At 40.2% G+C, this 57,671-nt stretch carries 56 protein-coding genes, 1 tRNA gene and 3 pseudogenes (1 of these 60 cut by a window edge); 36 read left to right on the top strand and 24 right to left on the bottom strand.

Features of this window, described 5'->3' with window-relative positions; translation table 11 throughout:
* From F905_RS11065 to F905_RS11050, 4 genes are all read right to left on the bottom strand, one after another.
* Window positions 1–133, bottom strand: partial view of a hypothetical protein gene (locus tag F905_RS11065; protein ID WP_005180724.1) — the 5' portion only. It extends 89 nt beyond the left edge of the window; the window shows 133 of its 222 coding nt (coding positions 1–133); its start codon is at window positions 131–133; its stop codon lies beyond the left edge, outside the window.
* Between the two features lie 23 nt (window positions 134–156).
* On the bottom strand, window positions 157–1,077 hold the full coding sequence (locus tag F905_RS11060) for a copper resistance protein B (protein WP_005180720.1): 921 nt from the start codon (window positions 1,075–1,077) through the stop codon (window positions 157–159).
* A complete protein-coding gene (locus F905_RS11055; protein ID WP_005180719.1) occupies window positions 1,064–2,917 on the bottom strand; it encodes a copper resistance system multicopper oxidase in 1,854 nt (617 codons plus the stop codon). The genes F905_RS11060 and F905_RS11055 overlap by 14 nt, the downstream gene beginning before the upstream one ends.
* A gap of 89 nt (window positions 2,918–3,006) precedes the next feature.
* Entirely contained in the window at window positions 3,007–3,303 is a 297-nt protein-coding gene (locus F905_RS11050) for a hypothetical protein (protein ID WP_005006338.1), read from the bottom strand.
* A 148-nt stretch (window positions 3,304–3,451) separates the two neighbouring features.
* Between F905_RS11050 and F905_RS11045 the strand changes: the two genes are divergently transcribed.
* Window positions 3,452–4,132, top strand: a complete 681-nt coding sequence (locus tag F905_RS11045) for a heavy metal response regulator transcription factor (RefSeq protein ID WP_005180717.1) — start codon at window positions 3,452–3,454, stop codon at window positions 4,130–4,132.
* The gene (locus tag F905_RS11040) at window positions 4,125–5,525 is read left to right on the top strand and encodes a heavy metal sensor histidine kinase (RefSeq protein WP_005180715.1); all 1,401 of its coding nucleotides are present in this window, start codon (window positions 4,125–4,127) and stop codon (window positions 5,523–5,525) included. Before F905_RS11045 ends, F905_RS11040 begins: the two co-directional genes overlap by 8 nt.
* Window positions 5,526–5,563: 38 nt before the next feature.
* Here F905_RS11040 and F905_RS11035 read toward each other — a convergent pair whose 3' ends face one another.
* The 6 genes from F905_RS11035 to F905_RS11010 form a co-directional block, all read right to left on the bottom strand.
* Entirely contained in the window at window positions 5,564–6,847 is a 1,284-nt protein-coding gene (locus F905_RS11035; protein WP_004679352.1) for an MgtC/SapB family protein, read from the bottom strand.
* Window positions 6,844–9,219 carry a heavy metal translocating P-type ATPase gene (locus F905_RS11030; protein WP_005180710.1) on the bottom strand — a complete coding sequence of 792 codons (2,376 nt, stop codon included), beginning with the start codon at window positions 9,217–9,219 and terminating at the stop codon, window positions 6,844–6,846. Before F905_RS11030 ends, F905_RS11035 begins: the two co-directional genes overlap by 4 nt.
* Window positions 9,220–9,230: 11 nt before the next feature.
* A complete protein-coding gene (locus tag F905_RS11025; RefSeq protein ID WP_004663997.1) occupies window positions 9,231–9,881 on the bottom strand; it encodes a methyltransferase family protein in 651 nt (216 codons plus the stop codon).
* A 20-nt stretch (window positions 9,882–9,901) separates the two neighbouring features.
* The gene (locus F905_RS11020; protein ID WP_004695740.1) at window positions 9,902–10,150 is read right to left on the bottom strand and encodes a DUF2933 domain-containing protein; all 249 of its coding nucleotides are present in this window, start codon (window positions 10,148–10,150) and stop codon (window positions 9,902–9,904) included.
* Window positions 10,151–10,176: 26 nt separating this feature from the next.
* Complete coding sequence (locus F905_RS11015; RefSeq protein ID WP_005180709.1) at window positions 10,177–10,608, bottom strand: hypothetical protein; 432 nt, start codon at window positions 10,606–10,608, stop codon at window positions 10,177–10,179.
* Window positions 10,609–11,333: 725 nt separating this feature from the next.
* Window positions 11,334–11,576: a DUF2789 family protein gene (locus F905_RS11010; RefSeq protein ID WP_004281876.1), complete on the bottom strand. Its 243-nt coding sequence runs from the start codon at window positions 11,574–11,576 to the stop codon at window positions 11,334–11,336.
* Between the two features lie 351 nt (window positions 11,577–11,927).
* Between F905_RS11010 and F905_RS11005 the strand changes: the two genes are divergently transcribed.
* The 5 genes from F905_RS11005 to F905_RS15780 all read left to right on the top strand — a co-directional run bounded on the left by F905_RS11005 (window position 11,928) and on the right by F905_RS15780 (window position 16,823).
* Window positions 11,928–12,308 carry a copper resistance CopC family protein gene (locus F905_RS11005; protein ID WP_004681441.1) on the top strand — a complete coding sequence of 127 codons (381 nt, stop codon included), beginning with the start codon at window positions 11,928–11,930 and terminating at the stop codon, window positions 12,306–12,308.
* Window positions 12,309–12,372: 64 nt separating this feature from the next.
* Window positions 12,373–13,254, top strand: a complete 882-nt coding sequence (locus tag F905_RS11000; protein WP_005180708.1) for a copper resistance D family protein — start codon at window positions 12,373–12,375, stop codon at window positions 13,252–13,254.
* A 468-nt stretch (window positions 13,255–13,722) separates the two neighbouring features.
* Window positions 13,723–13,917, top strand: a complete 195-nt coding sequence (locus F905_RS10995) for a heavy-metal-associated domain-containing protein (RefSeq protein ID WP_004281879.1) — start codon at window positions 13,723–13,725, stop codon at window positions 13,915–13,917.
* Between the two features lie 178 nt (window positions 13,918–14,095).
* Window positions 14,096–16,573, top strand: coding sequence for a heavy metal translocating P-type ATPase (locus F905_RS10990; RefSeq protein ID WP_004281880.1), 2,478 nt, complete (start codon window positions 14,096–14,098; stop codon window positions 16,571–16,573).
* Window positions 16,574–16,697: 124 nt separating this feature from the next.
* On the top strand, window positions 16,698–16,823 hold the full coding sequence (locus F905_RS15780; protein ID WP_094148905.1) for a YHYH domain-containing protein: 126 nt from the start codon (window positions 16,698–16,700) through the stop codon (window positions 16,821–16,823).
* Window positions 16,824–16,868: 45 nt separating this feature from the next.
* On the opposite strand, the gene F905_RS10985 is transcribed toward F905_RS15780, so the two are convergent.
* The 3 genes from F905_RS10985 to F905_RS10975 all read right to left on the bottom strand — a co-directional run bounded on the left by F905_RS10985 (window position 16,869) and on the right by F905_RS10975 (window position 19,178).
* Window positions 16,869–17,090 (bottom strand): metal-sensing transcriptional repressor, encoded by a 222-nt coding sequence (locus tag F905_RS10985; protein WP_171526757.1) that lies wholly within the window; start codon window positions 17,088–17,090, stop codon window positions 16,869–16,871.
* Window positions 17,091–17,129: 39 nt separating this feature from the next.
* Window positions 17,130–17,834 (bottom strand): IS6-like element IS1006 family transposase, encoded by a 705-nt coding sequence (locus F905_RS10980; RefSeq protein WP_001067784.1) that lies wholly within the window; start codon window positions 17,832–17,834, stop codon window positions 17,130–17,132.
* Window positions 17,835–17,897: 63 nt separating this feature from the next.
* Window positions 17,898–19,178, bottom strand: coding sequence for a cation efflux transmembrane domain-containing protein (locus tag F905_RS10975; RefSeq protein ID WP_005093338.1), 1,281 nt, complete (start codon window positions 19,176–19,178; stop codon window positions 17,898–17,900).
* Window positions 19,179–19,267: 89 nt separating this feature from the next.
* Here F905_RS10975 and cadR point away from each other — a divergent pair, with 89 nt between their 5' ends.
* The 7 genes from cadR (at window position 19,268) to F905_RS10940 (ending at window position 27,387) form a co-directional block, all read left to right on the top strand.
* Window positions 19,268–19,660 carry a Cd(II)/Pb(II)-responsive transcriptional regulator gene (gene cadR, locus F905_RS10970; protein WP_005180702.1) on the top strand — a complete coding sequence of 131 codons (393 nt, stop codon included), beginning with the start codon at window positions 19,268–19,270 and terminating at the stop codon, window positions 19,658–19,660.
* A gap of 142 nt (window positions 19,661–19,802) precedes the next feature.
* Window positions 19,803–20,213: a hypothetical protein gene (locus F905_RS10965; RefSeq protein ID WP_005180699.1), complete on the top strand. Its 411-nt coding sequence runs from the start codon at window positions 19,803–19,805 to the stop codon at window positions 20,211–20,213.
* A 49-nt stretch (window positions 20,214–20,262) separates the two neighbouring features.
* Window positions 20,263–21,630: a TolC family protein gene (locus tag F905_RS10960; protein ID WP_005180697.1), complete on the top strand. Its 1,368-nt coding sequence runs from the start codon at window positions 20,263–20,265 to the stop codon at window positions 21,628–21,630.
* A gap of 1 nt (window position 21,631) precedes the next feature.
* The gene (locus F905_RS10955; protein ID WP_005180694.1) at window positions 21,632–22,867 is read left to right on the top strand and encodes an efflux RND transporter periplasmic adaptor subunit; all 1,236 of its coding nucleotides are present in this window, start codon (window positions 21,632–21,634) and stop codon (window positions 22,865–22,867) included.
* On the top strand, window positions 22,857–26,015 hold the full coding sequence (locus tag F905_RS10950; RefSeq protein WP_005180693.1) for an efflux RND transporter permease subunit: 3,159 nt from the start codon (window positions 22,857–22,859) through the stop codon (window positions 26,013–26,015). The genes F905_RS10955 and F905_RS10950 overlap by 11 nt, the downstream gene beginning before the upstream one ends.
* 86 nt (window positions 26,016–26,101) lie before the next feature.
* Window positions 26,102–27,001, top strand: a complete 900-nt coding sequence (locus F905_RS10945; protein ID WP_004733183.1) for a cation diffusion facilitator family transporter — start codon at window positions 26,102–26,104, stop codon at window positions 26,999–27,001.
* Between the two features lie 203 nt (window positions 27,002–27,204).
* Window positions 27,205–27,387 (top strand): hypothetical protein, encoded by a 183-nt coding sequence (locus tag F905_RS10940; protein WP_004281850.1) that lies wholly within the window; start codon window positions 27,205–27,207, stop codon window positions 27,385–27,387.
* Between the two features lie 131 nt (window positions 27,388–27,518).
* On the opposite strand, the pseudogene F905_RS15220 reads toward F905_RS10940, so the two are convergent.
* Window positions 27,519–27,812: pseudogene (locus F905_RS15220) on the bottom strand (IS5/IS1182 family transposase); the annotation flags it as partial.
* Between the two features lie 96 nt (window positions 27,813–27,908).
* Between F905_RS15220 and F905_RS10935 the strand changes: the two are divergent.
* From F905_RS10935 to xseB, 3 genes and pseudogenes are all read left to right on the top strand, one after another.
* On the top strand, window positions 27,909–28,613 hold the full coding sequence (locus F905_RS10935; RefSeq protein WP_001067784.1) for an IS6-like element IS1006 family transposase: 705 nt from the start codon (window positions 27,909–27,911) through the stop codon (window positions 28,611–28,613).
* 39 nt (window positions 28,614–28,652) lie between these two features.
* Window positions 28,653–29,810 (top strand): annotated as a pseudogene (gene xseA, locus F905_RS10930) (exodeoxyribonuclease VII large subunit); the annotation flags it as partial.
* Window positions 29,800–29,994 (top strand): exodeoxyribonuclease VII small subunit, encoded by a 195-nt coding sequence (xseB, locus tag F905_RS10925; protein WP_005180690.1) that lies wholly within the window; start codon window positions 29,800–29,802, stop codon window positions 29,992–29,994. The pseudogene xseA and the gene xseB, both read left to right, overlap by 11 nt.
* Window positions 29,995–30,188: 194 nt before the next feature.
* Here xseB and F905_RS10920 read toward each other — a convergent pair whose 3' ends face one another.
* The 4 genes from F905_RS10920 to F905_RS10905 form a co-directional block, all read right to left on the bottom strand.
* Window positions 30,189–30,383, bottom strand: coding sequence for a hypothetical protein (locus F905_RS10920; protein WP_005180689.1), 195 nt, complete (start codon window positions 30,381–30,383; stop codon window positions 30,189–30,191).
* Between the two features lie 158 nt (window positions 30,384–30,541).
* Window positions 30,542–31,840 carry a Y-family DNA polymerase gene (locus F905_RS10915; protein ID WP_005180684.1) on the bottom strand — a complete coding sequence of 433 codons (1,299 nt, stop codon included), beginning with the start codon at window positions 31,838–31,840 and terminating at the stop codon, window positions 30,542–30,544.
* Window positions 31,837–32,409 (bottom strand): LexA family protein, encoded by a 573-nt coding sequence (locus F905_RS10910; RefSeq protein WP_005180682.1) that lies wholly within the window; start codon window positions 32,407–32,409, stop codon window positions 31,837–31,839. The genes F905_RS10915 and F905_RS10910 overlap by 4 nt, the downstream gene beginning before the upstream one ends.
* 569 nt (window positions 32,410–32,978) lie before the next feature.
* Window positions 32,979–33,911, bottom strand: coding sequence for an IS5 family transposase (locus F905_RS10905; protein ID WP_034598250.1), 933 nt, complete (start codon window positions 33,909–33,911; stop codon window positions 32,979–32,981).
* Window positions 33,912–34,987: 1,076 nt separating this feature from the next.
* Here F905_RS10905 and F905_RS10900 point away from each other — a divergent pair.
* The 4 genes from F905_RS10900 (at window position 34,988) to F905_RS10885 (ending at window position 39,691) form a co-directional block, all read left to right on the top strand.
* A complete protein-coding gene (locus F905_RS10900) occupies window positions 34,988–36,799 on the top strand; it encodes a copper resistance system multicopper oxidase (protein WP_005180679.1) in 1,812 nt (603 codons plus the stop codon).
* Complete coding sequence (locus tag F905_RS10895) at window positions 36,786–37,775, top strand: copper resistance protein B (RefSeq protein WP_005180675.1); 990 nt, start codon at window positions 36,786–36,788, stop codon at window positions 37,773–37,775. Before F905_RS10900 ends, F905_RS10895 begins: the two co-directional genes overlap by 14 nt.
* Window positions 37,776–38,259: 484 nt before the next feature.
* The gene (locus F905_RS10890; RefSeq protein WP_005180673.1) at window positions 38,260–38,964 is read left to right on the top strand and encodes an IS6 family transposase; all 705 of its coding nucleotides are present in this window, start codon (window positions 38,260–38,262) and stop codon (window positions 38,962–38,964) included.
* Window positions 38,965–38,995: 31 nt separating this feature from the next.
* Window positions 38,996–39,691 carry a M48 family metallopeptidase gene (locus F905_RS10885; RefSeq protein ID WP_051065023.1) on the top strand — a complete coding sequence of 232 codons (696 nt, stop codon included), beginning with the start codon at window positions 38,996–38,998 and terminating at the stop codon, window positions 39,689–39,691.
* A gap of 45 nt (window positions 39,692–39,736) precedes the next feature.
* Here F905_RS10885 and F905_RS10880 read toward each other — a convergent pair whose 3' ends face one another.
* Window positions 39,737–39,955: a helix-turn-helix domain-containing protein gene (locus F905_RS10880; RefSeq protein ID WP_005180668.1), complete on the bottom strand. Its 219-nt coding sequence runs from the start codon at window positions 39,953–39,955 to the stop codon at window positions 39,737–39,739.
* A 74-nt stretch (window positions 39,956–40,029) separates the two neighbouring features.
* Between F905_RS10880 and F905_RS10875 the strand changes: the two genes are divergently transcribed.
* The 6 genes from F905_RS10875 to F905_RS10850 all read left to right on the top strand — a co-directional run bounded on the left by F905_RS10875 (window position 40,030) and on the right by F905_RS10850 (window position 45,785).
* Complete coding sequence (locus tag F905_RS10875; RefSeq protein WP_005180666.1) at window positions 40,030–40,512, top strand: hypothetical protein; 483 nt, start codon at window positions 40,030–40,032, stop codon at window positions 40,510–40,512.
* A 277-nt stretch (window positions 40,513–40,789) separates the two neighbouring features.
* Window positions 40,790–41,347: a single-stranded DNA-binding protein gene (ssb, locus tag F905_RS10870; protein WP_034598022.1), complete on the top strand. Its 558-nt coding sequence runs from the start codon at window positions 40,790–40,792 to the stop codon at window positions 41,345–41,347.
* Between the two features lie 237 nt (window positions 41,348–41,584).
* Window positions 41,585–42,148, top strand: coding sequence for an alkyl hydroperoxide reductase subunit C (gene ahpC, locus F905_RS10865; protein WP_005180661.1), 564 nt, complete (start codon window positions 41,585–41,587; stop codon window positions 42,146–42,148).
* Between the two features lie 201 nt (window positions 42,149–42,349).
* On the top strand, window positions 42,350–43,225 hold the full coding sequence (locus tag F905_RS10860; protein WP_005180659.1) for a pirin family protein: 876 nt from the start codon (window positions 42,350–42,352) through the stop codon (window positions 43,223–43,225).
* Window positions 43,226–43,658: 433 nt separating this feature from the next.
* Window positions 43,659–44,957, top strand: coding sequence for an FAD-dependent oxidoreductase (locus F905_RS10855; protein WP_034598019.1), 1,299 nt, complete (start codon window positions 43,659–43,661; stop codon window positions 44,955–44,957).
* A gap of 3 nt (window positions 44,958–44,960) precedes the next feature.
* Window positions 44,961–45,785 carry an SAM-dependent methyltransferase gene (locus F905_RS10850; RefSeq protein ID WP_005180656.1) on the top strand — a complete coding sequence of 275 codons (825 nt, stop codon included), beginning with the start codon at window positions 44,961–44,963 and terminating at the stop codon, window positions 45,783–45,785.
* Between the two features lie 61 nt (window positions 45,786–45,846).
* Here the strand turns inward: F905_RS10850 and F905_RS10845 are convergent.
* A tRNA-Thr gene (locus F905_RS10845) sits at window positions 45,847–45,922 on the bottom strand.
* Window positions 45,923–46,146: 224 nt separating this feature from the next.
* On the bottom strand, window positions 46,147–46,374 hold the full coding sequence (locus tag F905_RS10840; protein WP_005180651.1) for a hypothetical protein: 228 nt from the start codon (window positions 46,372–46,374) through the stop codon (window positions 46,147–46,149).
* A 954-nt stretch (window positions 46,375–47,328) separates the two neighbouring features.
* On the opposite strand from F905_RS10840, the pseudogene F905_RS15680 reads away from it, so the two are divergent.
* A pseudogene (locus tag F905_RS15680) lies at window positions 47,329–47,583 on the top strand (tyrosine-type recombinase/integrase); the annotation flags it as partial.
* Window positions 47,584–47,598: 15 nt separating this feature from the next.
* On the opposite strand, the gene F905_RS10830 reads toward F905_RS15680, so the two are convergent.
* Complete coding sequence (locus F905_RS10830) at window positions 47,599–48,612, bottom strand: hypothetical protein (RefSeq protein ID WP_005180648.1); 1,014 nt, start codon at window positions 48,610–48,612, stop codon at window positions 47,599–47,601.
* Window positions 48,613–48,979: 367 nt separating this feature from the next.
* On the opposite strand from F905_RS10830, the gene F905_RS10825 reads away from it, so the two are divergent.
* The 7 genes from F905_RS10825 (at window position 48,980) to F905_RS10795 (ending at window position 54,971) form a co-directional block, all read left to right on the top strand.
* Window positions 48,980–49,888 (top strand): YagK/YfjJ domain-containing protein, encoded by a 909-nt coding sequence (locus F905_RS10825; protein WP_005180641.1) that lies wholly within the window; start codon window positions 48,980–48,982, stop codon window positions 49,886–49,888.
* A 104-nt stretch (window positions 49,889–49,992) separates the two neighbouring features.
* Entirely contained in the window at window positions 49,993–50,271 is a 279-nt protein-coding gene (locus F905_RS10820; RefSeq protein WP_005180639.1) for a hypothetical protein, read from the top strand.
* Between the two features lie 22 nt (window positions 50,272–50,293).
* Window positions 50,294–51,325 carry a DUF932 domain-containing protein gene (locus F905_RS10815; RefSeq protein WP_005180637.1) on the top strand — a complete coding sequence of 344 codons (1,032 nt, stop codon included), beginning with the start codon at window positions 50,294–50,296 and terminating at the stop codon, window positions 51,323–51,325.
* A 175-nt stretch (window positions 51,326–51,500) separates the two neighbouring features.
* On the top strand, window positions 51,501–52,559 hold the full coding sequence (locus tag F905_RS10810; RefSeq protein WP_005180636.1) for a YqaJ viral recombinase family nuclease: 1,059 nt from the start codon (window positions 51,501–51,503) through the stop codon (window positions 52,557–52,559).
* Between the two features lie 195 nt (window positions 52,560–52,754).
* The gene (locus tag F905_RS10805; RefSeq protein WP_004964828.1) at window positions 52,755–53,639 is read left to right on the top strand and encodes a recombination directionality factor; all 885 of its coding nucleotides are present in this window, start codon (window positions 52,755–52,757) and stop codon (window positions 53,637–53,639) included.
* 79 nt (window positions 53,640–53,718) lie between these two features.
* Complete coding sequence (locus tag F905_RS10800; protein ID WP_005180632.1) at window positions 53,719–53,949, top strand: helix-turn-helix transcriptional regulator; 231 nt, start codon at window positions 53,719–53,721, stop codon at window positions 53,947–53,949.
* Between the two features lie 590 nt (window positions 53,950–54,539).
* Complete coding sequence (locus F905_RS10795; RefSeq protein ID WP_005180630.1) at window positions 54,540–54,971, top strand: ACP-like domain-containing protein; 432 nt, start codon at window positions 54,540–54,542, stop codon at window positions 54,969–54,971.
* Window positions 54,972–55,097: 126 nt separating this feature from the next.
* Here the strand turns inward: F905_RS10795 and F905_RS10790 are convergent, their stop codons facing one another.
* A complete protein-coding gene (locus F905_RS10790; protein WP_034598013.1) occupies window positions 55,098–55,391 on the bottom strand; it encodes a hypothetical protein in 294 nt (97 codons plus the stop codon).
* 14 nt (window positions 55,392–55,405) lie between these two features.
* Window positions 55,406–56,107, bottom strand: coding sequence for an IS1 family transposase (locus tag F905_RS10785; protein ID WP_004730370.1), 702 nt, complete (start codon window positions 56,105–56,107; stop codon window positions 55,406–55,408).
* Between the two features lie 140 nt (window positions 56,108–56,247).
* Here F905_RS10785 and F905_RS10780 point away from each other — a divergent pair.
* On the top strand, window positions 56,248–57,671 hold a 1,424-nt coding region (locus F905_RS10780; protein WP_005180628.1), incomplete at its 3' end, for a type I restriction-modification system subunit M.

The raw sequence follows: 57,671 nt of genomic DNA, 5'->3' as shown, positions 1-57,671 counted from the left end.
AAACTCTCATAAGTGATAATTTTAAGCATGTTTTTAACCACTGCATAAAAATAGACCAAAAATTAAGCTTTTTTAGTTTTACAGATTCGAAAATAAATAGTAATAATTCATGAATAGTAGCCGAAGCTACCATTCATGAATCCAAATCATACTATTTTAAAAAACTAATTCGATGCCTGCACCATATTTCCATCCCTTTTCAGACTCTGTTGCCTCTTGCATAGAAGTGGCTTTCTGTCCTTTTTCATATTGGTAAGCAACATCAATGAAAGGTTTAATTCGCTTAGTAATCTCATATCGGGTTTTGATACCAGTTTTTAGTTCTGATAAACCTGATTTTGCAGCATAGTTAGAATCATCGCTAAATATTACATCTGCTTCGATATAAGGTTGAGTAATAAGTTTCTGAGTTAAAAGCAAATCACGTTCTAATTCAAAACTTGCTCCCCAAAAATTATTCTCACCGCCATAAAGATATGCTTGTGTTTCAAAGAAATAAGGAGCTAGACCTAATATACCAATAACCCCATCCACTCGATCGCTGCTGCTGTTATTTTTATCTTCACTATATCTTACCCCAGCTTGTACATCCCAAAATGGGGCTACGTTACGGCTATAAAGTGCTGATACAGCATATTTTGGATCATTACTTTCTGACTTTTCCGAATTGGCTTCAATAAATAGACGATTTTCATCTGTTCCAATCAAAGTTTCAAGCTTTGTTCCTAGCTTACCCTTACCATCTTCATCAACTATCCATGCATTTTCAAGTTTTGTTACTTGATAAATTTGTCCGCCATGTTCTTTAAGATGATCATCGTGAGATCCGTCTGATCTCTTTCTTGCAGTCAAAATAATATTATCTCCCCCATTTGCATTTTCCATTGAATAATATTCTGGATACAATTCTTGGGGGCTATATCTTAAGCCACCAGACTCCTGTAATAAGACTCTCATACCATTTGTAATATTACTTTCTTGTACAGGAGTTTCATTTTTAGCGAACGTTAGATTTGATAATCCAAATAGCGCAATCATCAAAGTTGTTTTTGAAAACAAATTATTAGTGATGTGCATGTGGATTTACTCCCTTCTCATTTACTTGGGACTGAGGAACAGTCTTTGTAGAATTACCATCTTCCACTTGAGCTACAATGAGTTTATTCATCATTCCTGCACTCATATGGTAAAGCAGGTGACAATGAATAGCCCACTCACCTAACTCATCAGCTGTGAGTAGAGTGGTTATCGTTTTCCCAGGTGGAACAATTACCGTATGTTTGTTTGGCATATTGCTTGGATCCTGACCATTCTCAAGCTGCATAAACATGCCATGTAAGTGCATTGGGTGAGCCATCATACTGTCATTGACAAATTTTAAGCGAATACGTTCACCATACTTCACCACTAGTGGGTCGGCTTCATTAAATTTTTTACCATTTATTGTCCAAATATAACGCTCCATGTTTCCACCAAGACGGATCTCTATTTCACGTTCAGCTGCACGAGTGTCTTTTTGAGGATCTAACGATTGCAAATCACTATATTGCAATGCTTTATTACCTTCAGGTGTTGAAGCATTTGCCCATCCAAATACGGTATTATCATTCTTGTCTGAAGCCGCCTTAACAGTAGCGCTATTCATCGGCATATCATGATCCATACCTTTCATAGAAGACATATCATGATCCATACCTTTCATAGAAGACATATCGTGATTCATGCCTTTCATAGAAGACATATCATGATTCATATCTTTCATTGAAGACATATCATGATCCATACCTTTCATAGAAGACATATCGTGATTCATATCTTTCATAGATGACATGTCATGGCTCATCCCCATATCTTCCATAGTTAATAAAGCACGAGGGCGAGATTTAGGCATCTCAATTTGTTTGACTGCTGGGCTGCTTTCTTCATGTAATGTTCCCACTGAAAAACCGGTACGATCAATAGATTCAGCTTCAATTTGGTAATGTGCTTGTTTTGGTTCCACAATGACATCATAGGTTTCAGCAGTACCAATACGGAACTCATCTACAGGAACGGGCTTTACAGGTTGACCATCAGCACTGACTACAGTCATTTTTAGGTTTGGAATGCGTACATCAAAGAATGACATAGCGGAAGCATTAATAAAACGAAGGCGAACTTTTTCACCAGCTTTGAAGTTACCGGTCCAGTTTTGCTGAGGTGTTTTGCCATTCATTAAAAATGTATAACCAGTCACATCGGACATATCTGTTTTCAACATCCGCATCTGATTCCACATAGAGCGGTCTTGCCAAGTTGCCTTTAATCCATCACGTTTAACTTGTTTTAATACATCGAATACTGTTTCGCGACGGTTCTGATAGTAATCTGCTTCTTTTTTAAGATTTTTCATAATTTGATCACTTGTTGAATTATGAAAATCAGAAAGCAAAACAACGTAATCTTTATCGGTTTTTTCAGCAGCTGTTAGTGGAGTTTTATCTTTAGGATAAATAACAAAAGCACCATATAAACCGTCTTGTTCTTGTCCTTTACTATGTGAATGATACCAATAAGTACCATTTTGGCGGACTTTAAACTTATATTCATAAGTTTTATTAGGGGCAATGCCATTAAATTTGTTAAATCCAGGTACACCATCCATAATTCCAGGTAATAATAAGCCATGCCAATGGATTGAAGAGTCCTGATTTTTTAACTTATTGTGAACACGGATAACGGCCTCATCACCTTCTTCAAATTCAAGAAGTGGTGCAACGAATTTACCATTTACAGTAATTCTCTCAACTGGTTTTCCTGTGATATTTACAGTTTGTTCAGCGATTGTTAAATCATATTCTTTAACTGCCGCCATTACCCAAGTTGATGAAAATAAACCAACTCCAATTAAGAGTATATGACTTAACTTTTTTGACATTCTATCTCACCTTTAGAAAGGTCAAGATTGAAGTAATAAAGCAAATATTTAGTATAAACTTTAATACTTCTTTCTCGCTATTTATAAAATTATTTATTGCTACCAGGCATATTCATCTTTGAATGATCCATTTTAGAATGGTCCATATTCATCATAGAATGATCCATTTTTGACATGTCAGATGAGTTAGGAGACTGATGTTGACTATGATCTTGCTGAGTCTTGTCATCTTTTTCCATTTTACAAGGTTTTGTACAAGGTTCCTGTGCTTTTACCGTTTTAGTGGCACTTGAGGTTGATACATCTTTTGCCCAAGATTGAGTACCAGCAATTAAAGTTCCAGCACACATTAAAATTGTTAGACTACGACGCACTACAGTTTTCATAAGTTTCTCTAAAAGTTAATTTCTTGCTACTACAATAAAGTGAAGCACTGAACATCTAAGTGACTTGAAAATGACATTTTTGTAATCTATCTCGATCAGATGTTTTATAACGTTATTATAGTTTTAATGAATAACTTAGGATTCTGAGATGAGAATACTATTAGTTGAAGATGAACAAAAAACTGGTGATTATCTCAAGCAAGGTTTATCCGAAGCTGGCTATATTACGGACTGGGTTACAGATGGGTTAACGGGTAAACATCAAGCTCTTTCTGAAGAGTATGACTTAATTATTTTAGACGTGATGTTACCTGGAATAAATGGTTGGAATATTATCAATGATATTCGTAGCAGCGGTAAAACAATGCCCATTCTTTTTCTTACCGCCCGAGATCAAATCGAAGATCGAGTAAAAGGATTAGAGCTAGGCGCTGATGATTATTTAGTTAAGCCTTTTGCTTTTGCAGAGCTTCTAGCTCGAATAAAAACGCTCCTTAGACGAGGGCAACAAAGAGAAGATAATAATATTATTAAGATTGCTGATTTAGAACTTGATTTGAGAAAACGTCGGGTAACACGAGCAGGTCAACGCATTGATCTGACGGCTAAAGAATTTGCGCTTATGGAGCTTTTTATGCGTAGAAGAGGTGAAATTCTACCAAGAGCACTTATTGCATCTCAAATTTGGGATATGAACTTTGATAGTGATACAAATGTAGTTGAAGTCGCTATTAAACGATTAAGAAATAAAGTAGATAGTAATTTTACCCCTAAGTTAATTCAGAATATCCGAGGAATGGGGTATGTATTAGAGGTAGAAGATGAATAATAAATTATTCAAATCTATCAGTTTTCGTATTGGTATTATTTTCTCATTATCGACTATATGCATTCTCATTATGATGGGGTTTTTCATCCATAAATTAGTGATGCATCATTTTGAAACGCAAGATCGTACCCAATTAGAAGGTAAAATCCAGCTTATTCAGAATCTTCTCCAACAGCATCCTAAAAATTCTCCAGAACTTGATCTATATTTGAAAGATGCTTTAGTTGGACACCATGATCTTATGGTCCAAATAGAACGACCGGCAGGTCAGATTTTATTTAGTTCAACACCTTCAATCACTAATACTCAACAGTTAATCAAGTCAGCAAATAACCCTTGGATTAAATGGAAAATTAAGAATAAGACCTATCGTGGCATGATCTACAACACGGATATAAACAAAAATACTGAAATACAATCTGTACGCATTATTGTGGGGATCGATACATCTGAACATCTACATTTTTTAAATGATTTTAAGCGTCAACTTTTTTACATTGGTTTAGCCGGTACGATTTGTTTAATGTTTTTAGGCTGGTTTGCAACCTGGAGAGGTTTAAGACCCGTGCAAAAAATGGCTAAGGTCGCAGAAGGCATTTCTGCCCAACATCTTTCAGAACGTTTAGAAGTTGAGCACACACCAACAGAACTAAAATCATTAGCAATTGCCTTCAATGATATGCTCGACAGACTAGAATCAGCTTTAGAAAGGCTTTCCGATTTTTCATCTGATTTAGCGCATGAAATTAGAACACCGATTAATAACTTAATGACTCAAACTCAAGTATGTCTTGCCCGTAAACGAGATACCAGTACCTATCAAGAAGTACTATTTTCTAATTTAGAAGAATTAGAACGTTTGGCTCGAATGGTATCCGATATGCTTTTCTTGGCAAAAGCAGAACATGGCCTAAAATTACAGAACTTACAGAATATTGACCTGGTTAAAGAAGTTACAGCCTTATTTGATTTCTATGATGCGCTAGCTGCCGAAAAAAATATGACGCTTCAACAAACAGGATCTGGAAATGTCAAAGGTGATCCTGCTATGTTACGTCGAGCACTCAGCAATCTATTATCTAATGCAGTTAAATATGGAAATAAGAATTCTACAATACGCATAAAACTTCAACAGAATTTAGATAACACAATATTTTCAATTGAAAATGAAGGCCCTGAAATCTCTCCTGAACAACTATCCAGGTTATTTGATCGATTTTATCGAACAGATGCATCTAGACAAAGAACAGAAGAAGGAACCGGCTTAGGGCTCGCGATAACAAAATCTATTCTTGATATGCTTGGGGCGACCATCCAGGCTGAATCCCTCAATGGTCGAATCATTTTTACCATTGTTTTTCAAAGTGAATCCATGCAAGGGGAATCATTTTAACTCATTTTTTGAACATCTTCCATTTACCCGAGTTGACCTTACATAAAGCTCAAACTGAGAGCCAGAGCTACGCCAGCACCTATCATGGCAATTGTGTAGCCAAATATGATAGCTCGGCCAAACTGTGCCCCCCCTGTCATCCATGCAATTGTCGCTTTGCTTAACATGTTGCTCAGTGTGGCCAGCCCTAGCGCGACAGCAGCCACATTTGTTGTTAAGCCTTCAGTACTATGCAGGCGGGCAAGTGAGACTAAAATAGCATCTACGTCTGCTAGCCCAGAAATAGTCGATAATACGAAGATGCCGCTGGTGCCCAACCATTGTTTTGCTGCTGGGACCAAGACTGCCATGACAGCCAGGAAAGCAGCGAAGCTGAATGCTGTCCCAAGATCAAAAGGAGCCATTGCTTCTATTGTTCGATCGTTGTTTTCAGCGCTGGTAATTTGGCGTTGTCTCCACAATGCCATACCCAGCAGAAGGATTCCCGCAATCATCATTGCACCACCAAAAGTGCTTAGCAATGCTGGCTCAATGACGCCTATCAGCACAACCATACGAAAAAACATGATGCCACAGGCAGCCAATGTTCCAGAAATAGCAGCACTGACCATGACGGGGTGCTGGCGTGTATAGCGTGCCAGTGCGACAGTTGCAGCTGTAGAAGATGCCAAACCACCCAATAGACCTGTCCAGAATATGCCTCTTTCTGAACCGGTAAGCCGCATGGCAAAATGACCTGCCAGAGAGAGTCCGGCAATCAGGATCACTGCCCACCATAACTGGTAAGGATTTAATGCAGCAAAAGGTCCCAGACCCGTATTGGGTAAGTAGGGTAATATAACGACAGAAAGTACCAGCAACTGCAGGGATGCGGTTAATTCACGATGCTCTATCAAGCGTAGCCAACCGTGTAAGGTTGGCTTGAGATCCAAAAATACAGCGACGATTACAGCCGCGGTTAATGCTAAAGTAACATTACCATGGGATGCATATGCACCTAAAACTAATGTCAACAGCATCGCGATCGTCGTGGTAGCGCTTAGATTACCGGAAAGTTTTGCGGTACGCGCGTAGGACACTGTTAATAATAAGGAAAGCCCTAATACGGCCGCGACCAGCGGCCAAGGCCCGAAGTTTGGTTGTAAATGACCGAGCACTCCTCCGAGCAATCCTGTCAATGTGAAGGTACGTAGGCCTGCTACTCGGCTGCCCTCGGGCAATTCACGATCGTGCCATCCTCGTTCTAAACCAATGAGCAGGCCGATGGCAAGTGCTGCAATCAGGCCTGATACATCTGGTGGAAGAAAAAGACTCTCTATCATAGCTTTTTATGTCGCAGGCGAAGGGCATTCGTGATCACTGAAGCTGAACTCAAACTCATAGCCAAGGCCGCAATCATGGGTGACAACAACCAACCGGTAAATGGGTAGAGTACGCCAGCTGCTATTGGGATACCCAAGGCATTGTAAAGGAAAGCAAACATGAGGTTCTGTTTCATGTTGCCAACAGTAGCTTCCGAAAGTGAACGGGCAACCGCGATACCGCGTAAATCTCCCTTGACCAAGGTAACTTGAGCACTATTCATTGCGACATCAGTTCCGGTCCCCATAGCGATACCGACATCAGCCTTGGCTAGTGCTGGTGCATCATTGATTCCATCGCCAGCCATTGCCACGATGCGACCTTGCTTCTGCAATTTGCTGACAAGTTCGAGTTTATCTGCGGGTTTAACTTCACCATGTACCTCATCAATACCCAGACGTGATGCGACTGAACGGGCAGTGGTGAGACCATCTCCTGTTGCCATCACGATACGTAGTCCAGCTTCCTTCAGGGTGGCAAGTGCTTCAGGGGTACTTTTTTTGATGGGATCGGATACTGCAAGCAGGCCGGCCAATTCACCATTGATGGCTAGATGCATCACACTTGCACCTTCTGAACGCAGCTCTTCGGCTTGCGGAATCAGAGATTGTACCGAGATACCTAATTGCTCCATCAGTGCTGTGTTGCCCAAAGCTAACTGACGATCGCCCACTTGACCTCGAACACCAATCCCTGAGCCTGATTCAAAATTATCTGGTGTTTCAAGAGGCAGGCCACGTTCGTGTGCTGCGTTTACAATCGCTTCGGCTAGCGGGTGTTCACTGCCTTGATCAAGACTGGCGGCTAAACGTAATACTTCAGATTCATCGAAACCTGATGCGGCAACCACACGATCGAATACAGGGCGTCCTTCAGTTAACGTACCTGTTTTATCGATGATTAGTGTGTCAATCTTGCGTAGATTCTCAATGGCTGCTGCATCGCGGAACAACACACCATGAGTAGCACCTTGACCCGTTGCAACCATGATAGACATTGGAGTTGCCAAGCCTAGTGCACAAGGACAGGCAATAATGAGTACTGCCACAGCATTGATTAATGCATAAACCCAGCTCGACTCTTCTGGGCCGAACAGTCCCCATCCAAAGAAGGTAAGCAAGGCAATGGCTACTACAGCCATGACAAACCAACCTGCAACCTGATCAGCCATGCGTTGCATTGGTGCTCTCGATCGTTGAGCTTGCGCCACCATCTGTACGATCTGGGATAACATGGTACTTGAACCAATTTTCTCTGAACGCATGATTAGGGAACCATTGGTATTCAGGGTAGCACCAATGACTTTATCACCGATGCGTTTAGTGATCGGTAAAGGTTCACCTGTCAGCATCGATTCATCCACTGAACTACTTCCTTCAGTGATTACACCATCCACAGGCACTTTTTCACCTGGGCGAATTCTGAGTAAATCTCCTACATGGACATGCGTTAGAGGAACATCTTCTTCAGTTCCATCAGGCAGGATTCGGCGAGCTGTTTTAGGAGCGAGCCCAAGGAGTGACTTAATTGCAGCAGAAGTTTGAGAACGTGCTTTTAACTCCAATATTTGTCCCAGTAGGGTCAATGAAATGATGACCGCTGAAGCTTCAAAGTAAACAGCGACACGACCCATGGAAATAAATGAGTCTGGGAAGATTTGCGGTGCAATGGTTGCGACCACACTATAAATAAATGCAGCTCCAGTGCCCAAACCAATCAGCGTCCACATGTTCGGGCTGCGATTCACAACCGATTGCCAACCCCGGGAAAAAAATGGCCAACCTGCCCAAAGTACAATTGGGAGTGACAACACCAGTTCAATCCAGCTCTGAACAGCCATATTGAACAGGTTCATTTGATGACCAAACATCGCCAAAAAAGTCACGATGATGGTCAATGGCAGTGTCCACCAGAAGCGTCGGCGGAAATCACGTAACTCCGGATTCTCATCTTCCTCTAATTCAGGAATGAGTGGCTCCAGTGTCATTCCGCATTTAGGACAGTTTCCAGGATTATCTTGCCTGATTTCTGGATGCATTGGGCATGTATAGATGGTCGTACCTGTTGTGCTTGCCGCATTAACGTGTTGAACAGTCTGATGATGCTGTGTATGTGCATCGGCAGTCGTCGTTGCGGGTTTAGCGATATATTGCACCGGGCTGCTATGAAACTTTGATTGACATTTATCACTGCAAAAAAAGTAAGTTTTCCCCTTAAATTCCTCATGGTATTTCGATTCTTCAGTGACGGTCATACCACAGACTGGGTCTTTCAGTACGTCTGTTGTAGCCTGTGCCATATGGTCCTGGTTATGATTTTTTTGATCTGACATAAATAATTCTCTTATGGAAAAGTGGTTTTATGGCCGAATTTTGGAATAAATCTCGGAGTCTGTTGAGCATAGCTGTCATAGACAGCGCCAAACTGTTTACTCATTTCAGCCTCTTCCTTAATTGCCAAGCGGCTGTACATTAAGAGTAGGATTGGAAACATAATCAGTGTCAGTAAAGTTGGCCATTGCAATAAAAAACCCAGCAAGATCATCACAAAAGCCACGTATTGTGGGTGACGTATACGTGCATAAGGGCCTGTGATCGCTAAAGAATGCTGACGTTGCGCGTTGTACAGCACGTGCCATGACGTTGATAACAGGTAAAATCCATAGCCCAAGAAAACGTAACTGGCGATATGCAAAATGCCAAAATGTGGATCACCTTTTTCACCTAATAGCGTTGACCACAAGTGACCTGCATTATGAGAAAGTAAGTCAAGTTGAGGGAAGCGAGTTTGAAGCCAACCAGATAACAGGTAAATGGTTAAAGGAAAACCATACATTTCGACAAATAGAGCAATGATAAAAGCCGAAAAGGCCCCAAATGTACGCCAATCGCGCGCAGTGGAAGGTCTAAAAAAACTGAAAGCGAACATGATAAAAACTGCTGAGTTAATGATAACCAGCGTCCATAAACCATAAGCCGATTCCGCATGATTCATGATGGATCTCCTGATAAGAGCTATTTTTTGTTATCAGATATATCGGATTTTTTTTGCTGCGAGTGGTTATGCCCATGACCACCATGCATAAAAATATGCATCAGTGGACACGCTAAAAGGAATAAATAAGGCAAAGCACCGATAACGTGGGCTAAATGTTCCGTTAATAGAAAATAAGCTGCGATACCACCCAGCACGATTAGACCAATGGCATAACGTGTAGACCAGAAGTTAGGTACTGAATTATTTTCTTGGTGTTGGTGATTCATGGTGCTTTCCCCTAATTCATGGGTAACTATTTAGTTGCTGACGGAGGCATACAGTCCATCATCATCTGCATCATGGATTGCATCATGTCCATACGTTTTTCCATCATCTGCTGACGGTCAGCCATATTTGCATTCATGCTTTGGCTGCCCATCTGTTTCATCATACTCATACCTCCTTGCATGAGTTTCATGTGCTCAGCCATAAGTTTCTGACGTTCTTGTGGGGTTTTTGCAGCAATCATCTTCTCATGCATGGCTTGCATCGCCTTCATGTGTTGATCCATTGCAGCCATTTTATCTGTAGCAGTGGTGCTGGTAACTGTTTGCTTAATTGTTACTGCAGATGGTGCTGTTTTTTCAGGGTGGTGATCTTTGTGTTCATCGGATTGCTGTGCAAATGTATTCAATGACGCGGCTGCGATACATAAGCCCAAAAAAATGTTTTTGAATTTCATCATAATTTTTTCCTTTAAATAATTTGGAAGTAAAAGCTATGTTTTAGTACTGAACAGAGTCTAGGAATTTGACTACTAAACTGATGAAATTTTTGGTTATTCTCTGTCTCTCTTAAAAATTTTAGCACTATTAATTAATTATTTTTAAAAATGACAAAAATGTAATTTTGAGATCTTCTCGAAATATATAGTCTATGCTGAGATGACAAAAATTTTATTTAATATTAATCTTTTAAAACTATTAAAGTTGTTATGATTTTATGTGCTTAAAAAAATAAAAATGAAATGATTAGATGACTCCAAGGGTAGTTAGAGACACATTCTTAATGTAATTTACACTGTTATTCCTTTAAAGAAAAAATACAGTTGATCAAAATAGTTTTTTATAGAAAAAAGGGTGGATAATTTAATTATTAAACTTATTGGTATATTTATTAGATAGAAGGGGCTTTGTTGCACAAAGATTTCATAACTATATGATTTTAGAAGTTTTGATTATTTTTTGATCCAAAATTAAATTTATTTAAATCAGATGCTTACATATTTATGCAACAAAGCCGATAGAAGGTAAAGAAGATTATTTTTAATATTAGGGTTTATAATCCAAATTTCAGAGTAAGGAATCTACTACTTATATAATAGAGATTCCATCTCCAAAACAGTACTACTGTATGAATGAGTTGTATTCAATGCAGGGAAGAATGTAGATCCTTAATACTAACGGAAAATTATTTTACTGAATTTTCATGTAAAGACTCATTTAATTGATCAATCACTGTCGTCCATTCACCATCAGAGTGTAGTTTTTCTTCTAAAAAATGACGTTGAGCATCAGTCCAAAAAATTGCTTGTGTTAAAAAAACATCTCCAGCTAGCTGATGGCTCTCTATGAATTTTGCAATTGCTTCTTCAGTAGAAGCTAAACCAAGCTGTTCAAATAATTTGGTCATTCTTGGACGTGTTTGAGTCATGTGCTTAGCCCACAAATTTATATTAGATCAAATTAAACATAACATGTTTATATTTAAAATAAAATATAAAAAATTAAATAGCTACTATTTTCTTAGACAAAATGATTACTACATTTCATAAATCAACCACCTACATAATTTGTTTGTTAAATGATCATTATTTTTCAATAAGATTATTTTAATAGTTAAAGATTTTAAATTTTAAAAATGACAAAAATGTAATTTTGAAGTCATCGCTCTGTTTCTGTCTCTCACTAATAATTGAAATATAAGAGGAGATGATGTGGTCTCATTAAATATAGATTTTATAAAGTCATCTCTAATGAACTAACGAATCAAGAGGAAACGTAAATGAAATTATTTCAAAATAAAATGACTGCTCTACGTAATGTTGTAGTAGCTGCAACGATGATTGTGGCTACTACAACTACGTTCGCTCATGTGAGTTTAGTGAGTGCGATTCCTGCGGAAAATGCATCTATCCTTAGTCAACCAAAGAACTTGACCCTTAACTTTGGTGCAGAGGTTATGTTGATGAATATTAAGTTACTGGATGCTCAGCGAAGAGATGTTCCTTTAAAATATAAAGTTACTCATGACTTAAAGAAATCCTTTGATGTCGCTCTTCCGAAACTGAAAAAAGGTAAATATACCGTTGTCTGGACAACAATGGGGAAAGATGGTCACAACATGAATGGTGAATATAGTTTCACTATTAAATCAACTAAATAAGAATTGATTACCTTTCAACATGTCAGTGAGGTGCTGGCATGTTGTTCTAGAATGGACAAAAATAATGATTTCTGAATATTGGATGTGGGCCACTTGGTTAACTAAGGTTATTTTATATTTAAGTGTAGCTTTTGTCGTTGGTGGAGCCTTTTGCTATTTTTTACTTAGACAATATCTTGAACTAAAAGAATCGATTCTTAAATATATTACAATTGGCGCTGGATTAGGCCTAATTTCCAGTACCTTGGGATTTTTTATTCTGATTGGTAGTTTTGCCAATACTGGTATTACAGGGATGGTGGACCCCACGTATATTAATATATTGGTTAATACTCCGACGGGGTATATATACGTTCTTCGTTCTATTAGTTTTGCTCTTTTACTTCTTCTCATGGTGGTTAAAGTTAACAGGAACAAAGGTCAGTTTTCTATAATTGAAAGTTCAATATTTTGTATTTTACTTATCCCGATTATTTTTAGTTTTTCCCAGCTCGGACATGTCGCTAATTTAACCTTACTTGCTCAAATTTTATTATCAATCCATATTCTAGTTATGTCGTTATGGATGGGGTCTTTATATCCGTTATGGAAAACCAGCCGGGAAATAAGTGGTTTACCTTTAAAAGATCGCATGCATGTATTTGGACGTATTGCTGCTTTCATTGTTGGGATATTAATCGCCTGTGGCGCTAGTGTAGCTCTTCTTTTAATTAAAGATTTTAATACCTTAATCAATACTGCATATGGCTATGGTTTCATGGTTAAAATGTTTTTTGTTATAGGTATTCTACTTTTAGCTGCCTTCAACAAATGGTATTTCACCCCGCGTCTTCAACATCCTAAATTCGCTAAACACCTTAGTCATGCCATTTTATTTGAGATGTTATTAGGTCTATCAATTCTATTAACAACAGGCTATATAACCACTGTCGTGGGTATTGAATAAGAGAATTTCAAAATAAGGGAATTGAGGAAATTTAACATTACTGCATTTATCTTTTGTAGCTGAGCAATAAAGTTTCTACTGGACTGCCAACTTACGACAATCAGAACAGTAAAATCGCATCATGAGGCATTATACATAAAGGTAGTCACCGGTTTTTAGCTTATCTTCAACCCATAACGGTCTCATCTATTCAGTTCACTACCATTGATTGAAATAACTAATCTTATAAATTTCAGAGTGATCGTAGATGACAAAAATGTCATTTTAAAGTCACATTAATGTTGGTTAAGTACTTTTACTGTAGTCATTAGAACACTCTTCTTTGGAATACTCTGAAGAAAACTGTAAGGTTGTAAACAGACCAAGTTACAGCGAGTAACTGATTCAGAAAAAGGCTGGTTGTATGGTGAAAGTTTAGAGTTACTGTTCTAATGTTTTAAACAAATGTTTTGTTAAAAGGAGCAACATATGAAATTTCACATCGCTAATATGACTTGTGGTGGTTGTGCACGCGGCATTACTACCGCAATTAAAGAGCTCGACTCGAATGCCTCACTCGATATTGATTTACAAAACCGTATTGTTGAAATCAACACAACGGTGAGTCAGGATCAAGTCATTGCCACTCTCAGTGAGCGTGGATTTACAGCTGATCCTGCTTAATCTCTGTTAGAGTAACAGTGGGAATTCCTTACCACTTTTACTCTCTCTTATTTTCCTCATCGTACAGATAAAACCTGTACTTGCTTGAAATAAAAGTAATCCCTGAATTCCCCCTAATCTTGGTTCGAGCTGATCTTCGCATATAGAACTCAGCATATCTAAATGATAGAGATCGTATATGAGTACCGAAATGACTGATACGCCACACTACAGTGAAACATTAGAGATTGAGGGGATGACATGTGCTTCTTGTGTAGGCCGGGTGGAAAAAGCTTTAAAATCTGTTGAGGGTGTTGAATCGGCTCATGTAAATCTGGCTACCGAAAAAGCAGTCATTTATGCGCATCAACCACTTGATCGCGCTACTTTAATTAAAGCCGTAGAAAAAGCAGGCTACGAAGTGGAAGCGCTGCAACCAATAGAGCTTACGATTGAGGGTATGTCATGTGCTTCTTGTGTAGGTCGAGTAGAAAAGGCCTTAAAATCTGTTGAGGGTGTGGAATCAGCTCATGTAAATCTGGCTACTGAAAAAGCGACTATTCAGGCAAGCTCATCTGTCACTCGTGACTCGTTAATCCAGGCTGTCACCAAAGCAGGGTTTGAAGCAAAGTCAGTTCATCAAACTACGGAAAGCTTTCAAGATAAAAAAAATATTGAATTAGAAAAACTTAAAAAAGATTTAATTTTGTCAGTCTTATTGACTCTACCCGTTTTTATTTTAGAAATGGGATCACACCTGATTCCCGCCTTTCATACGTTTATGATGGATAACATTGGCCAACAAAATAGCTGGTTAATGCAATTTTTCTTGACCACAGTAGCATTAATTTTTCCAGGCCGACGCTTCTTTAAAAAGGGCATCCCAAGTTTATTCCGCTTAGCACCAGACATGAATTCCTTGGTGGCTGTAGGAACATTGGCTGCTTATCTTTATTCAGTGGTTGCTACTTTCTTTCCAAGTGTCCTGCCACAAGGCACGGTCAATGTTTATTATGAAGCTGCAGCGGTTATTATCACTTTAATTCTATTAGGTAGATTTTTTGAAGCCAAGGCAAAAGGCCGAACGTCTTTAGCAATTCAACATCTAGTTGGAATGCAGCCTAAAGTTGCCAGAATACAGCTCAATAATCAGGTGATAGAAGTTCCGATTGCCGAAGTTCAAACAGGAACGATTGTAGAGATTAGACCAGGCGAGCGTATCCCTGTCGATGGTGAAGTTATTCACGGCCAAAGTTTTATTGATGAATCCATGATTACTGGCGAGCCTATGCCCGTTGAAAAAACGATAGGCTCTACTGTGGTAGGAGGAACAATTAACCAAAGTGGCAGCTTAAATATCAAAGCCACCTCTGTTGGTAGTTCATCAGTGCTTTCTCAAATCATCCGAATGGTTGAACAGGCACAGGGTTCCAAGCTGCCTATTCAGGCATTGGTTGATAAAATTACCATGTGGTTTGTACCTGTAGTAATGGGTCTCTCTCTTTTAACTTTTATTACTTGGTTTATCTTCGGCCCTGAGCCCGCCCTAACGTTTAGCTTAGTTAATGCAGTTGCGGTACTCATTATTGCATGTCCTTGTGCAATGGGACTTGCAACGCCTACATCAATCATGGTGGGAACTGGGCGTGGTGCTGAAATGGGTGTTTTATTCCGTAAAGGGGAAGCTTTGCAGCTGCTCAAAGAAACTAAAGTGGTTGCTGTTGATAAAACAGGGACCCTGACTGAAGGGAAACCAATTTTAACCGATCTGCATGTCTTAGAAGGGTTTGAATACAATGCCGTACTTTCACTTATGGCAGCCGTTGAATCAAAGTCTGAGCATCCTATTGCTCGAGCAATTGTACAAGCCGCTATAGATAAGGAATTAATCCTGTCTCCTGTTGCTGATTTCAAGTCAGTCACGGGCTATGGAATAGAAGCAACGGTGTCTGAACATTTGGTTCATATTGGTGCAGATCGATATATGGAAAAACTAGGTTTGAATCCTAATGTTTTTTCTCAATTTTCGGATCGTTTGGGAGAAGAAGGAAAAACCCCTCTCTATGTTGCGATTGACCAGAAACTTGCTGCCATTATTGCTGTAGCAGATCCAATTAAAGAATCAACATTTGCTGCAATTGAAGCGTTACATCAGTTAGGTTTAAAGGTTGCCATGATTACAGGTGATAACCGTCATACAGCTCAAGCGATTGCAAAAAAACTAGGTATTGATGAGGTTATTGCAGAAGTCTTACCAGAAGGTAAAATAGAGGCCGTTAAAAAATTAAAAAATCAATATGGTAAACTCGCATATGTTGGAGATGGCATTAATGATGCCCCTGCACTTGCAGAAGCAGATATTGGTTTAGCGATAGGTACAGGTACAGACGTAGCTATTGAAGCTGCTGATGTGGTTTTGATGTCTGGCAACCTGAAAGGAGTGCCGAATGCTATCGCTTTAAGCAAAGCGACTATAACCAATATTCGTGAAAATTTATTTTGGGCATTTGTTTACAATGCAGCTCTGATTCCTATTGCAGCAGGTGTACTTTATCCGCAATTTGGACTGCTACTTTCTCCTGTATTTGCTGCTGGTGCAATGGCTCTCTCGTCAATATTTGTACTAGGAAATGCTTTACGATTAAAACGTTTTAAAGCCCCCCTTGCAATTATTTAACCATTTTTTATATACATTTAAAGTTTTGTTGGCTTTACTTTATATATTTGGAAATAGTCTAAGCCATGTTGGCTTTTATTAAATATCATACAGTTGATATTCTAATTATTTGAGAGGGATTAAGATGAAAAGAATTTTATTAATATGCTTTATAGGCATGTCATTTACCTATGCGAATGCTCATTCTGGGGGAACGAACTCACAGGGTTGTCATACCAACAGTAAAACTGGTGATTACCACTGTCATTAATAGGTGCGCACACAGTTTTTTTATTTAAAAGACTGTGCTTTAAAGTTATAAGTAGCGTTTAACTAAAGCTAAAAATTCATTCAGTTCTTTTTCCTTTATTTCCTCAGTATCACCGAGTACATGTTCTCTAAGATGAAGTTCTATTAACTCATTCATTAAGCCATTTATCGCACCTTTAATTGCTGCAACTTGCTGTAATACCTCAATACAAGAATTTTCAGAATTTAAAATATTCTGTTCAAGGGCATTAGTTTGGCACTGTTGCAAATAGAGATTTGAGTCGATGATGTTCCCTTTAAAAAGTACTTAGAGACCGAAAACCCTGTTGATTAGACACACTTCACCCTGAGGCTGACCATAATAAAATGACGATGCTTGTCCTTTACGTAGTGCACGCATGACTTCAATACCTTTAATTGTGGCATAAGCCGTCTTCATAGATTTGAATCCTAATGTGGCCCTGATGATCCGCTTTAGCTTGCCATGATCACATTCAATCACGTTATTTTTATACTTAATCTGCCTGTGCTCAAGGTCTGGTGGACATTTACCTTCCCGTTTTAACCGTGATAAAGCACGTCCATATGTGGGTGCTTTATCCGTGTTGATCACTTGTGGAATTTGCCACTTCTTCACATTATTTAAAATTTTTCCAAGAAAACAATATGCTGATTTGGTATTACGTCTAGAAGAAAGATAAAAATCAATGGTATCGCCACGTTGATCGACTGCACGATACAGATAAGACCATCGTCCATTCACTTTTACATAGGTTTCATCAATATGCCACGAGCTCAGATCTGTAGGATTACGCCAATACCAGCGTAAACGTTTTTCTATTTCAGGAGCATAACGTTGAACCCAACGGTAAATAGTCGTGTGATCAACATTCACACCCCGTTCGGCCAGCATTTCCTGCAGTTCACGATAGCTAATGCCATATTTACAATACCAGCGCACAGCCCAAAGAATGATTTCACCCTGAAAATGCCGACCATGGAAAGGATTCATATGCTGCACCTTTAGCTAAAACAGTCTTCAGCTTACCATTCGTGGTTATTTGCAACAGTGCCCTTACTTCAAAGCCAAAATTTTTCGGGCACCATTAAGTACGAATAAAGAAACCAGTATGCCAATGATTAAGTCTGGATAAGCTGATCCCGTCCACGCCACGAGTACACCGGCAAATATAACGCCCATATTTACGACAACGTCATTCGCCGAGAAAATCCAACTGGCTTTCATATGTGCGCCATCTTCTCGATGACCAGAAATAAGATATAAGCATGTCACGTTAGCTATAAGTGCGAGCAGGCCAATAACAATCATGAGCGTTGATTCTGGCTCGCTTCCAAACATGAATCGTCTAATGACATCAACAATCACGATAACAGCAAGTAATAACTGAATCCAACCTGCGAAATGGGCTGCTTTTATTTGATATTTCGCAGCTTTTCCGACGGCATATAGCGCAATACCATAAACGGCTGCATCGGCAAACATATCTAGAGAATCAGCAATCAATCCTGTAGACGCAGCAATAATACCGCTGATGAATTCTATAAAGAAAAGTAGAGCATTAATACCTAATAACAGTTTAAGTACTTTAGCTTGTCTCACAGGATCAGGTTCATTAGGTATATCGCCTGAAGAAAGCTGTATTTCATCAAGTTTTGCCCCAAAACCCAGTCCTTCGAGTTTAGCCGTAATTTGCTGAATCCCTTCATTATGGAAGACTTTCAGTTTTCGATTGGGAAGATCAAAAGTAAGACCTTTAACTGCTTCAATATCTGCAAGAGCCATACGGACCATTTGCTCTTCAGCAGAGCAATCCATTTTAGGAATGGTGTAGGTACTTGTTTGCTTAGCCTGTTGATTGCTTATATAAGTTTCAGTCTTCACAAGCTTTGCACCAAAACCCAAAGCTTCAAGTTTGGTGGTTATATTTTCATCTTTTTGATTATGTAGAACCTTTAAAGAACGGTTAGGTAAATCAAAGATAAGTTTTTGAACACCATCAATTGAAGATAGCGCCATACGAACCATCTGTTCTTCCGCAGAACAATCCATTTTGGGAACTAAGTATTCACTCATGTAGTGCGAATCTTTTAAAACGTCTTCAGTGCTTAAATTTTCTTTGGGATCAGAACCACAACAGGATTGAGCGGTATCTTCACAACTGTTTGAAGTGTTACAGCAAGGAGATGAAGATTTTTTTTCTTCCTCTTCACCACAACAGCTAAGCGTATTATCACAATTCTTTGAATTGTTTGCTTCTGCAATTGATGGATGATTTTCTTGTTGAGATTTCTTATCTTCGCATGGTGTTTCTTTACTACATCCACAACCACTCATAATTATACCCATTAAAAAAATTATAAACTTTGAATATTAGAATCCCTATAGTTACTATAGAGTCAAGAATCTTTGGAAATACTAACTCAATGCATTTAAAAATTGGTGAACTCTCTAAAAAAACCTCATGTTCAGTATTAACAATTAGGTTTTATGAAAAGGAAGGTTTAATTCCGGAACCCGAAAGAACGGAAGGAAATTACCGCCTTTACGATATAGGCTATGTTGAGCGAATTAAGTTTATTTTGAATTGCCGAACTTTAAATATGAGTTTGAATGAAATTCGTCAATTACTCACCTATAAAGATAATCCCAAGAAAAATTGTTCAGATGTGAATGAATTAATTGACTTACATGTCAGTGCTATCAGAGAAAATATAATCAAGCAACAAAAGCTTATTGAACAATTATCTGATTTAAGAGATACTTGTGATGGTTTATGTACAATTGACCAATGTGGAGTTCTAAAAAATCTAGCTTGATTATCTAGACCTATGCTTTTTTCAAAAACTCTGTATATCTTTACTTAAGGCTGCAAAAAGATTAAGGTGACTTAAATTTTGTGATCAGATCTTAGATAGCTTTGGTTAGCTTCCGATTGGTGTTTTAAATACAGATTTGTGTATGAAGAGAAAAACATTTCTAATCCAGATATTGGTACTCTTATTCACATTCCAGAATATTTGGAGTGTGGCAGAGGCTGCTTGTCTGCATGAAATGCCAAACATACCCAATTCAATACTCTCTAATCCAATCGATTTAGACGAAAAGAGTGATAGTCCTCGTCAAGCACTTTATTCCCTAGAAAACTATAAAGAAATCTATGACTATTGTCAGAAGGTTTGTTTTAACGAAAAGTGCAGTCATTTCTCAAATACAATCGTGATTCAGATTGACCCACCCGATGATCTGAAGCTTAAAGCTAATTTTGAGACCGGCATTACCCCAACTTATTTGGGAATAACTTTTTATAAACCCCCTTATCTGAATCAATTAACCCCGCCTCCCGATTTGCCCCTACTATTGGTGGGGTAGTCTTATAAAAGCCCACCACTCCTAATTTCATTATGCGTGGGGCATTTTCATGTCAAAAAACAAATTACATCAGGATACCTCCATCCTGAATTTATCCTGGTCAGCCTTAGGTAGCGGTATCTTGCTATCTGCAATGATCAGCTTCAGTACTTCCGTAGTCGCCAGTACTCAAGATTTAACGCTGCAGCAAGCTATTGAGCAGGTTAACCAATATCAAGCGTCCCGAAATTTCTGGGAAACGCAAAATAGTATTAATGCCACGAATCTTCAGCAAAGTAAGCTGTTTAAAAATCCTGAATTGTCAGTTGAACAAACGGGCTTTGGTTCAAATAATGAAAAAGAGCTTGCCATCGGTATATCACAACCTTTGGATATTTTTGGTGAGCGAAGAGCAAACCAAAAATTAGCCAGTCTCTCAATAGATAAAACAGCGCTGAAACAGAAGATTTATCAAGCACAAATTGAGCTTGCAGTGAAATATGTATGGTCGCAACTGGCCATTGCCGAACTTGAAAAAAACATTGTCAATGAACAACTTCGGGTGAGCGAAGAAAACCTTCAAGCAATCGAAAAGCGCTTTAATGCAGGCAGTATCGCGCAAGTAGATGTGAATCGCGCACGTTTAAGTCATGCTGAAAATATCCGTCTTTTTAGACAGGCCGACTTACAGGTACAAGTGGCAACCCAACAATTATCAAATTTATGGGGAACCTCTGATAAGTCATTGAAGGTAAACCTCTCTTCGCAAAAGCTTTGGCCAAAATCGACTCATGGGCAGGTTCAAGAATATTTAGCGGATAACTACATTGAGAAATATCGGATTTTACAGGTGTTAGAGTCTCAAGCAACGGTTGATCAGCTGAAAGCAAAGTCACGTCCTAATCCTACTTTAAACCTGGGCGTTAACCGCACCCAATCCTTGGATAACTCAACACAAAATCAACTGGTGGTTGGAGTCAGTGTACCGCTCAATATTTTCGATCGTCAGCAAAATGGCATAAAAATCGCGCAAGAAAAAATGAACTTATTAGAGCGTCAGAAAGACTTTTATCTAAAGCAAAATGCGCTGCAAATAGGCACGATCTTAACCGAGTTGCAGGGTTTAGAGCTTCAATTCAAAGTCGTTGACGAGACTCAAATTCCTTTGGCGACTCAAGTTCAAAGTAAAACTTTACAAGGTTTTCTGGCAGGAAAGTTTGCTTTAACCGATGTTCAGCAAGCCACGCTTCAATTACAAGACATCCGTCTACGTAAAGTCCAGTTGTTACGGGAGGGCTGGCAAAAGGCCATCGAAGCAGAAAGTTTGAGCTTAGGCATTAGCCCAAGTGAAGTCATGTCGAAAGATGCTATTGCACAAATCAATCAAAACTTATGGCAAGACATACAGGCCATGCCTGTCATTGGTGGGGGAAATTAACATGTTCGATCTTAAAAACAGCTTAAAAAAACAGAGCGGAAAAATCTCTCAACCCCTACTGATTAGTTTGGTCATCGGCGCTACCGTACTCCTCAGTATTTTCTTGATCTTAACGGGTAAGAATAAATCTGAAACATCAGATGAACATGCCGAGGAAGAAGGGGGAGAAGAACATGGTGGTGAAACCGAAGAGCATGCAGAAGGTGTGAGCCTGACTGCCAAGCAACTGGTGGAACAGGGCATACAATTATCAGCGGTCGATCAAGGCCCGGTGGTTAAATTAAGTTCTTATCCTGCCAAACTGAATGTGAATACTGACCAGCAAGCGCACGTCTCACCGAGTTTTAGTGGTCATGTAGAAAATGTCTATGTAGAACTCGGTCAAAAAGTTCAGAAAGGACAGCCTTTGGCTGCGTTGCTTGTTCCTGATCTAGTTGATCAGCAGGCCAATCTTAAAATTGAACAAACCAACCTTGAACTGGCGAAACAAGACTATGATCGTGAGCGTCAGCTTTGGTCACAGGGCATTTCAGCAAAACAGGACTATCAACGTGCTTATAACAGCTATAAACGGGCACAAATTCAGGTTCAAGCGGCCCAATCACGTTTAAGTGCATTTGGTGCAGTGAATGCCAGTAACGGACGCTATATTTTGAAAGCTCCCATTTCTGGCGTGATCAGTAAAAAGGATTTGGTTCTCGGGGAAAATGTTCAGTTAGCCGATCAACTCTTTACGATAGACCGGTTAGATCAACTCTGGCTTGAGTTTATTGTTCCAAATTCTGAAATTATGGGCTTAGCCCCGAATCAAAAGATCGAATTTAAATCCTTGCAAACGGAAAAGGTCTATCAGGCTGTTATTCAGACTTTAAATACTGAAGCGGATATTCAAACAGGCCGTCTTCAGGTGCGAGCAAAAGTTGAATCGAATGCAACCGAATTACGTCCAAACTTGATGGTAAACGTACAGTTGCAACAACGCAGTGAAAGTACCGCATTACGGGTACTTAAGTCCGCAGTTCAGAATGTCGATGGAAAAGATGTGGTTTTTGTCGCCATTCAGCATGGACAGAAAGTTGAATTCAGTCCGCAACCGGTGAAATTAGGGCAATCGTCTGGGGATAGCCAGTGGATTGAAGTGGTAAATGGGCTTAATCAGGGACAAAAATATGCAGCTCAAGGCAGTTTCTTACTGAAATCTGAGATGGAAAAAGGAGAGGCTTCACATGAGCACTAAAAGCCCTCACATTCCAGACCACGAATCGGTAAAACCTGAAGGGCTGTTTGATCGGCTGATCCAGTTTTCTATCCATAACGCCATTTGGATTATGCTGTTTATTGCAGCCTGGATTGCTATTGGTATTTATAGTTATCAAAAGTTACCGATTGATGCTGTACCGGATATTACCAATACTCAGGTGCAGATTAACACTTCAGCCAATGGCTTTACGGCTTTGGAAATGGAACAGCGGATTACCTATCCCATTGAGAATGCCATGTCAGGCATGCCGAAAATGGAACAAACCCGTTCGATTTCACGCTACGGCTTATCGCAAGTGACCATCATTTTTGAAGATGGCACGGATATTTACTGGGCCAGACAGCTTATCAACCAGCGCTTGCAAGAAGCAATGGGAGAAATGCCTGAAGATGTGCAACCTAACATGTCGCCTATTTCGACAGGTTTAGGTGAAATCTATCAATGGGTGATTAAAGCCGAACCAAATGCTAAAAAGCCGGATGGAACCCCTTATTCGGCGATGGATTTACGTGAAATTCAGGATTGGATTGTAAGACCGCAATTACAGCGCGTAAAAGGCGTTGCTGAGATCAACAGTATCGGTGGCTTTAATAAAACCTATGTGGTTGCCCCTGATCTGAACCGATTGCAACAATTGCAAATTCCTTTGTCTGATTTACAAACTGCCTTAACAGAGAATAATGAAAACCGTGGTGCTGGCTATATTGAGAAAAATGGACAACAGCTAACGGTTCGTGTTCCCGGCACTTTAAACACGATTGAAGATATCCAGAACATCAGTATTGCCAATAAAAACGGCTATCCGATTCGGGTGGCAGATGTCGCCAATGTCTCAATTGGTCATGACTTAAGAACAGGGGCTGCAACCTATAATGGTGAAGAAACTGTATTGGGTATTGCCATGATGATGATGGGAGAAAATAGCCGTACCGTTGCTCAAGCCATTGATGAAAAGGTGCAATCGATCCAGCAATCGCTACCTAAAGGTGTGGTGATTGAGACTGTGTATGACCGTACGCATTTGGTTGATCGGGCGATCAAAACCGTTCAGAAAAATTTGATTGAGGGTGCAATCCTCGTCATTGTTATTTTATTTCTCTTTCTAGGTAATTTCCGTGCTGCGCTGATCACGGCTTGCGTTATTCCACTGTCAATGCTGTTTACCTTGACGGGAATGGCAGAGCAGAAGATTAGTGCAAATCTGATGAGTTTAGGGGCACTGGACTTCGGTATTATTATTGATGGTGCAGTGGTTATTGTAGAAAACTGTATCCGTCGGCTAGCAGAAGCTCAGAAGCTGAAAGGTGGTTTACTTAGCCGTTCTGAAAGATTTAAAGAAGTCTTCTTGGCTGCAAAACAGGCGCGTCGTCCTCTGATTTTTGGACAGTTAATTATTTTGGTGGTTTATCTACCTATCTTTACCCTGACGGGTGTAGAAGCCAAACTTTTCCATCCTATGGCAATGACTGTTGTACTGGCTTTAATTGGGGCCATGATTTTATCTGTCACTTTTGTGCCAGCCGCAGTTGCCCTATTTGTCACTGGAGAAGTCAAGGAAACCGAAAGTCGCTGGATGCATTGGCTTAAAACCAAATATGAACTGCTTTTAGATAAAGCCTATGAGCTTCGTTTATTTGTGACTATTGTGGCTGCCTGTATTTTAGTGCTTACGGGCGTGCTAGCCACTCAAACAGGTAGCGAGTTTGCACCTCAACTGGGTGAAGGTGATTTTGCTGTTCAGCAAATGCGTTCCCCAAGTACAGGGTTAGAACAGTCACTGAGAATGCAGGAAAATACTGAAAAGTTACTGTTGAAAGAATTTCCTGAAATTAAAGCGATCTTTGCTCGTACCGGTACAGCAGAAGTGGCCACAGATGTTATGCCACCCAACATTTCAGATGGCGTGGTACTGTTAAAACCTCATGATGAATGGCCTGATCCAAAACAAACGATTGATGAGCTTCGCCAAAGAATGATTACTTTCTTAGCGACATTGCCGGGAAATAACAGTGAGTTCTCGCAACCCATTGAACTGCGCTTTAACGAGTTAATTTCAGGGGTGCGAAGTGATGTGGGTGTCAAATTATTTGGTGATGACATGGAGATTCTAAATCGCGAAGCGAATAAAATTTCTCAAAAAATTAACTCAATTTCAGGCGCGACAGCCGTTAATGTAGAACAGACCAGTGGCTTACCCTTGTTGAATGTAGAGGTGGATAAGTCCAGAGCTGCACAATATGGCTTGTCGGTAAGAGCAATTCAGGATCTGGTAGCTACAAGTGTCGGTGGCCAGAATGTTGGAACAATTTTACAGGGAGACAAGCGTTTTGATTTTGTCATCCGTCTAGATGAATCCCAGCGTAGTCCTGAACAGTTAGCGGTACTTCCTATTCAATTGCCGAATGGTGGTTTAGTCCAACTGCAAGATGTGGCACGCGTTGAAAATATCCTGGGTATTAATCAGGTCAGCCGTGAAAATGGTAAACGTCGAGTGGTTATTACTGCAAATGTAGAAGGACGTGATTTAGGCTCATTCGTAACAGAGCTTCAGAGCACGTTATCCAAACAGGAATTACCAAGCGGTTATTGGATAGATTATGGCGGTCAATTTCAAAATCTGATGTCTGCAAAAGCGCGTATGCAATTGGTGGTTCCGCTCGCATTGTTGACGATCTTTATTTTATTGATGGCTGTATTCCATAATATCAAAGAAAGCTTACTGGTCTTTAGTGGTGTACCGTTTGCCTTATGTGGAGGCTTAATCGCGTTGTGGTTGCGTGACATTCCATTATCCATGTCAGCAGGGGTTGGCTTCATTGCACTATCGGGGGTGGCTGTACTGAATGGCTTAGTCATGCTCACCTTTATCAAAGAGTTGCGACAACAATATGACCTTTATTATGCAACGTGGCAGGGTGCAATTTTGCGTCTTAGACCTGTGCTGATGACCGCTTGTGTGGCGTCCCTTGGGTTTGTCCCGATGGCTTTGGCAACCGGAACTGGGGCAGAAGTACAGAGACCTTTAGCAACAGTGGTTATTGGAGGAATTATCTCCTCTACCCTGCTTACATTGGTTTTATTGCCCGTACTGTACCGCTGGATGAATGAAAAGAAAGTTTCTTAATCCAATAGATTAGTCGATTTACAGCAGAGATATTGGCTGTTATCCAATATCTCTGCTCATCATAAATAGAATAAGGAAAATATTTTATGTCAGAACATCATGATCATAGCCATGCGGTTGTTACTGAAGAAAATAGTAAGAAGTTAATGGTTGCCTTAGGTTTAACGACTACTTTTTTAATAGTAGAAGTTGTCGCTGCTTTTATTACCCAAAGTTTGGCTTTGTTATCTGATGCAGCTCATATGTTTACTGATGTAGCCGCTTTAGCTATTGCTCTTGCCGCTATCAAAATTGGTAAAAAAGCCGCAGATGATAAAAGAACTTTTGGCTATCAGCGATTTGAAATTTTAGCGGCTCTGTTTAATGCGGTGATGCTTTTTGTGGTAGCAATATATATTGTATATGAAGCTTATCAACGTTTTACGAACCCTGCTGAAATTCAAAGTGTTGAAATGATGATTGTCGCGGTCATTGGTTTGGTCGTAAATTTGATTTCAATGAAAATCCTTTCTGCTAGTGCTGAAGGAAGTCTAAATATAAAAGGTGCATATTTAGAAGTTCTTAGTGATGCTCTAGGATCGATAGGCGTGATTATCGGAGGAATAGTTATTTATTTTACCCAGTGGATGTGGGTTGATACCGTAATCGCTGTGTTAATTGGCTTCTGGGTCTTACCTCGAACTTGGATTTTATTAAAACAAAGTATTAATATTCTGCTTGAAGGAGTTCCTGATGAGATTGATATTGAGTCGTTAAGAAATGATTTATTGAAGCTAGAGGGCGTTGAAGGGATTCATCAGTTGAAAGTCTGGGCTATATCCTCAAAAAATATTCATTTAACTGCTCATTTGGTTGCTCCGAATAGCAATACAGATCAACTCTATCAAAAGGCCTTAGAAGTTCTAAAACATAATCATAATATTACTGAAATTACGTTACAAATAGAAAGTAAGGAATGTAATACATTGGAACAGCATAAACATTAAAGTGCTGCTCTTTCTACATAATGGACAGATGACTAGGCTGATAAACCTTACCATTTTCCTGTATTACACTTCTATTTATCACACGCACTTTAAACACCATCCTGAGACATTTTAAAATTACAAGAATGTAATTTATGAGTCCTCTGGGTGTTAATTCTTTAAAGTTAGAATATCTAACAAGTATTAAATGAGAGTAAATAAACATGCTATTCAAAAATAAATTTTGTACTAAATTACTGTTAATTAGTGCATTCTTTAGTATCGCAAGTTTTAGTTATGCAGATGGCGGCTTGTTATTTCTTGAAAAGAATTTAAAAGCTTCTAAAGTTGAAAATTCTAAACAAAAACAAGTTAAAAATAATGAATCAAATGAATCAAATGAATAGTTGGGTTGCATAAATAAATCAATTAGACTTATTCATTCAGCAATATAATTCCTGAATGAATAAGTTTATAACTAAAACCGGCTTTGTTGCATAAACATTCAAAAGCTGAGTTTTCCCCAATCCATTCAAATTTAAGTGACAACTTGGGTGTGAGGTCTACCTAATTCCGTAAATCTATTCAGAACTGCCACACGCGCATGAACTTCATTGACCTGACTTTGAAAATGTCTTGCCGTCAGCTTATCTCCTAATAATTTGATGCAATGCATCTTGGTTTCCACCAAACTGCGACGGTGATAGCCCGACCATTTTTTCCATAGGGTTCTGCCTAAATGCTTAACCGTTTGAAGTAACTCATTTCGTTCTATTGAACTGATTTTAGAATCTTTCCAGGGCTTGGCATTCTTCCTGGGTGGAATTACGGCACTGTTGCAAATAACCACGAATGGTAAGCTGAAGGGCACTGTTGCAAATAACCACGAATGGTAAGCTGAAGACTGTTTTAGCTAAAGGTGCAGCATATGAATCCTTTCCATGGTCGGCATTTTCAGGGCGAAATCATTCTTTGGGCTGTGCGCTGGTATTGTAAATATGGCATTAGCTATCGTGAACTGCAGGAAATGCTGGCCGAACGGGGTGTGAATGTTGATCACACGACTATTTACCGTTGGGTTCAACGTTATGCTCCTGAAATAGAAAAACGTTTACGCTGGTATTGGCGTAATCCTACAGATCTGAGCTCGTGGCATATTGATGAAACCTATGTAAAAGTGAATGGACGATGGTCTTATCTGTATCGTGCAGTCGATCAACGTGGCGATACCATTGATTTTTATCTTTCTTCTAGACGTAATACCAAATCAGCATATTGTTTTCTTGGAAAAATTTTAAATAATGTGAAGAAGTGGCAAATTCCACAAGTGATCAACACGGATAAAGCACCCACATATGGACGTGCTTTATCACGGTTAAAACGGGAAGGTAAATGTCCACCAGACCTTGAGCACAGGCAGATTAAGTATAAAAATAACGTGATTGAATGTGATCATGGCAAGCTAAAGCGGATCATCAGGGCCACATTAGGATTCAAATCTATGAAGACGGCTTATGCCACAATTAAAGGTATTGAAGTCATGCGTGCACTACGTAAAGGACAAGCATCGTCATTTTATTATGGTCAGCCTCAGGGTGAAGTGTGTCTAATCAACAGGGTTTTCGGTCTCTAAGTACTTTTTAAAGGGAACATCATCGACTCAAATCTCTATTTGCAACAGTGCCGGCATTACTATCTGGAACTGGCAGAGAAAGATGAAGACAGCCATAAAGTGATTGCCAGCTGTAAAGGCACCCTGTGGAAATTCACCGCACAAAAAATCGTGTTAAGGTTTGAACGGGAAAGCGGCATTGAACTGTCCAGAGACTTGAATGTCCTGATCAAGGTCAAAGCCAAATTTGATCCGCAATATGGTTTCTCCGTCAATATTGAAGATATCGACTCCAGCTTCACCTTAGGTGACATTGCCAAACGCTATCAGCAGATCCTGCAGCGCCTGACCCAGGAAGGCCTGCTCAATAACAACAAACAGCTACCGGCACCTTTTGATTTGCAGAACGTACTGGTCATCGCCCCGGAAAATGCCGCCGGGCTGGGAGACTTTAAAAAAGATGCCGATGCCCTGGCTCAGGCGGGTGTCTGCCACTTCGTTTATCATTCAGCCACCTTCCAGGGCAATACTGCCCCAACCAGCATCATGCAGGCTCTGGCCAGTGCACTCAGGCAGTGGGCTCAAGATTACCAGACCGCTCCCGACCTAATTGTGATCATCCGTGGGGGTGGAGCAGTGAATGATCTGGCGTACCTGAACGACTATGATCTGGCTGCACTGTTGTGTAAAAGAACAGTGCCGATCTGGGTGGGCATTGGCCACGAGAAAGACCGCACCATTCTGGATGAAATCGCGCATCGCTCCTTTGATACCCCAAGTAAAGTCATCGCCGGGATCCGTAACCTGATTGTCGAACGGGTCAATGAAGCCAGTACTGCGCTGCAAACCATCAAACTGCTGTCCCAGCATCAGCTGACCGCCTATCAAAGCCAGAATGACCAGTATCTGAAAACCATCCAAACCCTGGCACAAAGCCAGCTCAATGATGCGCAGCGTAGCGTTGATCTGCTGAAAAGCGATACCCAGTATTTTGCCCAGCAACAGCTGCGGCAGGCTGTACAGCAGACCGAATCCCTGATGCGGGAAACCTTGCTACAGAACCCACGAAACGTGATGGCTAAAGGCTATGCGATTGTCCGCAGTCAGGGCAAAGCCATCCGCTCAGTGCAACAAATCACTGGCCAGCAACTCCAGATCGAACTCCAGGATGGCATGATTGATGCCACCGTGACACAGGTAAATACACATGAACAATGAAGAACTCAGTTTCAAACAGGGCTACGAGATTCTGAAGAAGAATGCCGAACTACTGGAATCGCAGGAAGAACCGGATATTGATAACCTGATGGCGATCGTTGAAGAATCCATGACCGCCTACAAAGCCTGCAAATCAAGGATTGAGGCGGTTCAGCAGGCGCTCAATGACACCTTTAAGGAATAGAAAAAAAGCCTAAGGACCATAAAAACGCTTTGTCTGTTCAGTACGTATTCCTGTACTTAACTGTATAAAACCATGTGTTAGGTACAAAAATATGGACTTAACGATAACGATCAAACCGGATCTGAGCACTCGACCGATTGAACAGGAGAATACCGTCCGTTACTGCAATCCATGCCGGTCTACCTATCAGTGTTTTAAATCTCGTGAAAAACCCCGTGTTCATCTACCTGCATGTGTGGAATCGGGGTATGGGTCAGTTCTGCGATCGCAATCAGGTTTGCGGACATTTGCTTGCCCAATAACGCTCTAGCTTCCCTTACTTTGTCAGAAACTTCACTGGCTTGAGCTGATTCTTCTACAGGGATTTCGTCCTTTGTTGTTTTAGCCATGCGATTTAAGCCTCCTGAGTTGCTTGCAATATGATGAGCTCAATGTTTTACCATAGCGATATGAGTATCTTCCCAGCAGCGATCCGTCCGCAATAGGGGGGCTGGATAGATGTCCGGTTGTTAATTGTCACCTGTTTAACCTAAAAAGGGGTGTTGGCTTAATGGGTAATTTTCAATAATCCCTGCCAGCTGAAATAGTTCTGGGTCAGATGTGTCCGGTTCATCGACCATTTCCGCTGTGGTAAATAACACGATCCCACTGCCAGTTTAGTCTTGCCATATCTGGCTTGCACGGCTTCTAAAGCCTGCATCAGCTGTTCGTTGCTTTCACGCTGGCGATGGTCTGTAAGCAGATCAGGCACATAGCGGGTCTTGCTGACCAGACCGGTCAGAATCACCCCACATTTTTTATACTTTACCTCTGGCTTATAGATGCCTTGCAGTAACTGCATCGCAGCATGAATCAGATCAAGTACACAGTCCGTGGGTTCCGGGAATTCAAAGGCCAACGATTTGCTGTAATACGCTGTGTTTTGATCAAAGGGATTGGATTGCACAAAAGCAATGATACAGCCACACAGCGAGGCATCCGCACGCAAGCGCATGACTGCATCTTGCACATACTTACCCATGGCTTCTTTCAGATCATCCAGCTCAGTAATCCGTTCTCCAAAGGAGCGGCTAGCCACAATCTGCTGCTTGGGTGCAGGAGCATCCTCCAGTTGCAAACAGGAGATGCCCTGTAATTCCAGCACCGTGCGCTGCATCAGCACTGAAAACAAACTTCCCATGCGATGCGCATCCTGCATGGCCAGATCCAGTACCGAATGGATGCCCATCTGGTTCAGCTTTTTGACCAGCTTACGTCCCACACCCCAGACTTCACCCACCTCAATTCCAGCATACAGCGTTTCCTGATCCAGATAATCCAGCTCCAGCACATTGCATACGCCTGCAAAGCCAGGCCATTTCTTGGCAAGGTGATTGGCTAGCTTGGCTTCGGTCTTGCTGCGACCAATCCCGATGGATACCGGCAACCCGATCCAGGCCCAGATCCGCTGTTTCATCTCTCTGGCATAGCGGGTCAAGTCAAAATGCTGTGCATAACTGGTTAAATCCAGAAAACATTCATCAATCGAATAGATTTCCTGTTCATGCGGAGCCACATAACCGGCCAAAATCGAATGGAAGCGATTGGACATTTCCGCATACAGGGCATAGTTGCTCGACAGCACCACCACTTGATGCTGCCGGACAATGTCCTGAACCTGAAACAACGGAACACCCATCTTGATGCCCAGGGCTTTGGCCTCATTACTGCGGGCCACTGCACAACCATCATTATTGCTCAGCACAATCACTGGACGGTGATTCAGGCTGGGATTAAACACCCGTTCACAACTGACATAACAGTTGTTGATGTCGATCAGGGCATAAATCCGCTCGGGGCTGTTCATCTGAACTTCTTGATGACACTGGTGACTACACCCCAGATCAGCAGGGTCTGACCGTCTTTCAAATGGATATCCGCATAATCCGGGTTTTCCGCCTGTAACCAGCGTTTGTCGCCTTCAATCATCAGTCGTTTGATGGTGAAATCATTGTCGATCAGGGCCAGAACAATATCACCATGCTTGGGCTCAATACTGCGGTCCACGATCAGCTTGTCCTTCAGATCAATCCCGGCATCGCGCATGGAAAGCGATTCCACCTCAACGATAAAGGTAGCCTGCTGGTTCTGGATCAGGAACTCGTTCAGATCCAGGGTCTTGTCGATATAGTCTTGGGCTGGGGAAGGGAAACCTGCAGCCACCTTTTGCAAGGCAACCGGAATCTCATAATGTGTTCTGGCTTCAACCGGAGTAATCGAAGCAACATCATTGCGGGCTGGTTTTTTTATCTGATCCAGATACTGCCTGATCTCCAGTACACGGGCTTCGGGAACCCGGATCACTTTGGTTGGGCCTTCATGAACTGGTTTGCGACCAGCACCTTCACGGGCACCACCATGCTGAAATTCATCCATTTTACTTGTTCATCTTGATTGTGTAACATAATCAAGATGGTAAAACAGCAGTGGAAAAAAACAACTCCATTCGTCGGATTGTGTTCTGAATATCTATCTCACCAGAAGGTGGTTATAGATTACTTAGAGCAATCAAACTTGAGCTAAAAATTATTTGCAGCCCAAGCTGTTGAGGTTCAACTTCTACTGCAGAAGGTTTAAATCAAACCTGAGGGAACATGCCACGTGCATAAGAAAAAGGGCACTGTTGCAAATACCCCAACCTTGGCAAGGTCACCGAGATTTATTCCATTAAATGACCTTAATTATAAGTATATGATTTAATTACTGGTATATAGTTTTTGGTGGAGTAAAATTTTGATCAATTTAGATCATTTAATGTGGTTTTGGTCACTTCATTTTAGGCATTTTAGTTTATAAAAGTCACCTATGTTTTTGATGCTGATTTTCGTGAGAAATAATAACAATATATAGTTTAATATAATGATTATTAATTATTTATAAATCGACTACAACAGGCTTTGTTGCATAAAGATTTTAAAGATAGAGCTTTCCTAAGTTGTTTAAATTTAAGTGACAACTTGGGTATGAGCTCGGCCTAATTCCATAAATTTATTTAATACTGCCACACGTGCATGAATCTCATTCACCTGGCTTTGAAAACTCCGTGCACTGAGTTTATCTCCCAATAATTTGATGCAATGCATCTTGGTTTCTACCAAGCTTCGGCGATGATACCCAGACCACTTTTTCCAAATTGCTCTTCCTAGGCATTTAACCGTTTTCAACAATTTATTTCTTTCTAAAGATCTCAGCTTTTTGTCTTTCCAGGGCTTCGCATTTTTTCTTGGCGGAATCACCGCATGTGCCTGTCGATCTGAAATGACTTTTCTGCAGTGTTTCGTGTCATAAGCACCATCTGTATAGACAGAATCAATCTGCTCATCAAGTGGAATTTGATCAAGTAAATCTTCGAGTACTTGTGAATCACTGACATTGTTTGTCGTGAGCTGAACGGCCCGTATTTGCAGCGTTTCAGCATCTATACCAATGTGAAGTTTACGCCATTGGCGACGATATTCAGGCTGATGTTTCTTACGTTTCCATTCACCTTCACCTAAAAACTTCAAGCCAGTAGAGTCGACGAGTAGGTGGAGACCATCACGACTTTTCTGATAGCTTATCGCAATATCAATATGCTTTTGTCTTCTACAAATAGTCGAATAATCTGGCGCTGTCCAATCTAATCTACAAAGTTTAATGAGGCTCTGAACAAAGCCAGTGACCATGCGTAAAGTGAGTCTAAATAGAGATTTGATCATCAAACAGCATTGAATCGCTATGTCGGAGTAGGTTTGACTTCGACCTTGTTTGCCTTGAGGTTCTGCATACCATTGTGTTTTTGGATCGAACCAAATGGCAATATTCCCACGATTAATGAGAGCTCGGTTATATGCGGGCCAATTGGTTGTGCGGTAGATTTTGTGTGTAGGCTTCTTAATTTGGAAATTATATTGCCGAAGGAGTCCTTGAGAACAGCTTTGTGCAACAAAGCCAAACAATGATATAAAACACTTAATTATTTTATGTGTTTAAATTTCAACAGTATTTTGAACTGAAATTTGCAAAAACTACAGCAAAAAAACTGCGCTACTTAGCAGAAAATCAATGGAATAAAAATCAGTAGCTATCAACTTTTCGTTAAACACGAGAACTGATAAAAAGGTTTAGGTAAGTGCTGATTGATACAGTATATACAGAAGGGGAAAACAGAATTGTTCAAAAGTTTATTGGCTAACTCGTGAAACCAAATATACAGTAAGAATCTTAAATGATCAGTTGGCCGACAATACAGGCTTCATTCAGTATCGTAAGAATTTAGGTGCATAATTCTAAAAAAACGTGGAACACAATTATTCACATAAAAGGCCCAATCTAGTATGATTGGGTTTTTTATTTTATAATTAACCAATTGATTTTAAAGTAAAATTAAAATAATTTCGCATAACGTGTATTATGTTAATTTTAGAGAAACTACTAAATTATATTGAGTTGTAAATATTTGAAATTCCGTTAAGATATTTTGGATTAAATTCTATTCCTAGATAGCATTCGTGTTGACTCATCTCTCCAAAAAACTTTGGTTTTGTTTTCTTATGGTTTTTGCCATAGGATGGAGTAGTGTGTCTGTTGCATCAGTAAAGATAATGCATATCAATATGCAAACTGAAATGAGCCAAGATCATTGTTTAGATCAAGCACAGCAAGTCACTCAACATGGTATTAATCACGAAGTACAGACGAATACCGATTGCCATAATCATTTAGCTCTTAATCAGAATATAGATCACAAAAAGTGTCAGGAATGTTCTAGCTTATCCTGCCAGACACAGATCTCATGTCTTCATTCTTTGCAAAGCTCGCTAGATCCCCTAGATACCTTCTATTCTATAGATCAGCCTAATTTTTATTACCCCAACCAATATCTAAATGGGTATTGGCAAGAAATTTTACGTCCCCCTAAAGCTTAACCAATTTTTTTAAAATTTATTTATTTTTCAAAAATTAAGGTTAAGTTATGTCTCATAAAATTAGTTCGTACCTATTAGCAGGTATTTGTTTTGCATCGTCGCCTTTGGTTTTTGCCGAAGTGCGTGAATATCAGCTTGTTATTGATGAAGCAGTGGTCAGCCCAACTGGAAAGCCTGTAAAGCGCATTACCGTAAATGGTCAATTTCCTGCGCCTTTGCTTGAGTTTGAAGAGGGTGATGAAGCCATCATTCGCGTGAAAAATAATTTAAAAAACCAAGATTCTTCTATTCATTGGCACGGACTGTTGTTGCCGGGCATTATGGATGGTGTACCGGGATTTAATGGTTTTAACGGTATTAAGCCTCAAAGCGAGTATGTTTATAAATTCATGATTCGCCAAAGCGGGACTTATTGGTATCACGCTCATTCTAAAGGACAGGAACAGGACGGCTTATATGGTTCTTTTGTGATTTATCCAAAAGGTAAAACACCATTGGCAGCACATGAAAAAGCTGAACGTGACTATGTGGTGATGTTGTCAGATTTTCATGAAAAAACCAGTGATCAAATTCAGAAAGATCTTAAAATTTCAGCTGAATATTATCAAGATCAGCGTGAAACCTTGGGTGATGTTTGGAAGCAGGTTAAACGTGATGGCATAAAAGCGACATGGTCTGACCGCAAAATGTGGAATCAGATGCGTATGCTAAAAACCGACATGTCGGATGTTACAGGTTATACCTTCCTCATTAATGGCAAAACACCTGAACAAAATTGGACAGGAATGTTTAAACCGAATGAAAAAATTCGCCTACGTTTTGTGAATGCATCTGCGATGTCTTTCTACGATGTCCGTATTCCTAACTTGAAAATGACTGTGGTCAGTGCTGATGGTCAGCCTGTAAAACCTGTTGCTGTGGATGAGTTTCGTATTGGCACAGCTGAAACTTATGATGTGATTGTGGAGCCAAAAGGCGGACATTATCAAATTGAAGCTGAGTCAATTGACCGTGCAGGCTATGCGATTGGTACACTGCACAATGAATTAAATCCTATGACACATGGCATTCATATGCCTGCACCACGTCCACGCTCACTTTTGACCATGGAAGATATGGGACATGGTGGCGGTGATCATGCAGGAATGGATCATTCGAAAATGAACCACGACAATATGCAAGGCATGGATCACTCGAAAATGGATCATTCAAAAATGAACCATGGCGATATGCAAGGCATGGATCACTCGAAAATGGATCATTCACAGCATGGCACAGCAAAACCACAAAAAAATGATCAAGTGGTTTATGGTTGGGCAAATGCATCTACACCTGCGGGCAATAAAGCCTTGCAATATAGTGATTTAAAATCTTTAGAACCGCAAAAAGATACTCGTGAAGCTAGCAGTGAATTAGTAGTGCGTTTGGGCGGTACTATGGAGCGTTATATTTGGACGATTAACGGTAAAAAATTCAGCGATGCTGAGCCATTAAAAGTGAAGTATGGCGAGCGTATCCGTATCAAATTTATTAATGACAGTATGATGGCGCACCCCATGCATTTACATGGCATGTTTATGCAGTTGGAGAATGGTCAAGAGTCGGTAGATATGCCGAATAAACACACATTGATTGTACCACCGGGTAAAACAGTGACTGCTTTATTAACTGCGGATGAGTTGGGCGAATGGGCAATCCATTGTCATTTGTTGTATCACATGAGTGCAGGAATGATGAACAAGTTGATCGTGGCAAATGTTAGCGATGAACAAGTGTCTACAACGCCAATTCAAGGTACAAATTCGACTCAAACTCACCAAGTAACTGAGCAAAAAGGAGCTGGACATGCACATCACTAATTTTGTATTTAAAGCGTTTTTTTCTGTTGCGGTATTGAGTTTAACAAGCTTAAGTTTGGCGCACGAAGGGCATCATTCAACTGCTCAGACTGATGGAAAAAATGTACCATCAATGAATCATCAAGCGATGTCTGAGATGGATCATTCACAGCATTCTCCACAAGAGCATGCACAACACATGCAGATGATGGGGAAAATGAACCATGGTCAGATGAATCATGCACAACATCAGGCAACATCTACGGTTAATCATTTACATCATGTACCAGATGCGAATACTCAGCAGAGTTCGCATTATGATCATCGCTCAGAACACGGTGCGCAAATTTATGCGATTACGACGGTGGATAATAAGTGGTTTGTCAATGAAGATGGCACAGGCGGTTTAAAGTCAGAGTTTGAAACCCGTATTGGCACAGATGAAAATAAGGTTTTTATTAAAGTTCATGCCGATAAAGAAGAATCGCATGATGCACATTATGATGCCAAACTTTTATATAGCCGTATGATTTCAGACTTTTGGGATGCACAGATTGGTGCACGTTATCGCAGTGAAAAAGTTGAACTCGATGATCATCGCAAAGACACCGAAGAAAATGTTGATGCAGTGATTGGCTTACATGGTATGGCACCATATTTCTTTGAAACTGATGCTTATCTCTATGCAGGAGAAGACAGTTATGCGGGCTTTAGCCTAGAAACGGAACGTGATTTTCTGATTACGCAAAAGTTGATTATTCAAACTTATTTAGAGTTGGATGCGATCTTTAGTGATGACTCTAAATATGCGAAAAAAACTGGTTTAAGCAGTGCAACCGCAGGGCTTGAAACTCGCTATGAAATCAGTAAAAAGATCATGCCGTATATCGACATTGCCTATGAGTATTCAAAAGGTAATGATGAAACGTTGTGGCAAATAGAATCAAACTCTGAGAAAGGTTGGTTATATGGAGCTGGTGTTAGGTTTAGATTTTAATTAATCTAATGATTACTAAATAGCTTCATTTAAATAAAACTCTAGCTCGATGCGGTCGGAAGCAAAATGTTAACTTATTTTGCTTCCTCCCTCCCATTTAACATAATAGAGCTTATACGAAACGTATATTTTAAATATATAAAAATCAGATACTTGTGTTATAGTGATAATGCTCGACGATGTCGAAAAGCTGACTTGGAAACAAGTCGGCTTTTTTTTAAACTGTTTTGATATATTCCGCCAATAAAATTGATTATTTCTTAATCAAATTAAAACTTTCTTCAATGTTGTCAGCCTTCTCCGGTAAGAAAATATCCCCAATTTCTGCGGATAAAAAGGGGACGGTTTTTATCCGATCTTGTACGCATTTGCTTACGTCAATTCCGGCCCTTTGCGGCTATGCGGCATACTGGAATTTTTCGGCACTGTTGCAAATAGGCTGACATGATAAGCTAAATATCTTATTTATTTCGAAATACAGCAGATGAATCCCTTCCACGGTCGGCACTTTCAAGGTGAAATCATTCTTTGGGCTGTTCGTTGGTATTGTAAATATGGCATCAGCTATCATGAACTTCAGGAAATGCTCGCTGAACGTGGAGTGAATGTTGATCACACCACAATTTATCGCTGGGTTCAGCGTTATGCTCCAGAAATGGAAAAACGTTTACGTTGGTATTGGCGTAATCCTACAGATCGACATTTATGGCATATGGATGAAACTTACGTAAAAGTGAATGGCAAATGGGCATATCTATACCGTGCAGTTGACCAACGTGGCCATACTCTTGATTTCTATCTTTCTGCTAGACGAAATACCCATTCAGCTTATTGTTTTCTTGGTAAGATTTTGAATCATGTCAAAAAATGGCAGATTCCACGAGTCATAAACACTGATAAGGCTCATACCTATGGCCGTGCTTTGTCGCGACTAAAACAGGAAGGAAAGTGTCCTGAAGACCTGGACCATCGACAGATTAAATACAAGAATAACGTGATTGAATGTGATCATGGCAAGCTCAAACGGATCATCAAGGCTACGTTGGGATTCAAGTCTATGAAAACGGCTTATGCCACAATTAAAGGAATTGAAGTCATGCGTGCACTACGTAAAGGACAAGCATCGTCATTTTATTATGGTCAGCCTCAGGGTGAAGTGTGTCTAATCAACAGGGTTTTCGGTCTCTAAGTACTTTTTAAAGGGAACATCATCGACTCAAATCTCTATTTGCAACAGTGCCCTTGAAAGTCCTAGCCGTACTGAAAAGATACTGATTAAAGTCTATGCTGATTGTCGGGTAGTTGTATCGGCACCGTTAAATGCAGATGATAAAACAATTATTGATGCGGTCAAGCAGCGTAGTCGTTGGATCTATAAGCAATTAAGAGGGTTTCGTGAACAAAGTAAATTTATCACGCCTCGCCAATATAAAAGTGGTGAAAGCCACTTTTATTTGGGTAAACAGTATCAATTGAAAGTGATTCATGATGATACCAAGCCACAAGGTGTAAAACTTCTGAGGGGTAAATTAGAAGTGAATGCCTTAGATGCCAATCTTGAAAGTATTCAATCTCATTTAAAGGAATGGTATAGATCTCGAGCAAAAGTCATATTTGAAATACGTTTGCAACGTATTCTAGAACAAGCCTTATGGGTTGGAGACAAGCCTGAAATCCGTTTAGTGACCATGCGTACACAGTGGGGAAACTGTTCTCCATCAGGTGTGCTTACGCTCAACCCTCATCTAGTTAAAGCACCTACAATTTGCATTGATTATGTTATTTTGCATGAACTTTGTCATTTGGTTGAATATAATCATAGTGAGCGTTTCTACCAACTATTGAATCAAGTTATGCCTGATTGGTCGAAAATAAAAAATCAATTAGATATGATGGCGAATAAGTTAATAAATTGATTAAGATTTTTGTTTTTCGACAAGAGTTAAGAAAGGTTCTCTAATTTATTTAAGGAACTCATAAATATTAGAATTTAAGCACTCTAGCCAATCCATTAATTCAAGAATATCGATTCTTCGATCCAAATTCTCTATTTTTGCTACATATGACTGTGGCTTTTTTAAGCGTGAGGCAAGCTCTACCTGAGTAACTTCTTTTAACTCACGTATTCGAATAAGTTTATCAATTAGCTGTTTATAGCGAGGATCATGTATTGAGCTCATAGCTCGACATGTTGTACTATTCTTTTAAATATCCCAAAATGGGATATTTTAGGTTTTGGAGATGGTGTTTAGATATGAATATAAATCATCAACTTAAGTTTAGTTTTCTAGACTTTTTATCAAATCAAACATTCTTTAACTCTGAGTTTAAAAACATTCGAGCAGAATTTATAAAATATTCTCCTGAATATGAGCCTAAAAGATTTTATTCAAAAATCTATATTATTTTTAGGGAGTTAGTAAGTCAAAACTTAATATTTATGGATGCTAGTAATTGTACGTACAAATATTCATCTAATTATTCAAAAAAAGATATTTGCGATTTAATTAGCCAATTGAAATCTTTAGAGGTTGAGAATTGTCTTTCGATGGAATATACACGTGTAAATGAGAATATATCAGATTTATTTCAGGAGTTAAGCATATATAAAAAGTATCTTATAAAATTTCCTAAGTGCTCTGAACTGATTAATCGATTTATAGATCAAAAAGAATCAGAAATTCACCTTTTAAGCTATGAGTTAAAAGCTTTGAGGAATTTATTAGAAGCTCAATAGGAGCAGGCTAGTCTTATAAATTTCAATAGAGCTGCGTCTGAATAATCAAGAACAATAATATCTTTACATCTGATCCTAATTCAACTGTATATAAAATAAGTATTGCAGAATAGTAATTCGAATGAACTTATACAGATGATCAACACCTTAATTTATAAAAAAGATAGGTTGAATTTAGTATAGATAGAAGCAATTTTTTTTGTTATAGTATTATTTGTAAAATATTCAATTTTTTTAAAAAAAACATATGGATACTGCAACTTATAGTAAAACTAATATGAGCAATGTCGTCTTAGTTGGTACTTTAGGTCGAGATCCAGAAACAAAAACTTTCCCGAATGGTGGCTCGCTTACTCAATTTTCTATTGCCACCAGTGATGCGTGGACCGATAAAACCACCGGTGAGCGTAAAGAGCAAACCGAATGGCACCGTATTGTGCTGCATAACCGTTTAGGTGAAATCGCGCAGCAATACTTACGCAAAGGTTCAAAAGTCTATATTGAAGGTTCGCTGCGTACCCGTCAGTGGACCGATCAGAATGGTCAGGAACGCTACACCACAGAAATTCGTGGCGAGCAAATGCAGATGCTGGACTCGGGTCGTCAGCAAGGTGAGCAGGGCGATAACGGTTTTAATCAGCCACGTTTTAACAATAACCAGGGCGGTGGTTATAGCAATAACAACCAGGGTGGCTATGCGCCGCAAGCTCAAGGTGGTTTTAACAACAATAATGCTGGTGGTGGCTATGGCAACCAGGGCGGTTATCAGCAACCGAAACCAGCTCCTGCTGCAACGCCTGCACCGGCAGATTTGGATGATGACTTACCGTTCTAGATCATCTAAAGCAGAAATTGATAAAACCCTTTGTTTTGGCAAAGGGTTTTTTATTGGCTGTGTGAAAAGTAGGATAGATCAATTGAGGAAAACGATAAAAACTTCAATGGAGATAGAATATTTAAATCTGTATTTCCGATTATTTTTATAAAAAAGTACTGTTTTACCGATTTACCTCAGTTTTGTATTCTAGCTTCACAAGATAAGCAATCCCCACAACGCACTGAGGAATACAAAATGAGTTTAATCAATACCCAAGTGAAAGCCTTTAACGCTACTGCTTACCAGAATGGTCAATTCATTGAAGTGTCTGAGCAGGACATGATCGGTAAATGGTCGGTGGTATTTTTCTATCCTGCAGACTTTACCTTTGTCTGTCCAACCGAATTAGGCGATCTGGCTGATCATTATGCTGAATTCCAGAAAATGGGCGTTGAAATTTATGGCGTATCCACTGATACCCACTTCACCCATAAAGCCTGGCACGATACTTCAGACGTGATTGGTAAAATCCAGTATCCGCTGATTGGCGATCCAACCTGGACTCTGGCAAAAAACTTTGAAGTGTTAATTGAGGCTGAAGGTCTGGCTGACCGTGGTACTTTCGTGATTGATCCGGAAGGTACCATCCAGATTGTTGAAATTAACGCTGGCGGTATTGGCCGTGATGCCCAGGAACTGCTACGTAAAGTCAAAGCAGCGCAATATGTCCATGCACACCCAGGTGAAGTTTGCCCGGCAAAATGGAAAGAAGGTGAAGCAACGCTTGCACCGTCAATCGACCTGGTCGGTAAAATCTAATCCAGTTGCATTTATCTTCTGATGAAAATCCAGAACTCCGGTTCTGGATTTTTTTTGTCTGTTGAAAGAGAAACCAAGCAGAATCCGGATGCGCCTGGATGATTCTATTCTTGCAATGCAGTATGCCAGATTTGCGCTAGCTGGCCGCACCGCAAAGGTTTAACATGAAACGATCAATTCTCCTTGCAGGCGCAGGACAGTATGAAAAAAATAATTGGTTTATATCGAAACAAAAACATGCACTGGGTCGGTGATGGTTTTCCGGTACAGAACCTGTTTGCTTATGACCGTTTAGGTCAGGCCATCAGCCCGTTTTTAATGCTCGACTATGCTGCGCCTTATCCGTTTGAGGCAACGACAGCGCAGCGTGGTGTGGGTTCACATCCGCATCGTGGCTTTGAAACCGTGACTCTGGCCTATCAGGGCGCCGTCACCCATCAAGATTCGGCCGGTGGCGGGGGCACCATTCAGACGGGTGATGTGCAGTGGATGACAGCCGGTGCCGGCGTGGTGCATGAAGAATTTCATTCTGCCGATTTTGCCGAAGCCGGTGGACTGTTTGAAATGGTCCAGCTCTGGGTCAATTTGCCAGCCAAAGACAAAATGACCGCACCGCGTTATCAGGCCATTGCCGCTGCCGATATTCCCCGAATTGAACTGGACGATGCCGCCGGGCACCTCCGGGTGATTGCCGGGAATTATTTAGGTCACACCGGGCCGGCACAGACCTTTAGTCCGGTCAATGTCTGGGATGGCAGCTTGCACAAAGATGCGCAAACCTTTGTGCATGTTCCGGTGACTCACAATGTCCTGCTGGTGGTGCTAAAAGGCGAGCTGCTGGTGAATGGCACTCAACAGGTGCAGGACAGTTCTATCGTGATGTTTGCCCGCGATGCCGAGCCGACCATTCAGTTGCAGGCGCAGCAGGAAACACAGTTTTTAATTCTGACCGGTGAGCCATTAAATGAGCCAATTCAAGGCCATGGTCCTTTTGTGATGAACAGCAAACAGGAAATTATTCAGGCCTTTGAGGACTTTCATTCTGGTAAGTTTGGCCAAATTCCGCTGCAAAGCTAAGCATTCAGCGATCCTGCTGCGAAAAGAAAAAAGCCTCTGATAAAAATCAGAGGCTTTCTTGTTATTGCGCTGTTAAGTTTCTTGTTTTATCTCATTTGTATCATTATCTGTAATGATTTTATGTGATGTGGTTGTCATTCTTGTGTGGAGCGTATACTAGCGGAAAGCACGCACTTTGTAAAACAACTATTCTAAAACTGGTTAATTTATACCTATTGTTTTTAAATGATTTTTAAAAATTAATAAATAAAATTTCAGGTATTTCTTATATTTATACGGGGCTTGAAAATACGTTAAAAAATGTAACAGAAGTGGCATTTTAGAACTTTATTACACTTTGTAAAAAGGGTGAATCTGGTAGTTTTTAATAGCTCATTTTGGCAAGGTATGGTTCATAATTTCGGTCAATGTTTTCATTAACGGATAAGACGTTTTGGATATTGCAGTCATCGGTAGTGGCATGGCTGGGCTAGCTACCGCAAGAATTCTTAAAGATGCAGGGCATAACATTACAATTTTTGAAGCTCTGCCTGGACGTGGAATGGACAGCCACAGTACTGAGTTTGAAGGCGGTTTAATTGACGCACCGCTGCGGGTCATGAATCCGCATTTGTGGAAAAACACACTCAGTTTAGCCACCTATCTGGGTATTCCGACCTTCCCGGTACGGACCTATATGGCCTGTAGCTGGTTATTTGAAGACCGGACCGAAACCTGGTTAACCACCTCGCGTACGCGTATCGGGAATTTCCCGATTATCAATAACCGTAAAGGCTTGCAGCAATACGGCTGGCGTCTGGTTAAAGGCATGTTGCAGTTAAAAACGGCAATTGCCAAATTCTTCCGGTCGAAGAATCAGGACATTACCCTGGCTGAGTTCATCAACCAGAATGAAATTGAAGAAGTGTTCTGGCATGGCGCGGTAATGCCGGTGTTGTACACCATCTGTACCTGTAACCCGAAAACCATTGGCGAATGGCCAGCGAAGCCGCTGTTGACCTTCTTGCGTCAATTGACCGATGGTGATGCGCTGTTGCGTATTCAGGGTGGCACTCCGGCGCTGGTGAATAAGCTGATTGAAGGTATTCATATCAAGAGTGGTTCACCCATCACCCATATTAGCCAGCAAGATGATCAGGTCTATGTCAAAAATGCCGAAGGCGAAACTGCGGTATTTGACCGTGTGGTGGTGGCCACCCCAACTACCAATATCGAGAACTTCCTCGATCGTGAACAGTTTGCCGAAGATATTGCCTTGTTAAAGCAGTTCAAGTTTGAACAGGGCGAACTGGTGATTCATACCGATAGCACAGTGATGCCGCCAAAACGCAAAGACTGGTCGGTACTGAGCTATATGATGGACCGCAAGTTTACCCGTCAGCAATTTACTGTCTGGCTAAACTCGATTGAGCCATCGCTGGTCGGTAAAACGCCGGTGTTCCAGACCTGGCGTCCGGTCACGCCTATTGATCCGAAGAAAGTCATTTCTTCTGTCACCCTGACCCGTGCGGTGGTGGATTCAAAAACCGTGGCACTGAACAAAGAATTGCAACAGCGTCATAAAGTCGCTGATCGCAAGGTGTTCTTCTGTGGTTCATGGTCATGTGACGGCTTGCCAATTTTAGAATCAGCCGTGACTTCAGCCATGCATATTGCAGAAATTTTTGGTGCACCGTTGCCGTTTGTGGGCTTAAAACCTAAAGTAGAGGTTGCTCCCCAACTCGGCTATTAATCTATGCGCTGGCTTCAGGCAATTTTTCGACAGGCTCCTTCCCATAAATATGCAATCAATGCAGCGCTTTTGGGAGATCCTGCCGAGTTGCCCTGGAGCAATCTGGGCTACTGGCACTCATCTGCACAGGACTATCCGGCGGCGTGCCAGCAGCTGGCCGATCATTTGGCCGAAGCCGTTCAGTTGCAATCCACAGATCGGCTGCTCGATTTAGGCTGTGGACAGGGCGCCAGCCTGTTGCACTGGCAACAGCATTATCAACTCTCAAATATTACCGCCGTTGAACTGCAAACGACCTGTGTCGAGCAGATTCAAGCGCGCTGGCCAGAGCTGCCCATCTATGCGCAGTCTTTTTTAAATTTAAAAAATCTCATACCTCTGGCGCCATTTGATGTGGTGCTGTGTATTGATGCGGCCTATCATCATGCTTTGAATTCATTTCTGGATGCCGTGCAACCGGTTTTAAATTCAAAAGGCCGTCTGGGTTTTCACACCCTGATATTGTCACCGCAGTTTTTAAAATCAAATACATTACAACAGCATTCTTATCGCGCTTTATTAAAGGCGGCGGATGTGTCGTTGCCGGAACTGAAAACCGCAGTACAACTGGAGCAGTGTTTGCAGGAACGCGGTTTTACCCAGATTCAGATTGAAGATTTATCTGCACCAGTGTTAAACAGATTTGCCGAATATATCCAGCAGCTGCACTGGCCGCAGCACAGTCCAGGTCTGGACCGGATCAAGATTGCCATGACCGCAAAGCTGTGCCGACGTTTATATAAAGATGGCTTGGTGAGATATGTGCAAGTGACCGCACACACGCAATAAAGCAGAAAAAATAGCGCCATAAAAACAACAAAGGCCCACTAAAATAGCGAGCCTAAGAAAATGGTGCCGGCACACGGATTCGAACTGTGGACCTACTGATTACAAGTCAGTTGCTCTACCAACTGAGCTATGCCGGCATTGTGGAGTTGCATTTTACAGATTTTTAATTCGGGCGCAAGCGAAAAAATAAGCAATTAAAAGTAGGCGACAGGCGCTATTTTATTTTTATCCAGCTCTTGTTTTCGCGCTTAAACATCGTGGAAGAGGCAAGTTTCTGCTCAAGACAACAATAGCTCACGTTCAGGGCGAGCTATTGTTTTGAATTTAAAATAAAGGGGGGGTTAAGTGCTGCAGAGGCGTGCTACTTGCTCCTTAAAATACGGTCTAAATCTTGTGCACATTCTTCAAGGGTAAAAGCCATATCGAGTTGCATTTGTGGTTTGAGTTCGTTGGCGAGAGATCTCCACTGCTCAATAAGTTTAAGGGCTTTTTGAATTTTATGTCGATTGAGGTCTTTGGCGATGGTGGGGGTATAACCACCACGTTTGGCATTTTTAATTTGTTTGACATAATTTGCGCTGTTATTCATGCTCGCTCCCGAATAGCAGTTTTTTGACTGATTGGCTTTAAACATCTTTTTTGGCACGATTAAATGAAGAATATTTTTTAAGTTAATAGTTTTAAACAGTTGTTTATTTTGCCTATTGTTCTCCTTGTTCTGTTTAGGTCTGTGTTTAACATAGCACAATGCTTGCTGCTGTAAAGCTTGCGAATTCTATGCCACTTTTTATTGTTGTAGCATGAGATGATGACTTTTTGTTGACATCTGTGGTTTAAAAACAGGTTGGAACTGTGGCAGGCTGTAACTTTCACATATATGCGGCAGGATGGCATAACCCGAAGATCATGCTTAACAACCCAAGAGATGAACGGGGAGTCAGAAAAATTGATGCTATTTTCAGCAAAGCCTGAGATGGTGCTGGAAAAATAAGCGCTACAAGTCAATGAATTTATCAATATAGTTTTGAATTTGATAGAAAAAGTCTATCTCAGGTTTCCTATTTTATCTGTGTTAAAAACTTGACCATCCATTTAAATTTTAGGGAAGCAGATGCGATAGAGGCTCTGCTTTTTCAATTGTAAATTTAAATTCAAAAGCCGATGAATTTAAAACTTAGCGGATGTATTCAGGCTCAAGTTTTTAAATTCAAAAAAATAAAAGTACTGTTGTTATTTTAAAATCTAATCCAGAAACAATCAGATAATTTCACTGTCTGGAACTGAATAATTTTGAAAAAGCAGAAAAGTCGAAGCATAAAAAAAGACCCAAATTTTACAATTTGAGTCTTTTTAAATATTCTGGCGAGAGAGGGAGTCATATTTGTTTTGTAAGTAAATGAAATATAATTAAATAAAAATATATATTTTTGATTATACCCACATTTGTACCCCCAACTACATAAGGGTGCTTTTATGTCATCTGATGCTTATTATTAAATGAACAAATAACAATCAGTTGCTATATCTGAATTATTTTACTCACAGTGAATCGATTTTGGTAGTAATTGAACGTTCAGGGTATGCAAGTCGAATGACCACACATGGTTTTAGATCGCTATTTAGTACAGTCGTAAACGAATCGAATCTGTTTAATCCAGATGCCATTGAACGCCAGCTTGCTCATGTGCCTCAAAATAGAATTCGTTCGGCATATAACCGAGCGCAATATTGGGATGAGCGGGTGAGATTGATGCAGTGGTATGGGGAGCAGGTAGAAGGATGGATGGCTCAGTATTGAGCCTTTCCTTTCTAGTTACTTATAGTCTTTATATTCTTCATATTCCTTATTAATCAATTTTTCTAGAAGTTCTGATTCAGAAATATTGTAAAGCTCTGCTAATTCTTTCAATCGAACTTTTGTATTTTTTCTTAAGGGTAAGTGAAATTTCTTTTTGAGATTATCCTTATTTTTTAATCTAAAAACATTTTGCTGCCATGCTTTTTTAAGTTTATTTAAATCATTAATATACTTTTCTCTATTATGAATATAAAGATCGTCAAAATAAGCATAGATATAATTCTCATGTAACTTTTCTTTTTCAAAAAGAAATTGAGGGAAAACATTGTATTCAAAATTTTTATCAATATAGCTTTTGCTCCACTCTATAGAATCTTTATTCTTAATGTATTTATTTAGATTTATTTTTTCTTTTATTATTTTATCAAAATCAGCAATATATTCTTCCAAGTCTAAATTTTTTTGAATGATATTGTGCGTTATTTCGGGGTTTAAATAAATCAAAGCTAAAATAAAAATTCTAGGATTATTAATGTTTTTATGAACTTTATGATTGTCGTTTTGTCTAAGTATTTTAGGGTTGTGGGCGGATTTGTGTATTATATTATTATTAATTTGACTTGATGTTTCTGAGTTTTTTAATTTTTTAAATGTACTTTCTCTAATAAAAATAGGTATATCGTAGTCTTGGGTGAATCTATTAATTAAGAACCAACATAATCTGTCATCCTTTAGGTGTAGATTAATATCTATATTTAAAATATATTCTTTCTGTTCTTTATGACAATTCTTAATAAAGATATTTATTTCTTCTTCTTCAAGTTTAGATAAAGTTGTTTTTATATAATCAAATAAATATTTATAAGAATATTTTTCATTATAAAAATTGAAAAAATCACGAGGGGTGTAATTATTAGTGCTAGCCGCTTTCCAAGCTATCCATACATACTCATGCTCTTTAAAACCTCTTAAAAGTCTGTCAATCAAAAGCCCTTTACGGATATCAGGATTTACCGAAGTTAAGCCCATTTTTATTAATTACCTGTAGTATTTCTTGTAGTATTTATACTAATATTTTGTCTAGTATTTTTCAATACTGAACTCACCTTGAATACTTAAAAATATTAGCTTATGGACATTTTTATTAGCTATTAATTAGGTTTTAGCTTAACTCTAGCTTTTTTGAGACTCGATCCTACATGAATTTAAGCGTAGAGCAGGGAGGAAAAGTTTTTCATGTGGAGAATAGGTACTGTACTACAGGAGGAATTTGGACTCCCTAAAGCTTTGGTTATTAATCTAATCGTTTATTAGGTAACACTTTATTGTGAAGTAAACGTATATATATACTGAATTCCCTATCTCTTATGTAACTATCACACACATAGGTTTAAACATGAGAGTTTTAATTAATCAGGAAAAACTTACACTTGAGATTGAGAAATTTTTAAAGCGTTTAAAAAGAGAACGTACAAAATGGTATGGATTCTATTCGCAGCTTACTAATCTGTTATTAGGCTTTAATGATATTTATGATCCCGATGATGAATACACAGGTTATCTTAAATTCTTTGTAATTCTGAGATATGACTTACAGAGAATAGACTCTGGTTATTTGGAACTTATGGATGAGTTAAAGATAATTGGGTACAGAGAGATAAGAAAATGGTTTTTAGATTTATTTGAGCTTTTCAAGAAAGATTATGAAACTATTGAAAAACAGAAAGATGAAAATAAAATTGAATTGCAGAAATATTGCAGGTCAATACTTAATAAATGCAGTCGAATATTAGTTGCTCGTGTAGACTTGGGTTATTTGCAAGAACATTCTAGTCGAATCAGAGTTGGCGATATTTATAAGGACTTAGATATACTGCTTAATCGTATCCAAAATAAAGATGGCATATTTAAACATGTGATTGGATTTGCATGGGGAATAGAACAAGGTGGTAAAAGTAAAGGTTTTCACTGCCACTTAGCAATCATCTATGATAATGCCTACCGTGCTGGAAGCGCGGAATATTGGGGGAATGAAATTATTGAGTTATGGAAGGATATTACTAGAGGTTATGGTCAAGGCTATAATTGTTGGAATCGTGAACGTGTAGCGAAACTTCGAAGAGAGAATAAGCTGGGGATCGGTGTGATTTATCGTCGTGATTCAACCCAAGTGACAAATTTCATTGAGGCAATGGAATACATTGCTGATCATCACAAACGTACTCTTCAATACTTACGTGTAAAGCCCAAAGGACGAAGAGTATTTGGTAAGGGTCAGTTAAGAGCGCAGTATGATAGACGCTAAATGAAAATAATCTCAGATATACATTATCTAGATGAAAACGAGTTTTTTTAACTTTGCAAGGCTTGTCAATCGGTAAGCCTTTGTCATTTCTGGAGATGTATATTATGAGTTTAATTTGTCCTTATTGTTTTTCGGATCAGGTTATTCAAGTGGTTAATCAGCAGGTGAGTGGATCTGATTCTACAGGTCTAGCAGCATCTGCATCGTTCGCAACTATCGGTGCAACCATTTCAAAGGGTTTACCTTTGCCAATATCACCACTGCTTGGCGGGCTTGCAGGTGCGGTCATTGGTGGTCTATTTAGCAGCGTGTTTGATGAGCCGAAAAAGCCAATCACCCTGGCCTACTATCACTGCAATCACTGTCAGCAGAATTTTCGTTGAATCATCATAGGAGATAAGAACGATGGCACATCAAATCGAACAAATCGCCTATGTTGGCGAAACCCCTTGGCATGGTCTCGGTAATCAGCTAAGTCCGAATCAACCACTGGAAGTCTGGGCACAGCAAGCCGGGATGGACTGGCGGATTGAATCCTCGAACGTCAGCTATATGGCACAGAATGAACGTGGTCAGAGCATTATCATGCCATTTGAAGAGCAGCGTGTCTTGTATCGTTCAGATACCCATGCACCTTTATCTGTGGTCAGTCAGCGTTATCAGGAAGTTCAGCCTAAAGAGATTCTGGAGTTCTACCGGGATCTGACTGAGCAATCTGGCTTTGAGTTAGAAACCGCAGGGGTTTTGAAAGGTGGTAAGAAGTTCTGGGCTTTGGCACGTACCGGGCAAAGTACCGCGTTAAAGTCTAAGGATGTCAGTAATGGTTATATCCTGCTGGCTACTGCGTGTGATGGCACCTTGGCAACGACAGCACAGTTCACAAGTATCCGGGTAGTCTGTAACAACACTTTAGCTATTGCGTTACGTGGGCAGAGCAGTAGTGCAGGTGTAGTGAAGGTTCCACATAGTACCAAGTTTGACGCAGAGAAAGTGAAGCAGCAATTAGGTATTTCAGTGCGTGCATGGGATGAGCACATGTATGAGATGAAACAGCTCACACAGCGTAAGGTGAGTCAGCAGGAAGCTAAGGCTTACTTTGATGCCGTGTTTAATAATAGCACCATGTCAATTTCCGATCCTGAAGAAAACATCATTCAGTTCTATCGTAATGTCGCGCAGCAAGCTCAAGAGAAAAAGCCTGAACCAAATGGTCGTGCCATGAATAAAGCTTTGGACATGTTCAATGGGCAAGGACGTGGTGCTGACCTGTCATCCGCCAAAGACACTGCTTATGGCTTACTGTGTTCGATCACAGAATTTGTGGATCATGAACGACGTGCCATGAGTACCGATCATCGTCTTGATTCAGCTTGGTTTGGTGCAGGTGCGGGTGTGAAACAACGGGGATTGGAGCAAGCGCTTGCTTTGATCGCCTGAAATTAACTAACTCACTTATGTCGAAATCAAGTCACCCTAAACAAGTGCTAGTCAGAGCACTCATGTAACGCCTCTCAATTAAAACAGCAAACGAATCGCCATACCCGACCTCGTGTCGGGTATGGCTTTTTTATGCATTTCTTTTACAGAGATCAGAATTTATAAGGATAATTCCATGAATCAAATTGTACCTATTTCCCATCAGCCTACGAATGTAGGCTCAAAGATCGTAGTTAATCCAACCATCACTACTAAACGCTCAACAGCAGCCAAGCGGCTGGTCAACACCAAAGGGATGGCGTATCAAGATTGGCTCGAAGTTCGTAAACAAGGTATCGGTAGCAGTGATGCCGCGACTGCCTGTGGTCTCAATCCCTATATGTCGATGCTGGAACTCTGGCTAATCAAAACTGGACGACAGGCTCAATCCATAGAAGATGAAAGCTCAGGTGTAGCACCGCTATATTGGGGTAAGCAGCTGGAACCTTTGGTGGCAGAGTTCTATAGCATGCGCACCCATAACAAGGTACGACGGATCAATGCGGTGCTTCAGCATCCTGATCCCGATAAACACTTTATGCTAGCCAATCTGGATTACAGCGTAGTCGGCAGCGATGAAGTCCAAATTTTGGAATGCAAAACAGCAGGTGAGCATGGAGCAAAATTGTGGCGTGATGGTGTGCCTTTATATGTGCTTTGTCAGGTACAACATCAACTGGCGGTGACTGGTAAACAGGCAGCGCATGTTTGTGTCTTGATCTGTGGGCATGAAACCAAGATCTTCAAAGTGACACGGTCTGAATCAGTGATTGAGCATATTGTTAAAGCAGAACGATATTTCTGGGAGTGTGTAGAAAAGGATATGCCGCCATCAGTCGATGCCAGTGAATCCGCAGCTAATGCGATTCAACAACTCTATCCAGCGCATGTACCTTTAACCGTAGAGGATCTTTCGCAAAACGAAAATGCCAATTTGATGTTCGACCAGCTCATCAAAATAAAAGAAGAGATCCAGCATCAGCAGGAACGCTTTGACCAGCTTAAACATGAAATTCAAATGATGATGCAAGACAAGGAAAGGGCGGTCTTTGCTCATGGCTCAGTAGTCTGGAAGAAAGCTAAGGATTCCATCAGCCTCAATACCAAAGCATTGCTTCAGCACCAGCCTGAACTCATCGAGCTTTATCCACTTGAAAAGCAGGGCAGTCGTCGATTTAACATCTATACCGACTAAGTCCTATCTACAGCACCAAATCAAAAATTCACAAAAATCGCTCCCCGCTCTCTACCCTTCGGTAGAGAGCAAATCGGTCGCGATTTCTGTAGCACTTTATCTGGCTCTACATTCTTTGGGTAACTTATTTGGTCCTTGTTCCGACCTACATACATAGACCCAAATTTGTAAGGTAATACATTAAGGAATATCAACATGATTAAAGGTTTAGCAATTACTCCTCCAATACTCGGACGGATCAGTATCGGTCGGATGATCGAGAAGAATGGCAAACGCCTACCGGAAAAGGATGACCAGTTCACCATTACTTCCCAGATTCAAAGCAAAGAAGGCTGGGTTAAACATCCACTGGATGATCAGCTGCGAGCGAATGCTCCGAATCAAAAGCTACGTTCAATCCCTGTCAGAATGATCTTTAATGATCCTGATTTAAACCTGCGTGCAGAATACAGCCTGTTTGACCGACAGACTGGAAGACCTGTCTGTGTCGGTAATGGAGAAACCTGCCAACGTTTAACCAATCAAGGCGTGGAGCAACTTCCCTGTCCATCCCCTGATTTATGTCCATTGGCTCAAGGAGGGAACTGTAAGCCCTACGGGCGTTTGCATGTGAACTTAGATGAATCGGATGAGTTTGGCACCTTCATCTTTAGAACTACAGGCTTTAATAGTATTCGGACTTTGGCTGCGCGACTGAGTTATTACCATGCAGCATCAAATGGCTTGTTGTCATGTCTACCCTTGCAGTTGATATTGCGAGGCAAGAGTACGACACAAAGTTATCGTCAGCCGGTGTATTACGTGGATCTAACGTTAAGGGAAGGTATTAGCCTGAATGAAGCCATTATTCAGGCAAAGCAAATTGATGAACAGAGCAAGCAGGCGGGGTTTTATCAGGAGGCTTTAGACTTTACCGCAAGGAAGGGTTTGGGGAATGGAAGGATGGACGTAGACATGGAGGAAGGCTTGGAGGTAATTGAGGAGTTTTATCAGCCTGTCGGAGGCCAGCAGATCGAAGAGACTCAGACTGCATTTGATATTCAACAGGGATTGAAAGGATCAGTGACGGCTTTGAATTAAATCGTACAAGGTAAAACCTTACGAGATTGCCGTATCTCATGAGCGAGTTGCTCGAAATCATGAGATAGGAGTAAACATCATGAATGCATTTGTTGGTCAAACTTTCCCGATGAATCAAATCATTAATATTAAAGAGGTAGTTCAATTTACAAGTATCAGTCGAGCTAAAATCTATGAAATGATCAATGAGAAATCAAAATACTACGATTCTACTTTTCCAAAGCCTGTGCGACTAAGTGAATCTCGTATTGGCTGGTCAGCTTGGGAAATAAATCAATGGATTGAAGATAAGCTGGAAAATCGTGAATAAAGGTGGGGAGCTTCGGCTCCCTTATTTTTTGGTTTTCAGTAAACTATGGAAATGTTAAAAATCTAAAGAATAAAATGAATCAAGCCATTCACTACTACAATCAAAAGATGCTTTAAACGACATTTTCTGTCGCTGAGTGAAATCAATTCAGTGATTAATCACTATTTTTTTCCAAAAGTTCAACAAAATTTGGTGGTGTTTCAAAAAGTATGCTGGTTTTTTTGACTAGACAAGGTGATAAAGATCTAATGGCGGACTTAGTAAAGGAACTTAGAATCAATTGAGAGTTAAGTAGCGAAAAAAAAGGATGGTAGCGACTTACAAGCATATTTCGTTTAGGCTTTTGGAATTACAATGTATTCAATCGATGTACTAATAGCCAACAATTCGAAGAATTTTTTGAAGATATAATATAGCAACTAAGTTAGAAGCTGAGCGTATTTGAATATATTTATGGCGAACCAGTGAGGGCACCTGACTGGTTCGGTTTCTTAGTGAGGAATTGAACCTACACGGTAAGCTGCTAACCTATAATATAATGCTTTTCTAAAGCAACTAATGATAATTACCTTAAACCCAAGGAGTAAATTATGAAAACTTTAACAACTACGATATCGGCTTTCGCGGTCTCAGCCGCATTATTAAGCTCAGGCTCAGCACTCGCTTATTCAGAACAAGTTATGGATCCTGCAGAAAGCTATGATTCAGCTGTCAAAGTTCGCCAAGTAAACTATTCGTGCCAGAATAACAAAAAAGTAAGTGTTACTTATGGTTTTAATAAACAAAACTTACCAACGTACGCTGAAGCCTATCTAAATGGTAAAAAAAGATTTTTACCAATTAATTTAGGTCGCTCCGATGTAGTTGATACTGTATTTGGTGATGAAGACAATTTCAGCATTATGAGCGGTGCCTTAAGGCTAAACAACTACCATAAATCAAGCGTTAATATTCAAGATGCAGGAAGCAAAATTTTATACAAAGGCTGTAATACGAAATCGGTCAAAAAAATTAAAGGTTAATATCAGCCTTATTAGACCATGTCCTCAAACCTATACCCTAGAGGAACCAGCTACTTCATTCCTAAAACGTATTAACAGACTACTTAAAACAGACTGGTATAATGAAACTACTTATAACAGTCTGTTTTAGCTTTTCAGTGGATCGGGGAATTCATATCCTGACATCAATATATATTTGCGCCACTCTTGACGTGTTTCATCGTCTGTTAACCCTTGCTCAACCCATATCAGCAGCTCTTCCCTGCTCTTTCCAATCGTTTGAGAACTATAATCACGGATAAAATCAAAGTTATTTAACAGCTTATTGGCAAATGTGTTTCTTTGCTTGTCAGTCATGGTTGGTATAGCTTTAGGTGCGCGCTTGGTAGTATCTGGCTTATCGTCGCTGACGGTTTTATCAATGTCTTGGTGGTGTTTCAAAAAGTATGCTGGCGTTAAACAAATCCGTTATTAAGGTAAAAGAAAGTCAAATCAAAGGCTTTAAAATGATTTTCGAGCTTTTTAGAAAAGTTGCAACTTCTCCTAAATCCACGCCTGATTCGATGACGAATTCTACAATTGTTACCTTCAATACCGACGGTAAAAAACTTACCGATCACTTGCTTGCAACATTGAAATGCTGTGATAAAACTATCCCAATGATCACTCGCAATTCGAGCATATTGAACCCCAAGCTTTTTAAGTCTAGCTTTAAGACGTTGAACCGTTGCTAAATCCCGCTTACCCCAAACATAAGCAACAATTTCTCCAGATTCTCGATGGTAGGCATAAATAAGCCATTGTTTATTTTGCTTATTCCCTACAAAAGTCCAAAGTTCATCGACTTCAAGACATTCGTAGTGGCTTTGTTTAGGCTGAATCTGATAGATCGATTCACTTAAGGTTCGTAATACCTTGCCAATGCTGATACGCTCGACTTCAGCAATATCTCTTACACCGCTTCCTCTGACCATTAAATGTAGTATCTTGCCGGTAATACCTGAGTTACACCCTTGATAGCTTAATGCATGATCACCAATAAATTGACGTTTGCAATCTTTGCACTGATGGTTTTGTTTTCCATCTACTTTGATGCCATTTCTCTTTATATTGTTACTTAGACAGGTAGGACATTTGATTTGTAGCGTTATTTTCATAACTCTATTTTATCAAAAGCCATATTGTTTTTTTCAGCATACTTTTTGAAACACCACCCAAAATTTCAGTAAGATAAAGGTAAGCAAGTTTTCAGTTGATGCTACTGCGTCAAATAAGAACCAGGATTTTTCAGAACACTATGACCAACAATAACTTTTCACAAATCGCTTCTTTCATCTGGTCGGTTGCCGACCTGCTGCGTGGTGACTTCAAACAATCGCAATACGGTCGCATCATTCTGCCATTTACCTTGTTACGTCGTTTGGAATGTGTACTGGAAGAAAGCAAGGCTGCGGTACTGGCAGAACATGAAAAAGTCTCCAAGCTGAATCTGCCAGAAGAAGCTCAAGAAAAGTTATTGCTGCGTGCCACCAACGGTCTAGCCTTCTTTAATACCTCCCCAATGGATCTTAGCAAAATGGGGCAGAGTGATATCAAGGCCAACTTAAGCACTTATGTGCAAAGTTTCTCCAAAGATGCCCGTGAGATCTTTGAATACTTTAACTTCATCGAATTTGTGGGCCTCCTCGATGATGCCAACCTTTTGTATAAAGTCGTGCAAAAGTTTGCTACCACGGATCTGAGTCCAAAGAACGTATCCAACCATGACATGGGTTTGGTGTTTGAAGAACTGATCCGTCGTTTTGCCGAAGGTTCTAATGAAACCGCAGGGGAACACTTTACCCCGCGTGACATCGTACGTTTGACCACGGCACTGGTGTTTATGGAAGATGATGACGTCCTGACCAAAGACGGCATTATCCGGACCATTTATGACCCGACTGCGGGGACGGGTGGCTTCCTGTCTTCAGGCATGGAATATCTGCATGAGCTGAACCCGAATGCCGTAATGCGTGCCTTTGGTCAGGAGCTTAACCCAGAATCCTACGCCATCTGTAAAGCCGACATGCTGATCAAAGGTCAGGACGTGAGCCGAATTAAACTCGGTAACACGCTGTCAAATGACCAGCTTGCTGTGGATCAGTTTGACTACATGCTGTCGAATCCACCCTTTGGCGTGGACTGGAAAAAGATCGAACAGGACATCAAGGACGAGCACGAGCACAAAGGCTTCGATGGTCGTTTCGGTGCAGGCTTGCCACGGGTATCGGATGGTTCACTATTATTCCTGATGCACCTGATCAGCAAGATGCGTGATGCCAGTAGTACCGAGAGCGGCAGCCGCATCGGGATTATCCTAAATGGTTCACCATTGTTTACTGGTAGTGCAGGCAGTGGCGAAAGTGAGATCCGTCGCTATATTTTAGAAGCCGACTTGCTGGAAGCCATTATTGCCTTACCGAACGACATGTTCTACAACACCGGGATTGCCACCTATATCTGGGTACTCAGCAATAAAAAAGCCGCTGAACGTAAAGGCAAGGTACAGCTGATCAATGCCTCAAACCTCAGTACCAAAATGCGTAAGTCGCTGGGTTCAAAACGTAACTATCTCACTGAAACTGAAATTGCCACCATTACCCAAAATTACGGTGACTTTGTCGCGGTAGACACCTTGGCGCAGGATGGCGAAACCGAACAGCAAAAACCATTCGCCAGCAA

The organism is Acinetobacter sp. CIP 53.82, from assembly GCF_000369465.1.
Classification (GTDB): domain Bacteria; phylum Pseudomonadota; class Gammaproteobacteria; order Pseudomonadales; family Moraxellaceae; genus Acinetobacter; species Acinetobacter indicus.
The sequence above is the reverse complement of the archived record's forward strand: the minus strand, read 5'-3'. Positions and strand labels throughout refer to the sequence as shown.

Coding starts and splice junctions, on each gene's coding strand:
- F905_RS10960 (WP_005180697.1), top strand. CDS start 20,263: ATGTCAAAAAACAAATTACATCAGGATACCTCCATCCTGAATTTATCC.
- F905_RS10915 (WP_005180684.1), bottom strand. CDS start 31,840: ATGAACAGCCCCGAGCGGATTTATGCCCTGATCGACATCAACAACTGT.
- F905_RS10860 (WP_005180659.1), top strand. CDS start 42,350: ATGAAAAAAATAATTGGTTTATATCGAAACAAAAACATGCACTGGGTC.
- F905_RS10880 (WP_005180668.1), bottom strand. CDS start 39,955: ATGAGCTCAATACATGATCCTCGCTATAAACAGCTAATTGATAAACTT.
- F905_RS15780 (WP_094148905.1), top strand. CDS start 16,698: ATGAAAAGAATTTTATTAATATGCTTTATAGGCATGTCATTTACCTAT.
- F905_RS11020 (WP_004695740.1), bottom strand. CDS start 10,150: ATGAATCACCAACACCAAGAAAATAATTCAGTACCTAACTTCTGGTCT.
- F905_RS11045 (WP_005180717.1), top strand. CDS start 3,452: ATGAGAATACTATTAGTTGAAGATGAACAAAAAACTGGTGATTATCTC.
- F905_RS10815 (WP_005180637.1), top strand. CDS start 50,294: ATGGCACATCAAATCGAACAAATCGCCTATGTTGGCGAAACCCCTTGG.
- F905_RS10990 (WP_004281880.1), top strand. CDS start 14,096: ATGAGTACCGAAATGACTGATACGCCACACTACAGTGAAACATTAGAG.
- F905_RS10945 (WP_004733183.1), top strand. CDS start 26,102: ATGTCAGAACATCATGATCATAGCCATGCGGTTGTTACTGAAGAAAAT.
- F905_RS11015 (WP_005180709.1), bottom strand. CDS start 10,608: ATGATGAAATTCAAAAACATTTTTTTGGGCTTATGTATCGCAGCCGCG.
- F905_RS11025 (WP_004663997.1), bottom strand. CDS start 9,881: ATGAATCATGCGGAATCGGCTTATGGTTTATGGACGCTGGTTATCATT.
- F905_RS11030 (WP_005180710.1), bottom strand. CDS start 9,219: ATGTCAGATCAAAAAAATCATAACCAGGACCATATGGCACAGGCTACA.
- F905_RS10785 (WP_004730370.1), bottom strand. CDS start 56,107: ATGAAAATAACGCTACAAATCAAATGTCCTACCTGTCTAAGTAACAAT.
- cadR (WP_005180702.1), top strand. CDS start 19,268: ATGCATTTAAAAATTGGTGAACTCTCTAAAAAAACCTCATGTTCAGTA.
- F905_RS11010 (WP_004281876.1), bottom strand. CDS start 11,576: ATGACTCAAACACGTCCAAGAATGACCAAATTATTTGAACAGCTTGGT.
- F905_RS10980 (WP_001067784.1), bottom strand. CDS start 17,834: ATGAATCCTTTCCATGGTCGGCATTTTCAGGGTGAAATCATTCTTTGG.
- F905_RS10920 (WP_005180689.1), bottom strand. CDS start 30,383: ATGGCTAAAACAACAAAGGACGAAATCCCTGTAGAAGAATCAGCTCAA.
- F905_RS10850 (WP_005180656.1), top strand. CDS start 44,961: ATGCGCTGGCTTCAGGCAATTTTTCGACAGGCTCCTTCCCATAAATAT.
- ssb (WP_034598022.1), top strand. CDS start 40,790: ATGAGCAATGTCGTCTTAGTTGGTACTTTAGGTCGAGATCCAGAAACA.
- F905_RS10935 (WP_001067784.1), top strand. CDS start 27,909: ATGAATCCTTTCCATGGTCGGCATTTTCAGGGCGAAATCATTCTTTGG.
- F905_RS11005 (WP_004681441.1), top strand. CDS start 11,928: ATGAAATTATTTCAAAATAAAATGACTGCTCTACGTAATGTTGTAGTA.
- F905_RS10805 (WP_004964828.1), top strand. CDS start 52,755: ATGATTAAAGGTTTAGCAATTACTCCTCCAATACTCGGACGGATCAGT.
- xseB (WP_005180690.1), top strand. CDS start 29,800: ATGAACAATGAAGAACTCAGTTTCAAACAGGGCTACGAGATTCTGAAG.
- F905_RS11040 (WP_005180715.1), top strand. CDS start 4,125: ATGAATAATAAATTATTCAAATCTATCAGTTTTCGTATTGGTATTATT.
- ahpC (WP_005180661.1), top strand. CDS start 41,585: ATGAGTTTAATCAATACCCAAGTGAAAGCCTTTAACGCTACTGCTTAC.
- F905_RS10810 (WP_005180636.1), top strand. CDS start 51,501: ATGAATCAAATTGTACCTATTTCCCATCAGCCTACGAATGTAGGCTCA.
- F905_RS11055 (WP_005180719.1), bottom strand. CDS start 2,917: ATGTCAAAAAAGTTAAGTCATATACTCTTAATTGGAGTTGGTTTATTT.
- F905_RS10830 (WP_005180648.1), bottom strand. CDS start 48,612: ATGGGCTTAACTTCGGTAAATCCTGATATCCGTAAAGGGCTTTTGATT.
- F905_RS10975 (WP_005093338.1), bottom strand. CDS start 19,178: ATGAGTGGTTGTGGATGTAGTAAAGAAACACCATGCGAAGATAAGAAA.
- F905_RS10995 (WP_004281879.1), top strand. CDS start 13,723: ATGAAATTTCACATCGCTAATATGACTTGTGGTGGTTGTGCACGCGGC.
- F905_RS10900 (WP_005180679.1), top strand. CDS start 34,988: ATGTCTCATAAAATTAGTTCGTACCTATTAGCAGGTATTTGTTTTGCA.
- F905_RS11000 (WP_005180708.1), top strand. CDS start 12,373: ATGATTTCTGAATATTGGATGTGGGCCACTTGGTTAACTAAGGTTATT.
- F905_RS10890 (WP_005180673.1), top strand. CDS start 38,260: ATGAATCCCTTCCACGGTCGGCACTTTCAAGGTGAAATCATTCTTTGG.
- F905_RS10940 (WP_004281850.1), top strand. CDS start 27,205: ATGCTATTCAAAAATAAATTTTGTACTAAATTACTGTTAATTAGTGCA.
- F905_RS10965 (WP_005180699.1), top strand. CDS start 19,803: ATGAAGAGAAAAACATTTCTAATCCAGATATTGGTACTCTTATTCACA.
- F905_RS10910 (WP_005180682.1), bottom strand. CDS start 32,409: ATGGATGAATTTCAGCATGGTGGTGCCCGTGAAGGTGCTGGTCGCAAA.
- F905_RS10950 (WP_005180693.1), top strand. CDS start 22,857: ATGAGCACTAAAAGCCCTCACATTCCAGACCACGAATCGGTAAAACCT.
- F905_RS11060 (WP_005180720.1), bottom strand. CDS start 1,077: ATGCACATCACTAATAATTTGTTTTCAAAAACAACTTTGATGATTGCG.
- F905_RS10795 (WP_005180630.1), top strand. CDS start 54,540: ATGAAAACTTTAACAACTACGATATCGGCTTTCGCGGTCTCAGCCGCA.
- F905_RS10820 (WP_005180639.1), top strand. CDS start 49,993: ATGAGTTTAATTTGTCCTTATTGTTTTTCGGATCAGGTTATTCAAGTG.
- F905_RS11050 (WP_005006338.1), bottom strand. CDS start 3,303: ATGAAAACTGTAGTGCGTCGTAGTCTAACAATTTTAATGTGTGCTGGA.
- F905_RS10895 (WP_005180675.1), top strand. CDS start 36,786: ATGCACATCACTAATTTTGTATTTAAAGCGTTTTTTTCTGTTGCGGTA.
- F905_RS11035 (WP_004679352.1), bottom strand. CDS start 6,847: ATGATAGAGAGTCTTTTTCTTCCACCAGATGTATCAGGCCTGATTGCA.
- F905_RS10840 (WP_005180651.1), bottom strand. CDS start 46,374: ATGAATAACAGCGCAAATTATGTCAAACAAATTAAAAATGCCAAACGT.
- F905_RS10825 (WP_005180641.1), top strand. CDS start 48,980: ATGAGAGTTTTAATTAATCAGGAAAAACTTACACTTGAGATTGAGAAA.
- F905_RS10955 (WP_005180694.1), top strand. CDS start 21,632: ATGTTCGATCTTAAAAACAGCTTAAAAAAACAGAGCGGAAAAATCTCT.
- F905_RS10875 (WP_005180666.1), top strand. CDS start 40,030: ATGAATATAAATCATCAACTTAAGTTTAGTTTTCTAGACTTTTTATCA.
- F905_RS10800 (WP_005180632.1), top strand. CDS start 53,719: ATGAATGCATTTGTTGGTCAAACTTTCCCGATGAATCAAATCATTAAT.